Consider the following 57671-nt stretch of genomic DNA (forward strand, 5'->3'; position numbering starts at 1 on the left):
TCATCCTGGATCATTTCGGGCGACCAGATCAACGTCAGGTAGTCGATATGCTTTTTCAGAAATTGCAGGTATTCAAGGCCATACAGAACCAGCGCCTCTTCCAGCGTTCTGCCGGATAAATATCCGTCAATTTTTTGGGCTTGAATGGCAAAGGAAAAATTCCTCACGATATGCAGCAGCAGCTTTCTTTTGTCGCCAAAGTGGTAAAATATGAGTCCCTCCGCGACGCCGCATTCATTGGCGATTTCTTTCGTTGTGGTTCCGTGGAACCCTTTTTGTGAAAAAAGCTTGAGGGCGGCAGCGATGATGCGGTCTTTTTTAGAGTCCGCGTTATTAGAGTTGGCCAACGGCAATACGACCTTTCTTCATGTGCTTCATGTCATGGAATGCGATTTTGAGTGATTACTCAAATTATAGATCTGGGAATATTTTCTGTCAATGAGGCAAATCTGCTGTGCAATGATGTCATCCGCTGCAGCTCGTTGAAGCCAAATGCAGACGATGCAGAATATGACGTTTGGCACGCATTCTGACGATCATCGTAGGACGAACAGAGCTCATAGGTAAAAAGTCCGGCTGGAAGGCCTATCCCGAATTCGACAAAAAGGGGTCGGCAAAGCGCCCGAAGAAAACCCCGCCCGGACTTGCGGCACGGGAGCTTGGAACGGGTAGAGACCTGGAATTCGGCAATGATCGAGGGGGGGCCGTTCTTTAGGAAAAAGAGATCATTTTTCCATATCCTGATTGACACAATGAAAGCGCATTCATATACTGAGGCTTAAATTTATTTGTTAGTTATTTTAACTAATCAAGGTGGTGAAGCACATCGTGATCGGTCGGGGGAAAACCGGGAATACGAAAGTTATGAAGCAGATGAATCGGGAAGGCATATTGCACCAGCTGCGGCAGGAGCCCCGCTTGTCACGGGCCGAACTGGCAGCAAAAACCAAGCTTAGCCGCCCCTGCGTCTCGGCGCTGGTCGAAGAGATGATTGGGGAAGGGCTGATTCGGGAGGTTGGCACAGGCGAATCCAAAGGGGGACGAAAACCCATCTTGCTTGAATACAATGTGCAGGCTTACGCGGTGGTAGGCGCCGTCTTTGAGGGAAGCGAGCTCGAAATGGCGGTGGCCGACATGAAAGGCGAACTGATCGCGCAGGTCCATACCCGCTTGAACCAGCCGGTGGACGGCGAATCGGCGCTGCATGCGCTCGAAGTTACGCTTTCGCGCCTGCTTGATACAAGCGGTATGGATCGCGACCGGGTGATCGGGATCGGCGTCGGCCTGCCGGGAATTACGCAGCGCCTCAGCGGCACCGTCAGCCATGCCCCAAGTACGGGGTGGATGGATCTGCCCGTGGGCAAGGAAATCGAAGAACGCCTTCGATTGCCGGTCGTGCTGGATAACGACGTCAATATGATGACGCAAGGGGAATTTTTCGGCGGAGCCGGTTCCGGCGTGTCCAGCCTGGTCTACATGTATGTCGGAACGGGAATCGGAGCCGGCATCATCATCGACAAGCAGCTGTACCGGGGGAGCAGGGAAGCCTCCGGGGAGATCGGTTATATGCGGATCGGCGATTCGCCTGGACGGCGGAAGGACGAATTCGGCGTGTTTGAGAAAAATTTCTCGGTTGCCGGCATTCAGGGGAAAGCGAAGGCGCTTGGTCTCCGCGTGGACCCGGAGGGGAGCATTCTCAAGCAGCTGATCCAGCTGGGCGAGGAAAACCATCCGCAAGCGGAGAGGCTGCTCGATGAAGTGTACCACGGATGGGCATCGGGGATCGCCAATACGGTCAGCGTGCTCGATCCGGAGAGGCTCGTCCTGAGCGGCGAAATGGTGCATCTGAACGAAGCGGGACTGAACCGGATCCGCGAGCTGTTGTTCGATTGGGTGCCCGTGGTGCCGGACATCCGTCTGGCGGCGCTGCGCGAACGCGCGGGTTTGCTGGGTGCGGTGCATAGTGTTTTGGAAGCGCATTCTTCAGCAGCGATGGGGGCTAGAATCTAAAATTCGGTTTTAAAATTTGGCCCAGCGCATAATTAGTACTTAACAAGAAGCGGAGTAGCGGAGGGGACGGAATCGATCCGAAGAAGCGACAGTGATCGGAAGAACGATCTGGAGCCGTAGCGGTCAACAAGCATCATATCAAGAACTAATTTCAGTATGAAATCTAAAAATCAGGGGGAATCCGAATCATGAAAAAGAAATGGTCGAAGCTTGGCATGTTAGGAGTGGCGCTGGCGATGACGGTCGGTCTGACGGCTTGCGGCGGGGGAGAAAAGGAGCAACCGGCAGCCTCCGGCGGAGACAGCGGGAAAAAAGGATCGCAGAAGCTGGTCATCTATACCGCCCGCGACAAAAACGTCGTGGAGCAGATCCTACCGAAGTTTGAGGAACAGAACCCGGATATCGACGTCGAAGTGATGACGATGGGCGCCCAGCAGATCATGGAGCGGGTCCGCGGCGAGAAAGCGAATCCGCAGGCCGACTTCTGGTGGGGCGGAACGCAATCCTCTTTTATAACGGCGGCCAATGAAGGACTGCTGGAATCGTACAAACCAAGCTTCGCGGACAGCGTGCCGGCCGAATACAAAGACGCGCAGGACCGCTGGTACGGCGAGATGCTCCTGCCCGAGGTCATCATGTACAATTCCGAAGCGATCAAGGAAGCGGATGCGCCGAAGGATTGGGACGATCTGCTCGACCCGAAATGGAAGGATCAAATTTTGATCCGGGGCGTCATGGCTTCCGGGACGATGCGGACGATCTACGATGCGATGATTTACCGCCAAGATCCCGCAAATCCGGAGAAAGGTTACGAATGGCTCAAAAAGCTCGATGCCAACACGAAAGAATACACCCAGGATCCGACCCAGCTTTACTTGAAGCTTGCCCGGCAGGAAGGAACGCTGTCGCTTTGGAATCTGCAGGACATCCTGATCCAGAAGGAACTGCAGAAGCAGCCTTTTGATTATATTTATCCGGCGAGCGGCGCGCCGATTTTGGTCGACGGGGTCGGGATCGTCAAAGGCGCCAAAAATATGGATGCCGCCAAGAAGTTCTTCGATTTTCTCTTCGATAAGGACCAGCTGAAGGAGAAGGCGGATAAGCTGTTCCAGATCCCAACCCGGACCGACGTCGACAAAAGCGAGTTCCCGGACTGGTACAAAAAGCTGGATGCCAAGCCGCTGGATCTGGACTGGCAGGTTCTTGCGGAGAAAGAGAAAGAGTGGATGCAATATTGGGATGAAAACATCAAAGGCAAAGGCGGAAAGTAACAGCCGAATCGAAATCGGCTCCATCCGGACCATCATGGGGGGCCGATATGGATGGAATGAGGGGCCGGCCAGGGACGGCAGCGCTGGCGGGGGAAACCCCGCCCGGCCATTCGGTACGCCCCTAACAATTCCTAACTGCATCTTACAGAGAATGACTTGAGGGAGGATTCATTATGATCGGAGTGACGCTGGATCGCGTCAGCAAAACCTTTGGCGCAGCCAAAGGTGTGGAGAATGTGGACGTACATATCAAGCCGGGCGAGTTTTTTACCTTTTTGGGTCCGAGCGGCTGCGGCAAAACGACGACATTGCGCATGATTGCCGGCTTTTATTATCCAAGCGACGGGCGCATCCTGTTTGGCGAGCAAAACGTCACCCACATGCCGCCGAATAAACGCAATACGGGGATGGTGTTCCAGAACTATGCGTTGTTCCCGCACATGACCGTGTTTGAGAATATTGCTTTCGGTCTCCAAGTCCGTAAACAGGGAAAGGCGGAGATCCACGACAAAGTGACCCGGGCCCAAAAGCTTGTGCACCTGGACGGTTACGGGCAGCGCCGCATCGACCAATTGTCGGGAGGGCAGCAGCAGCGGGTAGCGTTGGCGCGAGCTTTGGTGATCGAACCGAATATTCTCCTGCTCGATGAACCTTTGTCCAATCTGGATGCTAAGCTGCGCGAAGAAACAAGGCAGGAAATCAAAAGGCTCCAGCTGGAGCTCGGCATCACGACGATCTACGTCACGCACGACCAATCGGAAGCGATGTCGATGTCGGACCGCATCATGGTCATGAAGGACGGCGTCGTGCAGCAGATCGGTACCCCGCATGAAATTTACAACCGGCCGGCCAACCGTTTCGTCGCTTCGTTCATCGGCGAGTCGAATCTGTGGGAGGGAACGGTGGAACGGCTCGAAGGCGGCACGGTCGACGTTCGTTTAACGCCGGACGTGCTGCTGACCGGCCTTGCCGAAAACGCTTCGCCGGAATGCAAGCTGGCGGTCGGGCAAAAGGTAACGCTGTCGGTACGGCCCGAAGCGATCCGGGAAGCTAGCCCGTCGGAACGCGGCGAAGCGAATACGATGGCGGCCAAAGTGCTGCTGTCGGAGTTCACCGGCATCAGCGTCAATTATATCGCGCAGGCCGGTCCGCTGTCCGTGAAGGCGATGTTCGTCGGGCAGGGGCACCGGATGCGGAACCGGGATGAGGACGTTTGGTTTGCCGTAGCCCGGGACAGCATTTATTTTTTGGGATAAGGGGTGAGCCGAAAAAATGAGCAAACCGGAACCACAATTGACACCGCCAACCATTCGTCCGGTCAGCCGCTGGAATTCGGTGACGGCATCGCCGCATTTTGTGTACGTGCTGATCGCACCGTTATTCCTCATTCTTCTGGGGTATGTCATCTATCCTTTTTTCCAGACCTTCCTGCAAAGCGTCAAGACGGACGGCAACTTTTCGCTCCAAAACTACTCCCGGTTTTTTAGCCTGGAGCATACGGCCAATTTGGAGGCGCTTTGGACGAGCGTGTATATCTCGGTGCTAAGCGTGATCACCTGCGGCATCGTCGGGGTAGGGATGGCGTTCCTGCTGGAAAGGTACGAGTTCCCGGGACGCAAGCTGCTTTCGGTGCTTGTGCTTGTGCCGATGGCTTTGCCGCCGCTGATCGGGGTGCTTTCGTTTGAATTTTTGTACGGTTCAAGTGGCATCATCCCGCGCGGATTGCAGCATTTGCTGCATTTGGAAAAGCCGCCTTTTACCCTAAAGGGCATTTGGGGCGTGCTTGTGGTTCATACGTTTACGATGTACACCTATTTTTATATGACGGCATCGTCGGCGATCCGGGGACTTGATCCGTCGCTGGAGGAGGCTGCGGCCAACCTGGGAGCGAACCGATTCACGGTCTGGCGCCGGGTGATTCTGCCGATGCTGACGCCGGCCATCGTTGCGGCATCGCTGCTCGTCTTTATGATTTCGATGGCATCGTATACCGCGCCGCTTATTTTCGGGATCGAACGGACGATGACGATGCAGATTTACCTGTCGCGCACCAACGGCGACCTGGACATGGCTTCGACGCAATCGACGCTGCTGTCGGTCGTGTCCATCCTGTTCCTCGTTTTGATGAGATGGTATCAGGGCGCCCGGAACTACCAGAACATGAGCAAGGGCGTCAGCGTTCATCGGACCGAGGTGAAAAGCAAAGCCGGCAGAAATACCGCAATGGTGTTGTCCTTCCTTGGGGTGCTGGTGCTCATGCTGCCGATTCTCGTCATCGTGCTGCTCGCTTTTTCGGAAGACGGGAAATGGACGACCCAGGTTCTGCCGCCGTCTTATACGCTGGATCATTTTAAGGATTTGTTCACCGACAGCAAAACGTGGCGCCCGATCGCGAACAGCTTCAAGATCAGCATCGCAGCGACGATCGGCAACCTGCTGTTTGGCGTTGCGGCGGCATACGCCGTCGTACGCATGAAATTCAAAGGCAAGACGCTGCTCGATATTTTGATCATGCTGCCTTGGGCGCTTCCGGGCACGGTCGTTGCCGTCAACCTGATTACGGCATTCAGCGAGCCGAATGCGTTTTCCTTCGGCCAGGTGCTGATCGGCAGCTTCTGGATTTTGCCGCTCGCTTATTTTGTACGGCATCTGCCGCTGATCTTCCGCTCGACTTCGTCGACGCTGATGCAAACCGACCGCTCCGTGGAGGAAGCGGCCCGCAATTTGGGGGCATCCTGGTGGTATGCGTTCCGCCGCGTCGTATTTCCGATGGCGCTGAGCGGCATCCTTGCCGGCACGCTGCTGGCTCTGGTGGAAGGCATCGGCGAGTTTGTCGCTTCGATTCTGCTGTACACGAACAAGACGACGCCGATCTCCGTCGAAATCTTCCAGCGGATGTACGCGTTCGAGTTCGGTACCGCCTGCGCTTACGGCGTGCTGCAAATCGTGATGATTATTTTGGTTCTTTATGTTTCCCGCAAGCTGACCGGCGGCAATGCCGGGTCTGCCATTTGACGATAGATTTTTTCTTGGAGTTAAAGCGGCACGGACGACACTCTTTCATTACGCGGACGCCCTGCATTCCATCCGGGCTTCCCGCGATAATGATACAGGCGGGCGCCGGCGTTTGCCGGTGCGAGCCACAACTACGCTTGATGGAGGAGATGCGAATTGAATCAAATCAGCGCAAAACGCAGGACGAAAAAATGGGTGGCGGCTTCGCTCAGTCTGGTGCTGGCCGGAACGATGGCTTTTCAAGCCGGTCCCCCAAAAGCGGCTGCAGACAGAGGGGTGGTTGATTTATGGAAGGCGATCAAGCCGCTCACTACCATCGCAAGCGCGATGAATACGGGAGCTCACCCGGATGATGAGCACAGCGCGACGCTGGCGTATCTTTCTTTGGGACTCGGCGTGGATACCTACAGCGTCATCGCCAATCGTGGAGAAGGCGGGCAAAACGAAATCGGAAGCGAGCTCGGCAACGCCCTCGGCATCATCCGCACCCGGGAGCTGCAGGAAGCGTCCAAGATCACCAACGTTACGCTGGCGAACTTGAGCCAAAAGCTGAACGACCCGATCTATGATTTCGGCTTCTCCAAAAGCCCGGATGAAACGCTCGCCAAATGGGGCGAAGACGTCGCTTATGAACGGCTGATCCGCCAAATCCGGGAGAAACGTCCGGACGTGCTCATTCCGGCCTTCCTGAACGAACCTTCGACGCACGGACATCACCGGGCCGTGAATGTGCTGACCGTACGGGCGTTTAAGGATGCAGGCAATCCGCAGGTTTTCCCTGAGCAGATCAAGGAAGGGCTCCAGCCATGGCAGCCGAAGAAGCTGTATGTGCCGGCCTCGGATAAAGATTATGACGTCTCCCTGCCGGTAAACGAATATAGCGAGCTGTACGGCGCTTCGTATGCCCAGCTGGGCGAAGAATCGCGGTATATGCACAAGAGCCAAGGCATGGGAAGACCAATCGACGAAGGTCAAGGTACGGCGTATTACAAGCTGAAGGAATCGGCGGACGGCAAAAAAGCCGGCGGCAAGCCCGAAACGTCGCTTTTTGGCGGGATTGCCTTCACGTTCGAGGATTTGGCGCAAGAGCTGGATGTAAAGGGAAAGGACAACAAGGTCGTCAAGCAGCTGAAAACGCTGCAGCAAGATGCAAACGAAGTCATTGCCGCGTATCCATCATTTGCGAAAGTGGCCCGCGAAGTCCATGAGATGAAAGCGGACGTCAACACTGCCGTCGAGCTGGTAAAGGCGTCGTCCTTGGAGCAAGCGGCGAAAAACGATCTGCTGCACCGGCTGAAAGTGAAGGAGAAGCAGCTTGATAAGGCAAGCCAGGAAGCGACATCGACCGTGGTTAAAGTGAAACCCGAGACCGGCGAGCTGATTCCGGGGCAAACCACGAAAGTGACGGTGACCGCTTTTAACGGCGGCGAGGTGGACATCCGCAAAGTCCATCTGAAGCTGAATGTGCCGGAAGGCTGGACCGCGAAGGCGGCTGGGGCGGACAGCTTCGACAAGCTTGCCAAAAACCAGACGGTCAAAACGGTGTTTGAAGTCACGGTTCCCAAGCAGGCGGAGGACTTTAACCCTTATGCCCTTCCGCTGATTTCCGCGGATATCCGGTATGAAGCGTTCGGTACGGAAACGTTGCTACATGCCATTCCGGACAATGCGGTAGCGGTGCTGCCGCCGGTGGCGTTGTCGCTGAGCCCGGAAGCGGCGGTGCTGAATACGCTGAAGCCGGAAGAGCCGATATCGGTCAAGGTTACGGCGACGAATTTTGCGCCGGGTGCGGAGAAAACCAAAGTTTCGCTGAAATTGCCGGAAGGCTGGACCGCAGAACCCGCGGTGCAGGAATTGAGCTTTGCCGCTAAATACGAGACCAAAACGGCTGAGTTTACGGTCAAGGCACCGGCGAGTGTCAAAGCGGGAAGTTACAACCTGGCGGCTATAGCCAACGCCGGCACGTCAGACAGCAGCAGAACGGTGCAGGTGATCCAGTACCCGCATATCGGCAAAACCTACTACGTCAAACCGGCCAATCTTGCCGTCCAGGCGTTTGATCTGAAGGTGCCGCAAGGACTGAAGGTCGGATATGTGTCCAGCGGATTTGACAATATCGATCAGGTACTGCGCCAAGTGGGTGTCAATGTGACGAATCTGGACACCAAAACGATCCAGTTCGGCGACCTGTCGCAGTACGACACGATCGTGCTCGGCATCCGGGCTTATGCCTTCCGTCCGGAGCTGATTCCAAGCAACCAGCGTCTGCTCGATTATGCCAAAAACGGCGGCAACCTGGTCGTCCAATACCACAAGCCGGAGGACAAATGGTCGCCGGATCTGGCTCCGTATCCGATCAAGATCGGTCAGCCGCTGATCCAGTGGCGCGTCACGGACGAAAATTCCAAGGTCACGATGCTGGCGCCGGAGCATCCGATCTTTAACACGCCGAATAAAATTACGGACGCCGACTGGCAAAATTGGATTCAGGACCGCTCCGCGTACAACCCGTCCGAATGGGGCAAGGAGTATACGGAGCTGATCTCGAACGGAGATCCAGGCGAAAAAGAGTTTACCGGCACGTTCCTGACGGCTGACTACGGCAAAGGTACTTACACGTACAGCTCGCTGGTTTGGTACCGCGAAATGCCAAGCCTTGTGCCGGGTTCGATCCGGATGTTCGTTAACATGATCAGCCTGAAACAAGGTGAGGCGGCGTCAGCCGGGGTGACTGCTCCGACTAAGTAAATATGTGTTAGGAGTCCGAGCTGGAAACAAGGAAGTTTAAGGTAGGGCGGGCACGTCGTAAAGCTAAAGCCGCTTAACGCGTGCCTCTGCCTTCTGTCAAACAACCAAGCGCAGTTTCGGGGCAAAGTTGGACGAAGGTACATAGGAAATGAGGCACATGGGATTTGATTTTATATGAGTTGAAATAACTCGACATCGGCGAGGTAGCGGAGGGGACGGAATCGATTCTTACGAAGCTAAAAGCTTTTTGCAAAAAAGCTACTTCGGAAGCATATGCTGCGTTCGGCCGAAAGCTTTTCGAAGAAAAGCTAGCATCGGAAGCATAAGCTGTCTCCGAATTTCTACCGCTAGGAACATTAAAATCATAGAAATTTGGAGGCGGGCAGCGATCGGAAGAACATTTCATCCGGAAGCCGCAACCGTACAGTTCAACTGAAATCACAAGATCATTACAGAAAGGATCTGAACAACATGAGGAATCGGGAACAAATTTTAGAGGAGGAAGGCAAGCTTTTTCCGGGCCGCACCTATACGGAAGTCGTGCTCGCGCCTGCTTTTGACGAAGCGAAAACCAGTCTGCTGGCGCCGATGATGGCGATCAACAAAGCGCATCTCATCATGCTGAAAGAGCAGGGACTGGTTACCGAAGAAGAAGCGGGGCAAATCGCGGCGGCGATTCGCGGCCTCGATCTGGAGGAGCTTCGCCAGGCCGAATATACCGGACAGTTCGAGGATTTGTTTTTCCAGGTCGAGCATCAATTGCATGCGGCGGCCGGTGACATCGCGGACAATCTGCATCTGGCCCGCAGCCGCAACGATATGGGCATCGCGATTTACCGGATCGTGCTGCGGGAGAACATGCTCGTCACGCTTCGCGGCGCTCTGGAGCTGAAGAGCCAGCTCCTTGCGTTTGCCGAGGAGCATGCCGATACGGTCATGATCGGGTATACCCATACGCAGCAGGCGCAGCCGACGACGCTCGCCCATTATATCCTGGCGATGACGGACTCGCTCGACCGCGATATCCGCCGGATGCAGGCGGCTTATGCCAACTGCAACCGGAGCAGCATGGGGGCGGCGGCGCTGACCACTTCAGGTTTTGCCATCAGCCGGGAGCGGATGCAGGAGCTGCTTGGCTTTGACGAGCTGATCTATAACTCCTACGATGCGATCGGCGGGGCCGATTACATCGGCGAAATCATGACGGCCGTGCAATTGGCGGCCATTAATTTGGGCCGATCGTCGCAGGATTTTCTGCTGTGGTGCACCCAGGAGTTCGGCATGCTGCGCGTCGCGGACCCTTATGTGCAGATCAGCTCCATTATGCCGCAAAAACGGAACCCGGTTTCGTTCGAACATATGCGCGCGCTATTGTCCAGCTGCGTGGGCAATGCCCAAACGGTGCTGACCATGATGCACAACACGCCGTTCGGCGACATCGTTGATACCGAAGACGACATGCAGCCTTACGCCTGGAAGGCGCTCAAGGTGTTGGACCGGATGTACCGCCTGCTCTCATGCGTCATCGGGACGATCGACGTCAACAAAGAGGTTCTCCGGAAGCGGGCCGAAGCCAGCTTCGCAACGGTGACCGAACTGGCGGATACGCTGGTCCGCACCGACCGTCTGTCCTTCCGCAATGCCCATCATATCGTGAGCCAAGTGGTAAAACGTTCCGTCGCCGCGGGGCTGGCGGCCAACGAAATTACGCTGGAGCTTGTCAACGAGATTGCGCTTCAGGTCATTGGCCGGAAATTGTCGCTGACTGCGGAGGAGCTGCGGTTGGCGCTGGATCCGGTTCATTTCGTGGATATCCGGACATTGCCGGGCGGACCTTCTCCGGCGGAAATCCGGCGTGCCATCGCTACGCGGAAAACAAGCCAGCAGAGTCAGGAGCAGTGGCTGGCTGCAGCCCGCTGCCGGGTCGAAGGAGCGCTGGCGGAGCTTGACCGAACGCTGGCCGGTTGGGGCGGCGGCTCATGATGGCAGCAAGAGTCCCTCTGCTGGCCTTGGACGGCGGAGGGACGAAATGTCTGGCCGTGTTCGCGGACATGGAGGGTCGAATGCTGGCGAGCGGGAGAGCGGGTTCCTGCAACTACCAGGGAACGGGACGGGAAGCGGCGGCGCTGGAGCTGACGCGGGCGATCCGGGAGGCCAAGCGGCAGTTGGCTGCGTCGGCCGCCGAAAGAGGAGAAGCGCCGCTTGAGTCCGGTGCCGCATCGGCATCTTCTGCCCGGAAGGAAAGGGAGGGCATCGCGGAAGACGGGCCGCTTGACGTGGCCTGCGCGGTATTTGGCGTAGCCGGCCTGGATACCGGGCATGATCGGCAAGTGATCGAAGGGATGGTAAGGGAAGCCCTCACCTGCGCCCGAGTGACGGCGGACCGCGTCGTCGTGGAGAATGACGGCGTGGCCGCCTTGCTTGGGGCCACGGGCGGGGCGCCCGGCATCCTCGTGATCGCCGGTACCGGTTCGATCGTGCACGGAATCAACGATCAAGGCCAGAGCGCGCGGGCAGGCGGCTGGGGCCACCGCGTCGGCGATGAAGGCAGCGGGTATTGGATCGGCCAACAGGCGATCCGTGCCGCTTTGCGCGGATTCGACGGAAGGGGCGTCCCTACGGTGTTAACCGGCAAGCTGCTTCGGCATCTCGGGCTGCGGAATGAAGAGGAGTTGTTCAACTGGGCTTACTCCTCCGAGTACAGCGTGGACAAAACGGCCGAAATCGCCAAACTCGCCGGGGAAGCGGAACAGGAGGGGGACGAGGCTGCACGCTTGATTTTGGAGACGGCGGCAGATGAGCTGTTTCTGGGGGCAAGGTCGGTTATGGACAGACTCGGCATGGCTGCCGCCCCGTTTACCGTTATTTTGCAGGGGGGCGTGCTGCAAAATAACCCGTTTGTAAGAAAGCGATTGGCGGATAGTTTCAGGTCCGTCTCCCCTCTGGCGCAAATCGACGAGGCGAAAAAGGAGCCGATTTACGGCGTCATTGCCCAGGGATTGCGGCTTTTGCGGCGTCAAAATTAAAATGGAAAGTGGCTCGATCGAGCACGTCATAACTAGGAGAATGGGGACCTGCGTTAAGCATGTCCCTGTTCCGATTTTTGCGTTCAAAAAAGAAGCACCGGAAGCGCCGTCGATTGGCGTATATATTGAAGTGGAGAACATCCATCCGAAGCGAGTGATCGGATTAATTCTATACCTCCGTTACTTTTATGCATTAAATAAACGAAGTTAACCGCCTTCCAGGAAGGCGGTTAACGATGATCCGGGATCAACTTTAAAATTTGCCCGTGGGCAACGCTTGTCCCCAGAACCTAGTCGGCGACCGGTTCAAAGCGATTTTCCAAACGAACGTTGGAGAACTTGGCATAGTTCAGCTGCTCGATATCGTTGGCAACGTCATTGCTGTCGACGGCAAAACCGACGTATACCGAATCGTTCATCGCGATCGTTCTTTCGCCGATTTTTGTCCATGCCTTGCCGTCGGTCGAACCGTAAGCATAGAACGTGTCGCCTTTACGGCCCAGCTTCAGCCAATAGCCTTGCTCCACGCCCCCGATCTTGAACGGAATGTCCGGGATCAGCTGGACGCCGGCCTTTGCGGCCGCAGCAGCGCTGTCCAGACTTTCGTCCAGATCGTTGAAGCCTGCGCCTTTTTTGTCTCTTCCCGCCAAATAAGCGGACCAGCTCGTCGCTTTGGACAACTTCACCCAGGATAGTCCCAGGGCCGCGGAGGCGCCGTCCTCCGTCAGATCATCGCGGATCATCAGGCCCGTGAAGGCATGATTGTCGACCGAGCCGATGGCCTCCAGTTTCGCGGTAATTTCCATGTCTCCGGTCATTTCCTTATAGACGAAATGGAAGTCGTCTTTGGCAGCGTCGGCTTCGGGCGATTGTTTCGTGCTGCCTTCGCTTGTCCCCAGCTTTCCGTTGCCTTTGACGGTAATCACGCCGTCAACGAGGCTGCCGGTGCCTTGAACGTCCGGATGGCCGACGTCGGCCGAAGCCCACCCTGCGTCCGTCAGCGTCCGGGAATCGGTATTGACGTGAATATCGGCTGCCGTGGTTTGGGTGGCGTTTCCTTCCGAGTCCGTGACTTTTGCCGAGATATGGTAGGAGGCATCTTTCAGGTCTTTAATGGTAAAGACATATTGTCCTCCGCTTTTGACGGCGTCTCCAAGGTACTCGGAACCGTTGTACACGGCTACCTTCTCGATTTTATGGCCGAATTTGGAAGAGGCTTTGATCTTCACCGGTACGGCTTCTCCCAAAGCGAATTGCGCGTTATTCTCGGGCGCTAACAGCTTCGCTTCAGGGTTTTCGGCGGCATGATCCATGTCGACCAGGCCGTTGAGATATAGCTCGAGCCAGGTGTAGCCTTTGTCGGTCACAGTCTTATAGGCATCTTTGACGCCCCAGATCTTATGTTTCTTTTCCCACTTGTCATCGATGCCGTTGAGATTGGAATCGAAATCCGCCGGCCGCTGCTCTTCCACGACGCCAAAGTCCGAGACATACCCGCCGACCTCGTTTTCGGTGTTGATGTATCTTCCCAGGCCTTGTTCCACTTCCGCGACGATTCTTGCGTCGATGGCGTCGCGGCGCGGATAGGTGGCTCCGGCCTTCTGCAAAATGTCTCTCAGCAGCGGCTCGTTTGCTTTTACCACGCTGCGCTGCACGTAATCGTCAAACGCCGGGTTGGTCACCCCGTGGTTGGCTCCCGTACTGTCCGCGGAAAGGTATGGTTTGTCCGCAAAGGTCGTCTTTTGGTCCCCGCTGTCGTCGCCGGAGCTTTTGACATTCGCCGACGATCCGTCGAGGTAGCCCGTAAGTTTGCCGTTAATCCGGTTTCCGGCGATATAGAAGCCGCCAAGCTTTTTGGATTCGCCCGCATCGATGACCCGGTCGGTGACGTTATCCCTGGTGCCCGGGCCGGCAATTTGGATATTGTTCATATAGTTCGTGAAGGTGAAACCTCCGCCGTACGTGCCGTTAAACCCCCAGTTATAGATCACGTTGTTGGAGAACTGGACCACCGCCGTATGGTCGGCGTCCGCCGCTCCGGCGTATCCGCCGCCGAGTCTGGGATTCCGCGACGTATGGTTGGCGTACAGGTTGTGATGGAACGTCGTTTTGTCCCCGCCGGCGATGCCGCCGTAGCCGTGTCTGCCTTTGGAATGGCCGGATAAGGTGAGGCTCTCCGAGATGATGGACCACTGAACCGTGCCGTTTTCGCCTCTGTACAGCGACAAGGTTTCATCCGTATTCCAGCTGAAGGAGCAATGGTCGATGATAAACTGGTTGTTGTCCCGTCCCCAGAGCGCATCCATCGAATCGCTGCCGTTAAAGACATTGGTGGCCCCCGGGCGGAAGGCGATATAGCGGATGATGATGTTTTCCGAATTGCTGATGTCGGTATCCCAGCCGGCGATCGTAATGCCGTTGCCCGGCGCGGTTTGTCCGGCGATGGTCAGATTTTTGACGTTCTTGAATTTCAAGGAGCTTTCCAGCTCGATCGTGCCGGCTACGTTAAAAACAATCGTGCGTCCTTCTTTCGGCGTCGTTAAAATCCCGTACCGAAGCGATCCCGGGACTGGCTGTTCGTTGAGGCCGTAATCTTCGAGTGTCGTCACGATGTAAACGTCGCCGCCCCGGCCGCCGGTAGTATACGCTCCGCCGCCTTCCGCGCCCGGAAAAGCGGGGAGGGGGGTGCCCACAACCGGCTTTTTCCCGACCGCCTGCGCCGAATCCGCATCAGCAATCTGTACCTCTACAAGTGAAAGCGCTACCACAAAACTCGAAACGACGGCCGTGACTCTCTTGAATCCTTTGCTCTTCCATTTCATGCGTTTGCCGTATAACCTGGATGCATCCTTACCGTTCGATGGCGATCCCGTTATACTTCCTCCCTTCGCTTGAATGTTTGTCGTTAAGCATGGTTTTTGTTTGCTTTTTCTCTCATCGGGCAGCTTGCTGCTTGCTATTACTTTAAATCTTTTGAAATGGTTTTACCTGCCAAAAACGAATCTTTTTTGTGCCAAATATTGCTCCCGATTCTTGTGCGACGCGTCCAGTCCGTATTATGTTTTTTATATCGACATCACGCAGACTCCACTGCTTAGGACATCCATGCCGACACGGAGGGTTAACCATGAAACTCAAATACCAGCACCGCGACCAGCAGTTTCATTCGTTTGTGTCCACCAATAACACGTATCCCCTTCATTTGCATAAAAACGTGGAAATCGCATTGGTTTTGTCCGGCGAAATCCATATCGGCATCGGTCAGCGGGAGCATATCTTGTCCGAGGGAGACATGGCGATCATTTTTCCCAATCAGCCTCACAGCTACAAAACGATCGAGCACAGCCGGATTCTGCTCATCTTTTTCGATGCCTCGTTTCCGGGCGACTACACGGGGGATTTGCTTCATTCGATTCCGGACAACCCCGTCGTCCCGAAACATCCGGTCGTTATAAGCACCCTGGAAACCATGTACGGGCTATACGCCGAATCCTGCGACCCTCGTTTGCTTAAGGCCTACGCTTCCGTGCTGCTGGGGCATGTGTTGCCGTTGTTGTCCCTGCAAAAAGTCGATTACACGAAGGATATGGACGTCGTCCAAAAAATCCTCGCTTACATCGACATTCATTTTTTGGAGCCGATCACGCTGGACACGCTCTCCAGGGAGCTTTGCATCGGCAAGTTTCTCATTTCCCGCCTCTTCTCGGAACAGTTTCGCATTTCCTTCCGCGATTACGTCAACGGCCAACGGGCGGCGTATGCCCACATGCTGCTGCGGTCGACCACGCATCCGGTCACGGAGATCGCGTTCGAGTCCGGCTTCAACAGTTTAAGGTCCTTTTACCGCGTCTTCAAAAAGGAATACGGGATCACCCCGAATGAATTTCGGCGGAGCATCCCGAAGGCGGGGCAAACGAAGGAAACGGGCGGGTGAGGAGGCGCGGCTTCAGCTGAAAATAAAAGCAGGGGGCAGACGTTGGCATCGACGGAAGGTTAAAGCAGGCCCAGTACAACAAGAAAAACCACCGGGAGAAAAGGCAGCGCCTACATCCGGTGGTTATTGTTTCGTCTGGATCCTTAGAAAGATTCGGTTAAGCTTGAAAGATAAAGGGCGGAGCCAGGAGCATCATAGAGCGTTATTAGACGCCGTAAGCTTCGATCGCAAACGAGTTGGGTCCGTTTCGCCTTGCGCGGTTAATCGCTTCGATCGAATCCTCGATGATGTGCCGAATATTTGCGCGGTTTTTGAACGGTCCGGCCAGACCTCCGATATAACACCCCACCTGCTTCGGACAACCGATCGAGGCAAAATCAAAACCTTTCATATCGTTGACGATCTGTTGCGCGGTGAGGGTGGTCAAGTCTTTGCCGGCTTGGGCGAAAACAATGAATTCATCGCCGTGCGCGCGGCCAATGGTCGCATGCGGTATGTACTTTTTCACGTTGGATTCAATTATGTTATAGCAGGCGACAATGACGTTGTCCCCGACTTCGAAACCGTAATCGTCATTAATTGATTTGAAGTGGCTGATGTCAAACCGGAAAACCGAGAGATGGTCATCGTCCGAACAAAGGGCAACGATACGGGCTGCCGCTTCAAGAAACGTTTCCATATTGGGCATGTTCTTCTTGATTTCATGCACATCCGCCGGTCCTATATTCTGCAAATCGATTTCCTTGTTCATTTCGAATCCTTCCTTTTCGATGATGGTTATAAGGCGATCAATGGCCATTTTCTTCTGGATTTGTTCATTCAACGCTGCGGAAATCTCGATGCGTTTGCGGATCAATTGTTGAACGACGAACGTGCTCTCGATGGGGCCGCTTACAAATTCCTTGATTTCTTTCAGGGAAAAATCGAGATTTTTCAGAATCATAATCCAATTCAATAGACGGGATTGCTCCGATGCATAGGATCGATAGCCTGTCCCGGGGTCAATGGCCGCAGGCTTAAGCAATCCGATTTCGTCGTAGTGGCGGAGCATTTTGGTGGTCACCTGGTTCAGCTCCGCGAACTCTCCAATTTTCAAACGAGGACACCCTTTCGCAAGTTATTCCGGCCGGAATTCCTTACGTTAAGCATAAACCTTACCCTAACAGGAAAGTCAATCCTCCCCAAGCGAATGGCCCCTTCTTTTTGACGCTATATAAGTGAGTGCTGATATGATATGCTGATCAGAAATAACAATCCAATCCGTAAAAATTCAACAAAGCGGATTCGACAACATCAGCGTGGAGCCGAAGGATGAGTCCAGGGCGTTTATTAAGGATTGGGTTCCGGGATCAAATATTGAAGATTAGCGAAACAGATATGACGGGAGAGCGGCTGAGCGATGAAGCTACAGAACATCGCTGCCGCTTTTTCTATTGCGGATAACAAGGTCCGGAAGTGAAAGGCACTGGAGGGATAAACTGCGAGGGAATAAGCTCATCCGTTGGTGCATAATTTTTTTAAAATGACGGCGCATATGCCTGATCCGCTTCCGTTTCCCGGGCGAGCTCGGCCGCGAGCGAAACGGATACGATAATCCTATTTTCATATACGATTTTGAGGTCAAATAAAACGCTTTCATGGTAACATGTCAGTAGTTGGCCGTAACGGGTCACGAATGAAAAAGCTGCCGGCTTCAGCGGAGGTTGGAGCTATTTTCGGATCACGTTGCCGGTCAATACTATACGCAATCCGGAGCTGCCTTTGCCGGGTTCAAAAATCGGAGGGGAAAAAGCGATGACAAAAACGATGGTGGCCGTGATCGGCTGCGGAACGATCGCCAACGGTGCGCATATTCCGGCTTATATGGCCAATAAGGACGCCGAGATCAAGTATTTCTGCGACATTCGCAAGGAACGGGCCGAACAGGCCGTCGAGAAGTACGGCTGCGGCACGGCGGTGGAGGATTACCGCGTCATATTGGAGGATCCGGACGTGGTGGCGGTATCGATTTGCACGCCGAACAATGTTCATGCCCCGATCGCGATCGACTGCATGCGCGCGGGCAAACACGTCCTGTGCGAAAAGCCGGCAGCCAGAACGTATAAGGAAGCGCTGGAGATGCAGAAGGTGCAGCACGAAACCGGCAAAACGCTGAACATCGGCGTCGTGAACCGCTTCAACAAAGGCGTCAACATTATCAAACAGATGATCGAAAGCGGCGAGCTTGGCGAGCTGTACCACGTCGTCGTCAGCTTCCGCGCGCATCGCTCGATCCCCGGGCTTGGGGGCGATTTTACGACCAAGGCGGTTGCCGGGGGCGGGGCGCTGATCGACTGGGGCGTTCACTTCCTGGATATCGTCATGTATTGCGCGGGCGATCCGCGGCCGAAAACGGTGACGGGACAGGCGTACTCCAAGCTGGGCACGGACATGCAGAACTACGCTTACCTGAACATGTGGGCCGGCCCTCCGAATTACGAAGGCAGCTATGACGTGGATGATTTCGTGACGGCCATGATCCGCACGGAAGGACCGTCGATCACGGTCAACGGCGCATGGGCGCAAAATATCGGCGTGGAAGAAATGTACATCGATTTTCTCGGGGACAAGGCAGGTATCCGCCTGAAGTACGGCAAGGAGTTTACGCTCTATTCGGCAAAGCATGGCGCTTTGCTCGAAAGCACGCCGAACTATCCGAAAAGCGATGCCTTCCAGGAGGAGATCGACGCCTTTATCGCCGCGATCCATTCCGGGGAAAAGCTGCCGTCGCATATTGACACGGTGATCGTGACCGCCCAAATGATCGAGGCCATTTACCGTTCCTCGGAAGAAGGCCGCGAGATTTCCCTGCTGGAAGCGGGAGCGCTGGCATGAAGAAAATCGGCTTTATCGATTATTACCTGGACGAATGGCATGCCAATCAATATCCCGCATGGATTCGGGATGCCGCCGGAGGCGCGATGGAGGTCGCCTTTGCATACGGCATGAAGGACGCCGAGCATGGGCTGAGCAATAAAGAGTGGTGCGCCAAAAACGGCGTGACGCCGTGCGGAACGATCGAAGAGGTGGTTGCCCGAAGCGACTATCTGATCGTGCTGTCGCCCGACAACCCGGAGCAGCATGAGGCCCTTGCCGAGCTGCCGCTTGCTTCGGGGAAGCCGACCTACATCGACAAGACGTTCGCCCCGGACCGGGCGGCGGCCTTGCGTTTGTTCGAGCGGGCCGCGCGGCACCGGACGCCGCTGTATTCTTCATCCGCGCTGCGGTATGCCGCCGAATACGCGGAGGTCGAAAGGGAAGGCATCCAGGTGATCTCCAGCTGGGGCCCGGGTTTGCTGGAAAACTACTCGATTCACCAGATCGAGCCGATCGTGGCCTTGATGGGAACGGAAGCGAAACGCGTCATGTTCACCGGCACGGAGGCTGCGCCGGCCCTGCTGGTCGAGTTCTCGGGCGGCCGGCAGGCGACGATCCAGCAGCCGGGTCCGGGCTGTCCGTTTATGATGGCCGTCAACTACGCCTCGGGAGCCTGCCGCGTCGTGCAGCCGGCATCGGATTTTTTCCAGAGCTTTATACGCGACTTGGCGAGGTTTTTCGAGACCGGGGAAGCGGCCGTGCCGCCCGCCGAGACGATTGCCGTCATCAGTATCATCGAAAACGGGCTTATCGCCACAAAGCAGCCATATCAATGGATCGAGCTGCCGGAAAACGGATAAGCGCGAATCATAGAAAGCAGCCATCATCGGGAAGAAGACCCGGGGATGGCTGCTTGTTTTGCCTGGGACGCGTCTTCTTTTGGATCGTTCCGGTGTAGAAGGAATTTATTTGAAAATAGAGAATTGATTCCTTTATAAGTCTTTTTAGCATAGCGATCGAGTAAGGGGACCAGTGGGGGAGAGCAATGAAAGTTTATAACAAGCATTACCTCAAAGCATGTGAAAGCTACTTGTACATGACCAAGGATGAAATTATCACCAAGCAGCTCCGAAGCGAGAACAGGCTGCTTTTTAATGAAACGATCGTCAAAATAGGGTTCATCGTCTTTCTGGGGGCTGTATTTTGGACATCAAGGTTGGCGCTTGTTCATCAGCTTTCTTTTACGTCATGGAGCCTGTATGTCATCATCGTTTATATTGGCCTGATGTGTTTAACCGGCCGGAGTTCGAAACGCTGCCGGGCGTATAGCGATGCGGCCGAGGTTATGCTTCAGTTTGACAGCGAAGAAGACCGCCGCACCTACTTTGATGAAATGCTGAAGCCGCAGTTTCGGTAAGGACGCCGTACCTGTTTGCACATCGGCCTATTATAAATATGAGGCATCATCCCCAATAAAAAGAGCTGGTCTTGATTCGGCTGCGGGGCACGCAGATGTCGGATAACAGCAAGCTCCCCAAGGCGATCGAGGATTGAAGGGTATGGTTTATGGACGTTTGCTGCAACAATTCCTTACATTACTTAAAACGAACGTGGACATCAGAAAGTTATGCTTTTTCAAGATACACGATCTGAAGTCAATATATCGTGTACAAAAAAGGCTGCCGAGAACCTTCTCGACAGCCTGCGGGTGCGCTCTTCAGGCAAACGTCCGTTTTTATTCCATTTGGTTTATCATAGCCCCTCGTCTTCACCGGAAGGAACATTTTCTTGGCTTGTGCCGCTTTCTTCATCTGTTGGCTTTTCCTGAGCGGGAGGTTCCGTTTGGCCGGTTGCTGGTTCCTCCCCGGCTGCTCTTTTTTCAGGAAGGCTTGTTTCGCCCGCCCCGGCAGCCAGCTCCTTTTCGTCCAGGGTCACGTCATCCACGTACACCGTCATTTTACCTTGCCCGTTCGGCGAGGAGATTTGCAGGCCGACCGCTTTGATCAGCGTCTTGTCGATGGCTTCGCCATTGAAATCCTTGCCGTTCAGGCTGAGCGTGATCCACTGGTATTCGCCGGTCAGCTCCACTTCATCCGTTGAAGCCCAGGCCCAGTTCGCTCCCGCTTTGATGAACAGCTTGGCTTTTGCGGTGCCGCCGGCGACCCGGACTCGAACCTTTAACGTATTGCCTTGGCTGAGGTCTTGGTCGCTCATGTAGGCAAGCTCGAAATGCTGGTCGCCGGCAGCCGCGGCCGGGAAGTCTGCGCTGAGCACCTTGCTGCCGCCGTCCTCGGGGTTCGCGAGGTTGTCTGCGCCCAGCGTATTGTCGTTCAACGTCCAGCCGGCAATGTTGTCGTTGAAATCGAACAGCACGCCCGGCGCGATGCCGCCGCTTTCGCTGCCGCTGGGCACGGTGCCGGCATTCGGATCAAGCAGCGCATGGATGTCGTCAAAATACATGGACGACGTCAGCCGATGGCCGTCCGGCACGGCGTTGGTGTAAATCGAAAAAGCCTGGACGTTCTTCAGGTTCGTTTTCGTCAGCGTGCCGGTTGCGCCGTTAGCGGGCTTGAATTCATTGAACGGCGCGGTGATCAGTGCAGGTTCGGTCGTTTTCGTGTCCGGGTAATATTCGTACGTTTTGCCGCCCGCGTTGATTTGCATCACCAGCTTCTGTCCTTGGCCGTCCGGCTGGTACCAGAACTGCAGGGCGTTGAAGCCGGACCAATCGGCGCCGTTCATCGCTTTCGTGATGCCGGCATAACCGCTGCCCGCCAAAGTGTACGTGTATTTCAGCCCGTAACTGCCGCCATGCTTATGCGTGCCGTCCAGCGCAGCGCTCGCCGGGTCGCCGCCGGCATGCACGAACTTGCCGGCCAGGGCGTCGCTGCTCCCCAGATACCCCTCGAAGTCGTCGACCATTGCCGGGTCTCCCGATGTCTCGTGATAAGCGTTGTAAAGGCGGATGTTATCGACATAGACCGGCAGCGTTTCGCCGCCCGCATCCAGCCCGCTGCCCACGATGGACAAGGCGATGTCGTCGGCTGCCGCCAAGGCGTCCGCATTCGTAAAATCGACCGTCGGGCTGAATTTGACGTATTCCACGCCGTCGATCGTCTCCTGCGGCAGGGAAGCGAGCGGGACATACGTCGTATCCATGCCGTATTTATTGCTCCAATCCGGCGGCAATTGTCCGACCGCGCGCAGGCTGGCGTTCACGCTGGTCTCCCCGGCGGACGCCGGCACCCACACGTCCATTTTGACCCGTTTGATATCCGCGAGCGAGCTTGCCCCCGCTTTGGCCTTGGCATTTTTCAGCTCCAGCTTCAGCTCCTGCCACGAATCGGTTCCGTTCAAATACGGGGCGCGGATCACCAGGGAGCCCCCGTTAAAATCGCTGTGCGCCACGCTTCCGTCATGCGTTTCCTTAAGCGAATCGGTATATTCGCCGTTGTATTGAACGCCTTCGACGTCGGCGGCCGTATCGAAGGTGTAGGCTCCGGCGAGCACCTCGCCGATTTTTACGAACACGGTGTTCGTTTGCTGATGCAGGACGGCGCCGTTTTGGCCGTAGACTTTGACGGTAACGTCCGCGGTTTTGCCGTTCAGGCCGGCAGCCGGCGTCCACTCCGCTTCGTAGTAGCCGCTGTCCGGGTTCAGCGCCATCGGGTATTCGGCATCAGAGCCCTGGATGTTGTACACGACGCGGTCCGGCGTTTCATTCAGCACGCGGGCGCGAAGCAATGTCGAGGCGTCTTTGATCGTGCTTTGGTTGGTTGGGGAGGCGATGTGCATGAAACCCCGCTCGGACGCAGTGTTGACCTTTTTATCGTAAGCTCCGGTCACGCCGTCGCTGAAAAGCGTATACGCATCCTGGTAAAATTTCCTGAAGTCCGGCAGCATTTCATGCTCCTGGTTCGGATCGCCGGTCGGATATGGGACGTAAACCGAATCCGGCCCGAAGTTGGCCCAGGTTTGCATGTACGCCATTTTTTTCGCGTCCGGGTCGGATTTGAGCGTCTCCGCCAGCTTCGTGTAGAAGTCGGGGGTGGCGTTGCCCGCGACCTTCATTTTCTGATAGCCGAATTCGGTGAAGGCAGCGACCTTGCCGCGGCTGTCGGCGATTCGGGACACGGTTTTGGCCTCGGTCTTCACGCCGTTGAACCAGGAGTCGCCTTCGCCGTTGTAATAGCTGTCGAAGCCGAGAATATCGACGTAGTCGTCGCCCGGGTAAGTCTTGAGGTAAGTTTCCGCGGATTCGCCAAAACCGCCGCCGGGCGAGTAGGCGTAAAGGAAGTTGTGCACGCCTTTTTTGTCGCGCAGATATTCGACCGTATAGCGGTAAATCTCCTTGTATTCGTCGGTGGTCGTAAAAGCGGCTCCCCACCAGAACCAGCTGCCGCTCTGCTCATGGAACGGCCGGAAAATGACCGGAATCGGCTTGCCGTCGTCCGTCTTGAGGTGAAGGGCGAAGTCGGCAATTTGGTCCAGAAAAGCGTTGTACGCCGCGTGTTTATCGCCGCCCGGCAGGATGTGGGACACGACGTTGCCTTTGGTATCGTAAAAGTCCCCGCCCGTGACGAAGTTCGGCATATGCGAGCTGAGCGTCAGCACGCCGCCGTCGGCATAGGCTTTTTTCATCACCGCGACAAGATTGTCCCGGCTTTGCTCGGCGTTGCCGGCTACGCCCGGCTTTTCCTTGCCTTCCAGACTCAGCGTATCCCAACCGAAAAGCCCCGGGTAGGCGCCCACGCTGTTGAAGGTATCCGACTGCGTCCCGTCTTTCGCTGTAATGGACAGGCCTTCCGTCGTGGCGTGCTGCTGGCCGAACAGAATGTTTTTGCCGCGGAGCTCGTTCAAATAAACAAACAGCGACTTGGTTCGGTCGGTCGCGGCCGCGTCCACCAGATTGACGGTCGGGACGTTCTCCGCCGGGTTGCCTCCGTGGTCCCCGCCGCTTCCGCTGCCGCCGGAAGAAGAGCCGCCTGTGCTGCTGGATGTGCTGCCGCCTGCTCCCGGGGTGCCGGACGACACCGAACCTGTGCCGACCGCTCCGCCGGAAATGCTGACCGTTCCCGCCGGAAGCGTTTTGCCGTTTAGCGTCACGTCAGCGCCCTGGATCACCGCTTGTTTGATTGTGCCCGTGCCCGTGATGGCGGTGCCCGCGGCCGACGGGGTGACGGTCAGCGAGGCGATGGAGGCCCCCGCGCCCAAATTCAGCCGCACAGGCCGGTTGAATTCGGCGCTGTCGATGGCAGAGGCATCGACAGCTTCAAGCGACGACGCGCTGTTTGCGGTGAACTGCCCGATATGGGTCGTGCCGGACGCCTGCGTTTGCACCTGACCGTCGGCTCGGTGAACGAGGATGGTCCGGAGCTTGGAGTCCTTCAAGACGATGTTCTGTCCGCCTTCGATCAAGACGGTTCCCTGCACGGTGACATGGTCGAGGGTGATTCCGCCATCGCCGATGCCCGGCGTAAGGTACAGGTTGCCTTGAATGACTGCGTCCTTCAGGACGACATCTGCATGATTGATCACAACGTTGCCCTGGATCTCCCCGGGGGTAAAGGTGCCGGCTGCGGGATAATACGCGCGAACCAGTTTATCGATCAAGGTGACGACCTCAGCGCGGGTGATAGGTTCTTCCGGAAGGAAGCTCCCGCCGGGGGAACCCTGAAAAATGCCCGAGAGAGACCGGACCGCTTCGCGGGCGTATCCGCTGATCTTCTCCTGATCCAGATAAGAAGGGGAGGAGGCGGCTTCATTGCTGCTCAATTCAAACGCCCGTGCCAAGAGCACCGCTGCATCCTGACGGGTAAGCGGATGGTTTGGCTTGGCCGTATTGCCTGGAAATCCGGTGTAGTATCCTGCTGCTCTGGCAGATTGGAAAGCGCTTGCAAACCATGCATCGCCCGGCACATCCGCAAAGCTGTCCTTCGACGGTGCCCTAAAACCGAACAAATGATTCAGCAAGGACACGAACTCGGCGCGCGTAATTTTCGCATTGGGGCGGAAGGTGCCGTCCGGATAACCCCGGATCAGCCCGCTGCCCTCCCATTTTCGGATGCTTGCCTCGGCCCAGTGTCCGGGAATGTCGTTGGCCGCCGCGCTGCCGCCGGTCGTTTGGGAAGCGGCCGATCCGTGAGCGGGAGACAGCAGCGAAGCGAACAATACTGCCGACAAGGCGGTACTTAGCCATTTGGTCGATGAATTCATACAAACTCCCCTTTGCTGCAATAAGATAAAGGGCTAACAAAGCGAAAAAATAAACTAACAAAAATATCGTAAGACTCGTTTGTAACCGCTTTATTTTTCCCTTTTCGAGACATTATACTATCACAATGGGAATTTGATGGCAATTAAAAGTTATTTAATTACACTAATATAATAATAACAAAATAAACGATTGTTATTATGGGGATTTCACTCCCCATCCTAATCTTGGGCTCATTTCAGAAGCTCCGTTGGGAAGGCTCATTGCGGGCTCGCATGATTGGAACATCATGTTCACGGGGATCGGCGTGCTCAGTTTGATTGTCAGGATGACCCGGGTCCGGTCCGGTGAGAGGCTATATTGGGGGGATTCTGATCTCAAATATGAAATTTTTTTATCTTATAACGAACAAATGATAATTTTTTACCAAAATTGCACGCCCGCCTAACATTCCGTTGACACTTCCTCCCTATAGTGAAGGTGTAAGCGATAGATCCGGATGACCATACGCTTCATAAATCGAAGTTAACGATAGGGAGGCCACGGAACATGAGAACAAAAGGGAAGGTAAACGAGAGGACCGTCTTGAAAGTGAACGCGAAAGGAACAACGGGGATGGAGCGGGATACATACGCGCCGGGGGGGAAACGGATTGCCTGGTCCTGGCCTGGCAAGGCAGCGGCGCTGGTTCTGGGCACGGCCCTGCTGCTGACCGCCTGCGGACAAGGAGGAAGCGGCTCGGCGGGCAGCCAGGATACGCCTGCTAAACCGGCGGAATCCGTGCAAGGTTCGGCGGCCGCGTCCGGCAGCGAAACGCCGGAGGCGCTGTACGAGCAAGCCAAAAAGGAAGGCAAGGTCATCGTCTACTCCACGTCGGGACGGGCGAACGATGCGGCGGAGACGTTTATGAAGCAGTACCCGGGCATCAAGGTCGAGGTGAGCAAGGTCAAGTCCGACGAGATGATGGACAAGGTGACGAAGGAACAGGAAGCCGGACAGTTCAACCCGGACGTCATCATTACGAAGGAAGTGAGCGGAGCCGTCGAAGAAGAGATGGTGAAGCCGGGGAGATACGTCAAATACCTGCCGGAAGACCTGGCTGAGAAGGTGGACGAGCCGTACCGCACGCAGGCCGAAGGATACGCCAATTATCTGGAGTTCCGCACGCTTTTCTATAATACCGGTCATTACAAGTCGGCTCCGGTCACCAACTGGTGGGACCTGACGACCCCTGAATTCAAAGGCAAGGTGTATACGGCCGATCCGCTCAGCTCGCCGGCGTTCATGGATTTGTTCACGACGATGGTCGTCCACAGCGACGATATGGCGGCGGCATACAAGGAAAAATTCGGGAAGGATATCGAGCTGCACGGCACGGAAAACGCGGGGTATGAGTTTATCAAACAGCTGTTCGATAACGGGCTGGTCGTGCTGAAAGGAAGCGACGACGTGCTGGATGCGATCGGCAAGGGTAGCAGCGACGCGGTCGGGCTCGCCGTGTCCGGCGACGTATCGAAGGTCGAGGAAAAAGGCTGGAACGTGCGCCCGATCTACGACATCAAGCCGAAGACGTCGGTGCCGGATTCCGGCTACCTGTTCCTGGCGAACAAAGCGCCGCATCCGGCCGGAGCGAAGCTGTTCATCCGCTGGATGATGGGCGAGAAGGACGGCCAGGGCGAAGGCATGGCTCCGTTCAACGAGGTCGGCTCCTGGGTGCCGCGTTCGGACGTGAAGACGAAAAACGAGGTGGCTTTCGAGGACCTGAACCTGTGGATTTACGACGGGGAGAAGCTGTACTTCGAGGCGCCGAAGGTCCGGGATTTCTGGATCAAGCAGAAATGACAAACGTGAATGACACAGGCAGGAGGAAATCCGGATGCTGCATAAACCCATGCTGAATACGTGGCAGGCCAGATGGCTGAACCGGTGCCGCAATGCGCTGCGGAATCCGCTGTACCTTATTGGGGCGGCGGCCCTTCTGTTTCTCGCGTACACCATCGTTTGGCCGGTCCTGAACTTAATCTACTCGACATTCATTTGGAAAACCCAGGATGCCCGGCTCACGCCCGCGGCGGATCCGGGGCACCTGACGCTGTACCACTGGAGCCGCGTGCTGGCGAGCGACATGAGCTGGTCCCTTTTTTACAAGCCGGTGCTGAACGCTTTATCGGTGGGGGTGACGGTTTCGGCGCTGTCCATGGTTTTCGGCTGCGGGCTTGCCTGGCTCGTGACGCGGACGGACGTTCCGCTGAAAAAGACGATCACGTTTCTGGCGATCATTCCGTATTTGCTGCCTTCGTGGATGCTGTCCCAGGCGTGGCTGACCTTTTTCAAAAACGACAAAATCGGCGGCACGCCAGGCATTTTGCAGTCGCTGCTGCATGTGGCGCCGCCGGACTGGCTGTCGTACGGATTCGTGCCGATCGTGTTGACCCTTTCCATCCACGACAGCGTATATTTTTTTCTGCTGGTTGGCGCGGCGCTCAGCTCGATGAACAGCCAGCTGGAGGAGGCGGCCGAAATGGCGGGGGCAAGCCGGCTGCAGGTGCTGCGGCGGATCGTGTTTCCCCTGATGCTGCCGTCGGTGCTGTCGGGCTTCATCCTGATTTTCACGAAGGCGGTCAGCGCCTACGGCGTGCCTGCCCTGCTCGGAACCCCGGTCAACTTCTACATGATTTCGACGATGCTGTATTCCAGCATGCGTTCGCGGCTGACGACCGAGGCAAACGTGCTGTCGCTGACGCTGATGCTGATCACCATGCTGGCGATCTATTACAATCAGCGCCTCATCGGCGGCCGGCGCAGCTACGTGACCGTGTCGGGCAAAGGAAGCGCGGTAACGCACATGCCGCTGGGCAAATGGCGGCTTCCGGCTGCGGTGACGACGGTGGCCGGGATGGTGGCCGTCGCGGTCGTGCCGTTTTTGGTGCTGCTGCTGCAAACGTTCCTGCTGAAAAACGGCTCGTTCAGTCCCGGCAACTTCACGCTTCATTACTGGGCGGGAGGTTCCGATCCGAATATCAACACTGGAGAAAAGGGCGTGCTGCAGAACCCGATTTTCCTGCTCGCCCTGAAAAATTCGCTCGTGATCGCGGGCATCGCCTCGGTTGCGGCCGCGGTGCTCGGGCTGCTGTTCGGCTACGCCGTCGCCCGCGGCAAAAATACGGCCATGGGCAAGCTGGTGGACCAGCTTTCGTTTTTCCCGTATTTTATCCCCGGCATTTCGCTGGCGGCGATTTACATTACGATGTTCGCAAAACCGGTCCTGTTCATTCCGGCGTTGTACGGCACGATTACGATCATAATCCTGATCACGATAGTCAAAGAGCTGCCCTTTACCGTCAAGGCGGGCGGCGCCGCCATGATGCAGATCGGACCGGAGCTGGAGGAAGCGGCTGTGCTTGGCGGCGCCTCCTGGTTTACGCGCTTCAAGCGCCTGCTGCTGCCGCTTAGCCGCAAGAGCCTGCTGTCCGCCTTCATCCTCGTGTTCATCGGGGCGATGAAGGAGATGGAGCTGATCATCATGCTCGTGACGCCGCGGACGGAGACTCTGACGACGCTCACCTTTTATTATGTGGAAAAAGGATACGACCAGCTGACCAACGTCGTGCTGATGATCATTATCGCGATCGTCGTGGCGGTTTACGCGCTTGCGGTAAAGTTCGGGAAGGCCGATTTGACCAAAGGATTGGGAGGGCAATGAATGAACGCGATTGAACTGCGCCAGATTCATGTGCATGTGCAGCGGAAGCATATTTTAAAAGGCATCGACCTGACGATCGAAGAGGGGGATTTCGTGACGCTGCTCGGTCCGTCGGGCTGCGGCAAAACGACCCTGCTTCGGACGATCGCAGGGCTGCAAAAGCTGAATGAGGGGATGGTCGTGATTTCCGGTAACCGGGTGGCCGACGGAAGCCTGGCGTATCATCTGGATCCGGCCAAGCGGGGCGTGAGCCTGGTGTTTCAGAGTTATGCTCTGTGGCCGCATATGACCGTCTTCGACAATGTTGCCTTTGGCCTGCAGGTGCGAAAGCAGCCGAAGGCCGAGGTCCGGCGGAGCGTCATGGCCGCTCTCGACAAAATGCGCATCTCCGAGCTGGCGGACCGTTATCCCGGCGAGCTCTCGGGCGGGCAGCAGCAGCGGGTCGCCATCGCCCGGGCGATCGTGACGTCCCCGTCGATCCTGCTGCTCGACGAGCCCCTCTCGAACCTGGACGCGAAGCTGCGGACCGAGATGCGCGCCGAGCTGAAGCGGCTCCACCGCGAGCTGGGTACGACGATCGTCTATGTGACGCACGACCAGCACGAAGCGATTACTCTGTCAACGAAGGTCGCGGTATTTTTCGGCGGCGAACTCGTGCAGGCGGATACGCCGCGGGAGTTGTACCGGCGTCCCCGGACGCTGCAGGTGGCCGAATTCATGGGTAGCTCGGATTATCCGTTGAACCGGATTGAGGGGATGTGCCGCCGGAACGGAGGCGAATCCATGCTGGCAACGCCGCTCGGCAGCTTCCGGCTGTCGGCGCCGTTGGGCGGCGGAGCGGACCGCGCCGTGGTCCTGACCTTGAGGCCGGAGGATGTCGTGCTGCACGAAGCGCGGGTCCCCGGCTCGATCCCGGTGAAGGTCGAAGAGGTGCTGCCCGCCGGCGGCGAGACGCTGGTGAGGGCGGCCTTCGGTCAGGAGAAGCTGAGCGCCCGCGTCATGGGAGATCCGGATTACGCTCCGGGCCGCGTGTTGTATGCGACCTTCCGCAAGGACCGCATCAACCTGTACGACCGTGAAACAGGCATACGGCAGGAGTTGGGCGTGTCGACCATTACACCTATATTGGAGGAAATACACCGATGAAAATTGACTTTCACTTTCATGTTAAACTGTCCAAAAAAACCGATTTTTCCATGGACCATTTCAACGAGATGCTGGACGAGGCCCGCGAGCAGGGGCTTGAGGCCATTACGCTGACCGAGCATTTCAATACGCGCCGCTTCGACGAGGTCTACGGGACGCTCGACCGGCTGCTGCCGTGCAACAACCATTATTATGACCGCGACGGCTTCAAAATTTTTACGGGCATGGAAGTGGACGTGGCCGAAGGCGGACACATCCTCGTCTCGGGGCCGAAGGACGCGCTGCTTGAAATTCGCGCGCTGCTTGAGCCGCATACGACGCCGGATTCGTTCATCGGGCTTGCGGAGCTGTTCGATATGTGCGAACCGCGGGGCATGATGGTGATCGGCGGACACCCGTTCCGCGAGTCCAACCATCTGTATCACGTGGATCGCGAGCTGCTGCGCCGGTTCGACGCCTTCGACCTCAACGGCAAGGATCTGCATGAAATCGGCATTCAGGAAAACATCGCCCTGGTGCTGCCGCTCGGCGCGGAGCTGGGCGTGCCGGTCGTGGCGGGCAGCGACGCGCACCAGATGTTCCAGGTCGGATGCGTGTACAACGAGCTGCCGGGGAACTACGAAACGGTAGCCGAGCTGAAGGCCGCGATCCGGGAAGGGGCTTGCAAACGATTCATTTCCCCGAGCCTGCATCTGCAGGTCCGAGCCGCAAACGCGGTGAAAAAGCTGCTGAAGAAAAAGGTCGAAGTGAAGGCCGTTTAACGTTTCATTTCATTTATCGTTTAGGCCGTTGTTCATTCATCCCTTTGGGAGAGGAGGCAAGCCCATGAATCTGGAGCTGGAAGGCCAGAAACTGTCGCGCGGGCATCAGCGGGTCGCGGATTATATCAGCAAACATATGGAAGATATCCCGTTTATGGTGGAGGAGGAGATCGCGGCCGCCTGCCAGGTAAGCACGTCGACGGTGTCGCGTTTCTGGTCCGAGGTCGGATGCAAAAACCTGAAGGAATTCAAGCAGAAGGTAAAGGACGAAATGCTGCTGTCCCCGTCGCAGAAGCTGCAGTCCGCGTTTTCCAAAATGAACGAAAATGACGCCGCCGCCAGCCTGCTCGTCGGTGCGGATTATTTGCGGCAGACGGCCGACCGTTTGAGCCAGGAGTCGTTCGACCGGGCGGCTTCGCTCCTGCGCGAAGCGGGGACCGTGTACCTCTACGGGCCGGGCTCCGCCGAAAGCCTCGCGGCTTTGACCGATTTCCGGCTGACCCGGTTCGGGATGAGGGTCAAGCGGCTCGACCGCGGCGGGCATGAGCTGTTGAACCTGCTGGTGCATGTGCAGCCGCAGGACCTCATCGTCATGTTCGGCTTCGTATCCGAGTCGCCCGAACTGTCGGTGCTGTTCGACTATGCCGGGATGAAGGGGTGCCGGACCTTGCTGATCACGGATCTGGCGGTCAGCCCGATGCTGGAGAAGGCCGACGTGACCCTGTTTACGGCACGCGGCCAGCTCTGGGAGTTCCACTCGATGGTCGCCCCGGTCGCCCTGCTCGAGTCGCTGATCGTCGCCGTCGGCAAGCAGATGGGCGAACAGGCGGTCACGGGAAGCGAGGAGCTGCACGAGCTGCGGCAACGATATTCGAAGATGCTGCCAAAGCGGGTTTAGAGCCTGCATGGCGGCTTTTTTGCTATTAGCAATCTATTGCTTTTGAATCATTTTGTCCATGCACTGATGAGGATCTTATTCATCCTTTACTTTTGTGTTAGAATTGTTCCAAATTGTAAACGCTTTATATTTTGGCCTTCAGGCGCGAAGATGGAGAACTTTGCTGAGTGGGCGTGCAGAGTTGGTCGTATATGCCTTCCAATTAAATTCATTATGTTTGGGTATAAGGTGGTGCAAGATGTGCTGAAGATGCTCATTGTTGACGACGACAAGTTTGAACGGGATGGCGTCCGTTTTTTGGTAGAGAAATATGGATTTGATCTGGAAATTGCCGAAACGGGAAGCGGCGAAGGAGCGATTTCTTACCTCGATCACCACGACGTCGATATTTTGCTGTCCGATATCCGGATGAAGGGAATGGACGGGCTGCAGCTTGCAGAGAAAGTAAGGGAATCCGGACGGCCTATCAAAGTTATTTTCATGAGCGCCTACGGCGAATTCGAGTATGCACAGCGCGCCATCAGCCTGGAGGCGGTACGCTATTTGCTGAAGCCGGTTCAGGTTGGAGAGTTCATCAAGGTATTGTCCCATGTGATTCAGCAGTGTGAACAGGAACGGCTGCAGAAAGAGAAGCAGGAGCGGATGCAGCAAGCCTACTTGAAGGAGGTCCGTTTCGAGAAGCAGAAGATTCTCACCAATCTCATTCTAGGGCAAGCCGTGAAGGAACCGGTGCCGATGCCGATCAGCAGCATATGCGGCTATTCCTTGATCCGTATGCTGATGCTGACTTCGCGCAGCCGTTTGTTTGACCGGGAGGACTTTGAAGTGAAGCTGGCGGAGGCGGTAGACCGTGGTTCTGAATTGATTCATTTGAATGAGTTTCAGGGGCTGCTTCTCGTTGAAGCTGCTGCGGATGAGTCGGTGGAGGTGTTTACAGAGCTCGGTCAGGAAATCATCAACCGGGTCAAGGAAGATTACGGCCAGAACATGATGGTTGCTGTCAGCGGTCCGATTGACGAGTCCAATCAGCTGTATCAGGCGTACCAGGAGCTGGAGCCCCTTCTGGAGATTTCTTTTTTTCTGGAGGAAGGAACCGTGCTGCAGGCAAACCGGACGGTCCCGACGGGGGAAGGCGATATGATGGCTTCCGTCAATGATGCCATGGAGGAAATCAAGCAGTATATCCAGTTAAGCCGTTGGAGCATTGTCAGACTGAGGTTCGAGCAATTGTTCGACACCGTGCAGAACTGCAAGCAGCTCTCCGTCGTCTACATCAAATATGTGTGCATGGAGATCGTCAGATCGATCTTTGACGTTACTTCGGGCATTCAACCCGGCTCGTTCAAGAAGGAGCTTGAGAAAATCAATAACGCTGCCAGATTACACGATTTGCGCAGGGTGATGCAGGCTATTTTGGATGAGCATATCCCCTCTGGCGAAGGGTACAGGGACGGGATGCCGAAGGCAATCGAGGAGGTCGTTCGGATGATACATACCAAGTACCAAACCGATCTGTCGCTGGAATGGCTGGCGAAGCAGGTCTATTTGTCTCCAAGCTACTTAAGTTATTTGTTCAAAAAGGAAAAAGGGATCAGTATCAACAAATTCATCACCATGTACCGGATGGAGAAGGCCAAGGAACTGCTGCTGACGACGAATCGTAAAATTATCGACATCAGTCAGGATGTGGGATACAGCAATTTTCCCTATTTCAGTTCGTTGTTCAAAAGCCACTATGGCGTATCGCCATCACAATACCGGGGAGATCAGTGAGCCATGAGACGGGAGCGGTTGTGGCTATTTGACCGGATGCGTTTCAAGCACAAGCTGTTCGTATCCTATTTGACGGTCATCATTATCCCCATTCTGGTGCTCGGGCTCTACGCCTATCATCAGTCCAAGCAAATGTTGGAGTATCAGGCGCTGCAGGGAATTGAAAAGAACGCGGGCACGATCACGGAGAGCATTGAGAAGTCTCTGGAACGGTACAATCATACGATACGATCTATTATTTATAATGCGACCTTTGAGAAAATCGTGACGAACGACTATATCGACCTCGTTAATTTGTCACGCGATCTGAACGGCTACTTGCTGCCGTATTTTAACATGATGAAAAACATGGACCAGAACATTGAACAGATCACGTTCTACACCCAAAGCTCCGTTCCGGAATTTGGAGATGCGCTTCTCTCCGCATCACGGGTTAGCGAGGAGCGGTGGTACCATGACGCCCTTCTGGCCGCTCCAAACCGGAATCAATGGTTTTTCGACGACGGATTGATCGTGACTGCGCAATTCCCCAACTTTTATGCGAAAGGAAATACGAACCTCGTCTATATGAGGATCAATGCGAAGGATTTGTTTAATTTATCGGATACACTGCAGGATAATGCTATTTTTATCGCAGATGAGAACCAGCGATTAATCTATGCCAACCCAAACGCCAGCCAGCGTCAACGACTGCTGTCCGGGGATTTGTCGAAAGAAGACGGCAGTATGATCGTCGACGGGCAAACTTCATTTTTTCTGGTCAAGAAGGAAATCCAGCAGACGAACTGGACTTTCTATTGCTTTGTTCCAACGAAGAAATTAACAGAGGGAGCCGGCTCGATCATCAGGGTTACCCTGGGTTTGATTCTGATCTGCATTGCTGCGCTGCTCGTTATTATTTATATTTTCTCCCGAACGATGATTCGGCGCATTTATGCGCTCAACTCTATGATGAAGCGGGTAGAGATGGGGGATTTGAGCCTTCGGGTGGCAAGCACGTCCAGAGACGAGATCGGGGAGATGACAAACCGGTTCGGACGGATGCTGTTCAGGCTTAATGAATTGATTGACGAATCCTACCGCAGCAAAATCGTGCAGAAGGAGGCGGAGCTCAGAGCCCTGCAGTGGCAAATCAACCCGCATTTTTTGTACAACACGCTATCTTTCATCAACTGGCAGGCGATCAAAAGCGACTCTCATGAGATCAGCCACGTGGTGACCTCTCTTTCGAGGTTTTACCGGACGGCGCTCAACCGGGGGAACAACATTACCTCCGTCAGGGATGAACTCGAAAATATGAAGTCCTATGTGGAAATTATCCAGATCATGCGTGATTACAGCTTTGACGTCGAATATGAAATTGAGGAAGCGGTATACGGTTACCATACGATCCATCTGATCCTTCAGCCGCTTGTCGAGAATGCGATCCTCCATGGCATTGACCAAAAGGAGGCGGAACGCGGCCTGCTGACAGTGAGGGCGAGGGTATGTGACAACACGATTGTCTTTGACGTGGAAGATAACGGGCCGGGAATGCCGCCGGATACGGCCGAGAGAATTCTGACGGCGCATTCCACCGGCTACGGACTTAAAAATGTGAATGACCGAATACAGCTTCTGTACGGGCCGGAGTACGGGATTTCCGTCAGCAGCCGACTCGGGCAAGGCACGATCATGACCATCACCGTCCCGAAATATCAACAAAATACCATGGAATAGATGATACGAATTTTGGCCGGTGACAAGCCCCATGAAATCCGTAAAAAACTGAATCGTTTCCAAAATATTTGATAATTTCTTTACGTTGAGCCTCTGCTATAGTTTTCACTATAGAAAGGGGTGATGGCAATGAAAGAATCGTGTACATCCAAGGTGCATAACGCATGCTGACAAAAGATACCCGAAAAAAGATCAAACAGTACCGTATTCTGCTGCTGATGATGGTTCCGGCGGTCATTTATTACATCATTTTCAACTATGCTCCGATGTATGGTGTGCTGCTGGCTTTTAAGGATTTCAAGATTACGCAGGGAATCTTAGGGAGTCCTTGGGTCGGGTTCAAGCATTTTGAAATGATTTTTGAAGATCCCTACTTCTACACAGTGCTACGAAACACGCTCATGATCAGTGTATACAAACTTCTCTTTGGTTTCCCCGTTCCGATTCTGTTTGCTTTAATGCTAAGCGAGATTACCAGTACGAAATTCAAAAGGGTGGTACAGACGGTATCGTATTTGCCGCATTTCATCTCTTGGGTTGTATTAGCGGGGATTTTCTTTACGATTTTCTCGCTTGATGGTCCGGTCAATATGATTGTCCACCTGCTTGGCGGCGAGAAGACGCTCTTCCTGGCAGATGAACGCTACTTTCGGACGATTCTGGTAGTTACGTCCATCTTTCAGGGCTTTGGCTGGGGCTCGATCATTTATTTCGCTGCATTATCGAATATTGATCCCCAACTGCATGAAGCGGCTGTCATGGATGGCGCCGGACGTTTTCAACGGATGTTCTATATCTCCATCCCTATGCTCGCTCCTGTAATCGCTATCATGCTCATTCTGTCCATGTCGGGCATACTGGATGCCGGATTCGATCAAATCTTCAATATGTACAATGTCAAAGTGTATAACGTCGCGGATATTATCGACACCTATGTGTACCGCAAAGGCCTGGTTGAAATGGACTACAGTTATGCTACAGCCGTAGGGCTTTTCAAATCGGTTATCGCTTTAATCTTGATTGTTGCCGTCAATACTGTCGTGAAGCGGCTGGGCGGGAAGGAGCACGCATTATGGTAGAGTTTCTAACGAAGGAGCGGTCGGTATGATGAACATCAAGAAGACGGCGGGGGACAAAGTGGTGGACGCCCTGCTGTATCTTATCATGCTGCTGATTATGATCGCTACGCTGTACCCGTTCTGGACGCAAATTGTCATTTCGTTTGACGGAGCGGATACGGAAGGAGCTGCTTATGCCACGGGCCTCGTTCTCTTCCCCAAGCAATGGACATTCGGAAGCTACAAACTGGCCATGGAGTTCGATGAACTGTGGAGGGGGTACTGGAATACCATTGTTCGTACGACCGTAGGCGTCGTTCTATCCGTATTCTTCACGGCGCTGTCCTCTTACCCGCTGGCCAAAAAAGACCTTCCGTTCAATCGGACACTGACCAGCTTCATCTTGTTCACGATGCTCTTCGGCGGCGGCTTGATCCCTACTTACCTCATCATCAAAGAACTTCATATGCTGAACACGCTATGGGCACTTGTCATCCCCGGTATGATCGGATCGTTCAACGTACTGATTATGCGAAATTTCTTCAGATCCATTCCGCATGAACTGGAAGAATCGGCTAGGGTCGATGGCGCCGGCTATCTTCGAATATTCGTTCAAATCGTCATTCCTCTCTCCAAACCCGTACTTGCCACCATCGCTCTGTGGGTCGGAGTCGGGCACTGGAATGCCTGGTTCGACAGCATGATCTATATTTCAGATCCGCACAAGCAGGTGCTGCAAATTGTATTGCGCAAAATCATCATTCAGAACGATATGACAGATATCAATAATGTGATCCAGAACATAGGGAAGGAGACTGTTTTCTCCGGCAGGCAGCTGCAGGCGACGGTCGTCATGCTTTCAATTATTCCGATGCTCGTGGTGTATCCGTTTATTCAGAAATATTTCGTTAAAGGCGTTATGATCGGCGCGGTTAAAGGTTGAATTGCTCATGTTTGAAAGCGATCTCAAGAAAGGGATGATTGAATTGAAGAGAAGCTGGTTGAACGGAATATTGGCAGGCGCCCTGCTTATCTCGGTCCTGTCGGCCTGCAGCAAGACGGAATCCCCCAAGGGAGCCGATCCCGGCAGTGCCTCGGAGAATGGAACCAAGGCCGAGGAGAAGATGAAGCTGACATTCTGGAATTTGGATGATGCGACAACCACGAATTCACCCATTGTTGAGAAGCTGAAACAGGAGTACGACATCGATATTGATTTTATTAGTTCATCAAGAGATGCAATGAAAGAAAAGCTGAACCTGATGATCGCTTCCAACGAAATCCCCGATTGGTGGAAGGAACCGAACTTCCCGGATTACGACAAGCTGATCGAGCAAGGGGTTGCGACTGAGATCCCGCAGAATCTCATCGAGCAGCATATGCCCAAATACGTTTCATGGTTGAAAAGATATCTGGGCGACGATCCCTTCAAATATGTAAGAAGAGACGACAAAATCTATGGACTGCCGGTTATATGGGATATCGGAATCGACGGCATCCAGCTTGCTTTCCGCAGTGACTGGATGAAGAAGGTCGGTATCGCCAAAACGCCGGAAACGCTGGAAGAAATGGAAACGGCGCTGACCAAATTCCGGAATGACGACCCGGACGGCAATGGCAAAAAGGACACCTATGGCATCACCGCTTCGGCAGATAATATCGAATCGATGTTCAGCTCCGTATTTGGCGCTTTTGATGCGTATCCGAATATTTTCCGGGTAAAAGACGGCAAGATTGTCCGCGGCGAGATTGAGCCGGGGGCCAAAGAGGCGCTTACCGTGCTGAATCGCTGGTATAAAAATGAATTGATCGACCCTGAATTTGTCGTTAACAAAGGGAGCAACGTTGAGGATAAAGTGCTGGCCGACAAGATCGGCGCCATAGAATACTACTGGTGGTCATTCCTTCCGGGCAATGCCTTCCTGGGAGGCGAACAATGGTACGACAAGCTCAAAAAGAAGAATCCGGATTTTAATTTTGAAACGGTGGGCGGCGTTAAGGGTCCAAGCGGCAGCTACGGTATCTCGCAATACAATCCGGCTTTCGCTTCCGGCATCATGTTCGGCAAGCAGCTGGCACAGGATCAAAACAAGCTGATCAAATATATGCAGGTATTTGAAGCTACGGAGTTTGAGCCGGCTATGTATGAGCTGATGAACTTCGGCGTGGAAGGTCAGCACTGGAAGAAGGGCGATAAAGGTACGGTCGAATTCATCCCGCCGTACGATGATGAAAAAGTACGCAAAAAAGCGGGAATCGGCGGCTTCTCTTTGCCAGGCTCCTTCAATGATTACAATTTCCAAACCGCATATACGTCGGATCAAGACTTGCGCAAATTGGCGCAAGATACCCGGGCGAAAGGCACACAAGTGATTGATATTCTATCACCGTTCAATAAGCCGGTGTACAACGATTATCAAGATAAATTGAGCCAGTTCACGCTCACTACCTATATCGACTTTATAACGGGCCGCAAATCTCTCGATGAATTCGATAAATTTGTTGCCGAGTGGAAGAAGATGGGCGGAGACAAGGTGCTGGAAGAAGCTCAAAAAATATATGATGAAAATTTAAAATAATCTGTTAGAAAAGTGGGAGGCCTTGTTCTGGCTTTAGATGAAGAGGGCCTCCTTACATTTCCTAAAACGTTAGAGGTCATTAAGGAGGACACCAAACCATGCTTAATATACAGGCTGGATCGATGGCTATTCGAATCAGCGATACCGGGGAAGTGACGGCGCTTTCGGATGCAGGAGGCGAGAAATCGTATGTGAACACAGCGTACAATTCGCCGCTCATTCGTCTTGCGACCGGGCAAGAGCTGGAAACGCCTTCAGCAGCAAAATACCATGCGGCGTCCGGGGAGCTAACGTTACATTATCCTGGCGGCGCGATCGTGACCGTTTCCATAGCAAGCAGGGAATGTTACGCAACCTTTGAGGTGATCCGTATCGACGGTGCGGATCCGGATACCTTGATCTGGGGACCGATCGTCATGTCGATTGACGCCTCGATCGGAGAGTCGGTAGGCGTTGTTCAAGGCGGTGATTTTGCCATCGGGATGCAGGCGCTGAATATAAAAACCGTCGGGGGCTGGCCAGCCGAGCTGGGAAGGATGGCATATGTCCAGCCGACCTATGCCGTCAGCGACAATGCGGATTCCGGCGGACGTCAGCTGTCCGACAATAAGTTTGACTACGAAGTGTCTACGGCCTGGCCTGTAGTCAAGGGGGGGAGCTTGCTGCAGTCATTCGCCCGCAACAGGACCAAACCCGCGCACCGCCCGGTATGGAATTTGCCGAATGCAGAAGTAGAGGGGATGGACGGTGATGACGCCCATATTCCGGGAACCAAAATTGCCTTGTTCGGCTGCCCGGTTGATCGGGTGCTGGCGACAATTGAAGCGATTGAGCTTGGGGAAGGGCTGCCTCATCCGGAATTTGACGGTGTCTGGGGGAAAACGTCGCCCCTGGCTACCCGGTCATATTTGATTACCGATTTTTCTGAGGAGACGATCCAAGCGGCCGTACGGTATACGAGGCTTGCCGGTTTGAACTATGTATACCATCCGGATCCGTTTGAGAACTGGGGGCATTTCAAGCTGAAGCCCAAGCATTTCCCTGACGGGGACCGAAGCTTGAAGCGATGTGTCGACCTGGCGGAGAACGAAGGGGTGCATGTCGGCATTCATACCTTGTCCAACTTCACGACGCTGAACGATCCTTACGTCGCTCCCGTTCCTGATGAAGGACTGGCAAAGGTCGGCACGGCGAAGCTGACGGCATCGATCGGAGCGCTCGACCAGGAGATCGGGATCGAAGATCCTCGGCCGTTTACAGCCAACTTGTTCCGGCGTACGGCCAAGATTGATCAGGAACTCATCGAATATGGCGGTGTTTCGGAGAACGCTCCGTGGAAGCTGACAGGTGTCAAACGCGGCATGCACGGAACCGCCCCGGCCCCGCATCTGGAAGGAACGGAAATCGGCCGTTTATGGGATCATCCGTATGATGTTGTGTTCCCGAATATCCGGCTGCAGGACCGGTTCAGTGAACGGATTGGCGGATTGATGGCCGAGGCTGGACTAAAGCAAATTTCGTTTGACGGTTTGGAAGGCTTGTATGCGACAGGACAGGACGGTTACGGCGTCAACCGGTTCGTGAATATGTGCTACGAGCGCTGGGGCAGCGAGGTCATCAATGATGCGAGTATTGTCGTGCCGAATTATTTATGGCATATATTTACCCGCTTCAATTGGGGTGAACCGTGGGGTGCTCTCACCCGGGAAGGCCAGCTTGAACTTCGGCTTAGCAACCAGCGCTATTTCAAACGAAATTTCATACCGCCCATGCTTGGCTGGTTCCTGATCCGTTCTGCTTCGGAGCGCTTCGAAGCGACTGCTCTGGATGAAATAGAATGGGTGCTGTCGAAAGCCGCAGGATTTAACGCCGGCTTCTCACTGGTGGCCGACATGGCTGTACTTGAGCGTAACGGCAATATCAATATATTGCTCGATAGCGTGCGTGTCTGGGAGGAAGCCCGGCATGCGCAGGTTTTTACCGCGGAGCAGCGTCAGCGGCTTTGCGATGCGAAAAGCGACTGGCATCTGGAGGAAGCGGGAAGGGGGAGATGGAATCTGTATCCGATTGCTATCTCCAAACCGCTTGTTTGCAGCCCGGAAGAGCTGCAGCCCGGCCAGCCGGGCGGTGCTGACTGGGCCTTTTACAACAAGTATGCGGCTCAGCCCCTCCGTTTCTGCCTGCGCGTGATGCCTTCTTACGGTAATGAAGATGCGGCAGTAGAGCGTCCGACGATTTATACGAATGGCACGTATATGACCTTCGAAACTGAAGTTGCCGCCAATGAGTATCTGGTCTGCGAGGGCGCCTCCGAAGGCAAAATCTATGATCGGAACTGGAATCTCCTGAGAACCGTCAAGACATCCGCCGAGGCGCCGACTGTAGCCGCAGGCGGGCAGACATTGTCGTTCAGCTGCAAATTCAAGGGAGATCCCAAGCCGGTTGTCAGCGTTAAAGTGTTCACCCGGGGGGAACCGGAGCAGATCGGAGCGAATTAGCAGCGCCGATAGAACAATATATGTTTGAATGCAGCGCCCCATTGGCAAAAGTATGTTACCGATCCATTGAAATGGGCGAGTTTCCTCGATCGCTGCGCGATTTGCACTTTAGGAATTTTATGGAAGAATGAGCCGTTTTCGCAACCTTGTCTGCATGTATTGCCCCCTGTCCGAATAAGCTTAAAAAATAGAACAGGACAAACAGTAGGTGGGGATGCGACCAATGGGACTAAAAAAGCAAAGTTTTATTCGCGGAACGTTTGTGTTGACCGTATCGTCGTTTTTTACCAAAGGGCTCGGTTTTGTCAACGGCATTTTGCTGGCGCGTTTTTTGGGGGCGGAAGGGGTCGGGCTGCTCATGATCGCCCATCCGCTGCTGCCGTTGTTTATTACGATGACGGAGCTCGGGCTTCCGGTCGCGATTTCGAAGCTCGTGTCGGAGGCGGAGGCCAAGGGGGATGAAGCGCGGATCAAACGGATTTTGGCCGTATCTTTATCGGTCACGGGCACGCTGAGCGTCGTATTGACCTTGGCGGCCCTTTTCGGCTCCAAATGGATCGCTTCGATCGTTTTGGCCGATCAGCGGGCGTATTACGCGATGGTTGCGATTACGCCGATCATTCCGATCATCGCCATGTCCGCCGTGTTGAAGGGATATTTTCGCGGCAGGCAAAACATGAACCCGCTCGCCCTATCCGACATCATCGAAAACCTGGCGCAGATCATCGTCATTATCGGCGTCGTGAACGTCCTGATTCCTTACGGCATCGCGTATGCCGCCGCGGGGGCGATGGCCGCTTCCGTCGTCGGCGAAGGCGTCGGGCTGCTTTATCTGTTTTCGGTGTTCAAATGGGCGCACCGGGGAAAAGGCAAGGAAAAACCTGCGCTTGTCCCCCGAAGATCGCCCAAAGGGGACCGCACGCTAAGAGACCTGCTGCGCATCGGCCTGCCGATGACGGGCAGCGGCTTCATCCATTCCTTGTACCACGCGTTTCTGCCGCTGGTCATTACGAAAAGCCTGGTGCTGTTCGGGGTCGGCGTCGAGATGGCGACCAAGCAGTTCGGCCTGCTTGCCGGTTATGCCATTCCGCTGCTGTTTCTCCCCGGCTTTTTTACCCAATCGCTTTCGACCGCGTTGATCCCGGCCATCAGCGAAGCGAGCGTGGACAACAACAGCCGGCTCGTGCACAGCAGAATGGACATGGCCATGCGCACCGCGCTTCTCGTCGGCGTGCCCTGCACCCTGATCCTGTATTTATGGGCCGAACCGTTAACGACGGTGATCTATCACGCCCCCGAAGCAGGCGTTTTGCTGCAGCTGTTGGCCCCGCTGTTTTTTCTCCATTATTTCGAAAAGCCGCTGCAGGCCATTTTGCTCGGGTTGGGCAAAGCGTCCACGGTCATGTGGAACCATGTGATGACGAACATTTTCGAAATGAGCCTCATTTTCGTGCTGGGCTCCAACATCGGAATCAAAGGGGTGGCCGTAGCCTTCGGGCTGGGCACGCTGCTGCTCACCGTGCTGAATTTTTTTGCCGTGGCCCAAACGATCGGATTTTATTTCGATTTTCGCGTGTTGCTGAAAGCGGGAGCGGGCGGAATCGTCATGACGGTAACGAGCCTGGCGGCCCACCGTTTTCTCGAACGCATGGACTTGGGGCAGACGATCGCCTTGATCGGGGCGCTGCTCGTCTCGATCCTCGCCTATCTCGGAACATTGCAGCTAACCCGGGCTTTGCGGGGCGGACCGAAGACGCCGACGATAACGCCGGTTTCCTGAAAAGCCGGTCACGCATCGGGGCCAAGGTTAGGTTTTATCACGGCTTCGGTCACGGATCCGTTCGGCAACGTTCTGGGGATCATGTACAATCCGCATTTTTTGGATCTATTGAAGACAGGCATTTGAAACACCTTTTTGGATATATTGGATGCCATGCCCGGCCGCCGACACGGCGGCTTTTTTCTTTTCAGAAAAGAACCATGCCGCATAACGCGAAATATAGTATTAAAACTTCCCGGCAAAGGGCAAAAAAGCAATGAGCGAGCTTATGTCCAAAATAGGGATCGACTTCCCGAAACGGTTCGTTCATAATAACGGTAATCGATCGGAGTAAACATCGAATGCCGGCCATACCTTTGGTCTATGGTTAAAATACTCGCAAAGGATGTGAAAACCCATGAATCGAATCGACGCTGCCATCGAATTTGCGGCCTACGCCCATCGGAACCAGTTCAGAAAAGGAAGCGAAATCCCTTATATCAGCCATCCTTTCGGCGTGGCGATGATTCTGCTTGAAGCCAAATGCAAGGAGGAGGTCGTCATGGCCGGCCTGCTTCACGATACGCTCGAGGATACCGACACCACGGATGAAGACATCCGCAGCCGATTCGGCGAGGAGGTGCTGCGCCTGGTGCAGGGCGCGTCCGAACCGGACAAAAGCCTGTCGTGGGAAGCGCGCAAGGAACATACGCTGGAATTTTTGAAAACCGCCGACCTGTCCACCAGGCAGCTGTCCTGCGCGGACAAATTGCATAATTTGCGCTCCGTCCGAAGGGATTTTGCAGCTTACGGCGACGAGGTATGGAACAAATTCAAACGGGGTTACGACAAGCAGAAATGGTATTACGTGAACTTGGTGGAAAGCCTCGGGTACGCCTCGCGTTTTCCGCTGCTGGATACGTTCCAGGACGAGGTCGAGTCGTTTTTCCTGGGAATCGAGGTTTCGGAGGAGGAGAGCCGGTGCCGCCGAAATCCGAAGTTTTTCGATGCGGTGTTTGCGTGTTTGTTTGCTTCTTCCGAGCGGATTGCCCGCATCGAAAGCGAACTGGAGGAAAAGGGGCTGCTCGCCTGCAAACGGTCCGTCTTCGAGCGGATCGAGCGCTGCAGGCAAGGGGATGGGGAATGCGCGGAGAAAAAAGTTGAGATGTTTCGCTACTTCACTTCGCGCGGCATCGACTTCGAACCCAATTCGGAAGGCACGGATATCATCATTTCGGCCTGCGCGGCCATGGAGGAGGCGTTCCGGCTGTACCCGCATGAAGTGTACCATCATCTTCTCCGCAGTTTGAAGAAGGGCCTTTTATAGACCGCCGCGAGGGATGCTTCGGAGCATTTTTTCGAAAAAAACGAATCCATCCCATCCATTCCGCCCAAACCGTGCTATAATACGGTGAACGCTTTAAACTACACGGAAGAAGAGATGACATTTTGGGTACGCCGGCTCCATATTACAAACAGAAAACGAATGTATTCCTGAATAAGTATTTTACCGGAAGCAAGCTTGATTACAGGCAAATTATCGCGATCATTATCCCGATATTTGTGGATCAAGCTTTTATTATTTTAATGAGCTTGTTGAACACGGCAATGGTTGCCTCCTCCGGGGTGGCGGCCGTCAGCGCGGTCAGCATGGTGGATTCGCTGAACATTTTCCTCGTGAACGTCTTTATTGCCGTCGCGACGGGCGGGACCGTCATCGTGGCGCAGTACAAGGGCAGCGGGAACGACAGCATGGTATCGAAAACGGCCGCGCAGGCCATTACGGCGGTGGCGTTCATTTCGATCCTGCTGTGCGTGCTCGTGATCGCTTTTCACACCCCTTTGCTGAATTTGCTGTTCGGGCAGGCGGAAGCCGACGTCTTCCAAAATGCAAGGCTGTATCTGATCGGAAGCTGCCTTTCGTATCCGTTTATCGCGGTGTTCCAAGCCGTGACCGGAGCGCTCCGAGGCGTAGCGGAGACGAAAGCGTGCCTCGGGTTGTCCCTGATTTTGAACCTGTCCTATTTATTGCTGAACATTTTGTTCATTACCGTGCTCGATATGGGCATCATGGGACTCATTATTTCGCTGATTACGGCAAGGGTGCTCGGCACGGGCATTTCGCTGTTTTATTTGATCCGCATGAACCATACGCTTCGCTACCGGATCAAGGATGCGCTGAAGATCGATTTTTCGCTGCTGAAAAAGATCATGATCATCGGCATCCCGTTTGCCGCAGAGCAGATGTTTTTTAACGGCGGCAAGCTGCTGACGCAGACGTTTATCGTGCAGCTTGGCACGCTGGCGATTACGGTCAACGCGATCGGCGGTTCGATTTCGCTCCTGTTCCAGATCGGGGGCAGCGCGCTGAGCATTGCGGTCGTGACGGTGGTCGGCCAGTGCATCGGGAACGGCAACATTCCGGACGCCCGGAAATTCATCAAGTCCTTTATCGGGCTGTCGACGGTGTTTTTTATCGTGATCGCGGCGATCATTTTGCCGTTGTTCCCGTGGATCGTCAATCTGTTTTCGCCGCCGGCCGAAATCGTTCCGGACATTTTTAACCTCACGCTTCTCATCGCCATTACGCAGCCGATTTTCTGGTCCGCCAGCTTCATCATGCCGTCGGCGCTGCGCGCGGCCGGGGATTCGAACTTCACCTCGATCACGTCGCTGCTGTCGATGTGGGTGCTGCGCGTCATTTTGGGTTACGTGCTCGCCATCCCGCTGAAATTCGGCATCATGGGCGTCTGGGTGGCGATGGTCACCGAGTGGGGCGTCCGCGGGGTGATTTTCTGGTGGCGCTTCAGGGGTGAGAAGTGGTACCGCAGGAAGCTGATTTGATATAGATCGTAATGAAAAGCGGGCAGAAATAAAGGGCCCCCTTGGAATAAACATTGGAACGGTTAAGGCGATCCGATGAATTCTAAGGGGGTTTTTTGATGGGACAAAGTTCCCGGAGGATTGTCGGTATCTTGATCGTGACTTACGTGAACGAAGAGATAATCGCCCCGCCGGCTGCGCAAAACAACACGACGGCCCATGGGGGAAGCTTCCATAACATCAGCAAGCCGAATGCGGCGATCGCAAGGCCAAAGTCGTAAGGCGTATGAATCGCTTTCGTCCACACCGGATCGTACAGCGCGGCGAGCAAAATGCCGACCACGGCGGCGTTGATCCCTTGGAACACCGACTGGAAATGAGGACGGTTGCGAATCATATCCCAGAACGGCAGCGCACCGGTAACCAGCAGAAAAGAAGGCAGGAACATCGCGATTAAGGCGATGCCCGCTCCGGCCCAGCCGTTCATGACGGTTCCCAAATAAGCGGAGAAGGTGAACAAGGGACCCGGGATCGCTTGAGCCGCCCCGTATCCGGCAAGAAACTGGGCTTCCGTGACCCAGCCAGCGGGAACCACCTCGGCCTGAAGCATCGGAAGCACGACGTGACCGCCGCCGAAAACGAGCGAACCGACGCGGAAAAAGGAGTCGAACAGCGCCAAGCCTTGGGAGGAGGAGGCGGCTCGCAGCAGCGGCAATCCCAGCAGCAGGCCGACAAACACGACCCAGGCGGCAACCGCCGTACGGCGGCGGATCACTATGCCCAGACGAGGCGTTTCCGGAACGTTGGAGGCGGTCAAAAACCATCGGCCGACAAGCCCCGCGGCAGCAATAAGGATCAACTGCGTATAAGCGGAAGGCCATACCAAGACGATGATCGCCGTCAACATGGCGATGGTGCCCCGGTTCCGATCGGGAGCCAGGCTTCGGGCCATGCCCCAGACGGCTTGGGCGACGACGGCCACGGCGGCGATCATCAGCCCGTGCAGCCAACCGGCGCCGCTGACGTCGGCATGGTGAAGCAGATAAGCGAAGAGCATCAGCGCCAAAGCGGAGGGCAGCGTAAAACCGATCCAGGACGCGATCCCGCCGAGCAGTCCGCCGCGCATCATGCCGATGGCGATCCCGACCTGGCTGCTGGCCGGTCCCGGCAGAAACTGGCACAAGGCGACCAGGTCGGCATAACTTTTTTCGTCCAGCCATTTCCGGCGTTTGACGTATTCGTCGCGAAAATAGCCCAAATGGGCGATCGGCCCGCCAAACGACGTCAATCCGAGCTTCGTCGATGCTCCCAGGATTTCGAGGATCGAACCTTCGGGACGTTTCGTGGCTTCCGTTTCGGCATGCGATGCTGCATCCGTTTGTTTCGTCATTTTTACTTTCGACCTCGCCCTCGTGTTTTTGGAATATGCATGTTCCACATCGATAGCGCCTCGTCTGCAACGCGTCACTGAGGCTTGTTAAAGTCTCTGTAATACTGGAGAAGAAAGTCGCGGAAAGTTTGCGCCGCTTGCGACAAATAGCGCTTTTTCAGCCAAATTAACCGAAAAGAACGCCGGCAATAGGGTTGACGGATCGGAACCAGCGTTAAAGAAGGGTCTTTCTCTTTGGCGGTTTCCGTCAAAAAACCAACGCCCATCCCGTTCTGCACAAAGTTGCTGATGACCGCGAATTCATCCACGGCGCATATCGTCGCAGGTTCAAACCCCGCTTCCCTGCAAAAGCCGTTCGTTACTTCCCGGAAGCTGTTCCCTTCCTTCAAACTGATGAAAGGCTCCGCCGCTGCTTCGATCAAGTCGATGCTTTGCCGATCGGCGAAGCGATGGCCGGGAGGTACCGCCAAAAAGATTTCCTCCGTCAGAAACGGCATGCTGTCGACTTCCTCATGTTCCACGGGCAAAGAGGTAATGCAAAAATCCGCTTCCCCGTTTAGAAGGAGATCCAATTTCTCCTCTTCCGTCGGGATTTGCGTCAGGCGAAGGTTAATGTTGGGGTACATCGATAAAAACGAACCGATCACTTCGGCATCGCATTTGTGATTGGTCGTCGCCAAAAACAGGCGCCCGCGTTCCAGCCCGGCTTGCTCCAACACTTGGCGCTTCCCTTCTTCCAACGATAAGAGGGCCGACTCGACGTGCTCCAAAAAGATTTTGCCGAATTGGTTCAGCCGAATTTGCCGGTTCTGGCGGTCGAAAAGAGGCACGCCTACATCCTGTTCCAAACGAGAAATTGTTTTGCTGAGGGCCGGCTGAGCAATATGAAGTTCTTCAGCAGCTTTGGTCATATGTTCCAGCCGGGCGACCGTTTGAAAATATTTCAGCTGCAGCAATTCCACGTGTATCCCTCCTATCCATATACCCGAGTATATCATTATATAAATAAATATATATTTTCATTTATTTTAAAGCAATCATACAATGGGAAACAAAGGCAGACGCGGCGTCAAATTTGATAGATCGATCCGTGTTTAAATGTATCACATGTTCATGAGGGAGGGGGTGTATAAGTGGAGGCCTCTTTGAAGAAGACGGAAAAAACGGCGGAAAAACTGCTTCGAATCATGTTTTTTACGCTGATCATATCCGTGATGAACGCAACGATCTTTAATGTGGCCCTTCCTTCGATTAGCGAGGAATTTTCCCTCTCCGCCTCGAACGTCAGCTGGATGACGACCGGATACGGCATCGTGTATGCGATCGGAACGGTCACGTATGGCAAATTGGCGGATCGATATCGATTGAAGAATGTGTTGACATTCGGATTGATTCTGATGTCTTTAGGTTCGCTTGCGGGGCTCGCAGCGACGCAATATGGGATGCTGGTTGCCGGGCGAATGCTGCAGGCGGCGGGAGCCGCCGTGATTCCCTCCATCTCGATGCTGATCCCGGTAAAGTATTTTACTTCCGAAAAGCGCGGCCGCGCAATAGGCACGTTGGTCAGCGGGTTAGCGCTTGGGAATGCGTTGAGCCCCATTGCGGCCGGTTTGGTGGCAGGCATTCTGCATTGGCGTTTGCTGTTCTGTTTTTCGTTTCTGATCTGGTTGACGCTGCCTTTTTTCCGAAAACATTTGAACGATCAACCGATCAAAACGGCAAGCAAGCTCGATGTGATCGGGGGCGTTCTTCTTGCGGGTACGGTCGCTTGCGTGCTTTTGTCGCTCACCCGTTCGCTCATTTTCCTGCCGGTCGGCCTGCTTTCATTCGTTTTACTGCTTCTGCGCATCCGGTTTGCTGCCGAACCCTTTATCGAGCCGTCGTTGTTTCGAAGTAAAAATTATTCGCTAGCCGTTCTCGTTGCCTTGCTGGCCGCCGGTTTGGGTGCGGGAGTGCCGTTTATCGCGCCGCAGCTGCTTTCCAACGTAAACCATGTCTCTTCCGCGTATATTGGCTTTGTGCTGTTCCCGGGGGCGGTTGCTGCCGCGCTGTTAGGGAGGGCGGCCGGCAAACTGGCTGACCGGAAGGGGAATTCGTTTCTTTTTTATGCGGCGGCCATTCCTTTGTTCATGAGCTTTTGTGTTTTATCGACGTTGTCAGGGATGTCTCCGGCGTGGCTGTGGATCGTTTTGGCCTTGGCGAACATAGGGCAGACCTTCATTCAGGTGGCGATGTCCAATAACGTATCCCGCACTTTGTCGAAGGAACAGGCCGGGATCGGAATGGGTTTTTATACGATGATGACGTTTATGGCGGGAGCGGCTTCCACCGCTATGATCGGCAAGGTGCTCGATGCTTTGGCGACCGTTCGGTTGAATCCTTGGCAAGTCTATGAGCAGGCCGCCGCGTATAGCAATGCCTTTTTTATGCTTGCCTGCGTTTCTCTTTTGGCGATTGCGTTGTATTTCGTTCTGTTCGGTGCCAAAAGCGTCCAAGCTTCCTTCCGTCCGGACCCGAAAAAACGCGCCAAGGCAGGCTAAGTTTTGAAATATAACGATGCATGTAAAGGAGAATCATGATGACCAGACCCATGATGCAAGCCGTCCGTGTTCATCAATATGGAGGGCCCGAGGTTTTAACGCTGGAGAGGATCCCGGTACCTACGCCGGCGTCCGATGAGATATTGATTCGCGTGCACGCCGTGGGCGTATTGCCCGTCGACTGGGCTTACCGCCAAGGGTTGATGCAGAAACACGTTCCGCTGCAGTTTCCCTTTATTCCCGGATCGGCTGTGGCCGGAGTCGTCGAAGAGTCGAACGTAAAAGGATTCGAGAAAGGGCAGGCCGTTTTCGGCCGGGCCAGTCACGGAGCATGCGCGGAGTATGTGACAACGACCGTGAAAACCATCGCCCATAAACCGGAGCAGCTTTCTTTTGCCGAAGCAGCTGCGATATCGGGCGGGGCCACGACGGCCTGGATGGCGCTTTTTGCCCATGGCGGCCTGGAACCGGGACAACGTGTGTTGGTTCATGCCGCCGCAGGGGGCGTCGGCTCGTTTGCGGTTCAATTTGCCAAATGGAAAGGCGCCGAGGTGATCGGAACGTGTTCGACGGCCAATGTAGATTATGTGAAGTCGCTTGGCGCGGATACCGTGATCGATTACAAAACGACGTCGTTCGAAGAGGTCGTCCAAGACGTCGATTTGGTGCTTGACGCTGTCGGGGGAGAAACGCTTGAACGTTCATGGTCCGTTTTAAAACGCGGAGGAACGCTTCTCTCGCTTGTCGACGTCCCTTCCGAAAAGAAAGCCGAGGAGCTGGGCATTCATGCGCGATTCAGCAATGAACTTGCGCCCAACGAAGTGTTTCAAGCGATTGCCCAGTTGATGGCGGAAGGAAAAGTGAAAGCGACGATTGGAAAGGAATTTCCGCTTCAAGACCTTCAGCAGGCCCACGAGCTCTGCCAAACCGGGCACGGAAGAGGGCGGATCATCGTCCGGATTGCGGAGTAATTCCGCGAATTAACCTGAAAAACGACCAGCTTTTAAAGTTGGCGATCGTAAAATAGAGGAGGATATAACATGGAAAAGTTGAACATCGGCATCATTTTAGGAAGCACGCGCCAAGGACGTTTAAGCCCGCAAGTCGGAAATTGGGTGAAAGAAATCGGGGATCAACGGGGAGACGCGAATTATGAAATCGTAGACATCGCAGACTATAAACTGCCGTTTTATGGAGAGGGTACCGGCAACGAACCCGGATTGGCGGCGTGGTCGGAGAAGCTTTCCCGCTTGGATGGTTTTGTATTTATTGTTCAAGAGTACAATCACAGCATTACGGGAGCCTTAAAAAATGCGCTGGATTCCGCACGCGACGAATGGAACAATAAGGCGGCGGGGATCGTCAGCTACGGTTCGACGGGCGGAGCCCGCGCGGCCGAGCATTTGCGGGGAATCCTGGGCGAATTGCTGGTTGCGGACGTTCGCGTGCATCCGACCTTATCGCTGTATACGGATTTCGAAAACTTCAGAACATTCAAACCGGCCGAATTGCATCTTCAAAATGTAAACGCGATGCTGGATCAAACGATTGCCTGGAGCGGTGCTTTAAAAACTTTGCGATGAAGGCTGTTTTGCAAAAATGAGTCTTGCTGCCTTGAGAGCCTACGCCGTTTGCGGCAAAGGATCTTTTTGTATCCCTCACCTCTCATTTACGTCAACTTATGTCATAATTGGGGTTTATACTGATGGTAAAGTCAGGTCAGGTGAAATGAGGGAAACAGCCATGAACGAAAGCTGCGCAAAACCGCCTTCCTCTCCATATCTGACATGAGCTCCGGAGACGACGCCAATCCAATAACGTCGCTGCTCTTGGTTTTGATTGGACCTATTCATAACGTTCACTTCACACATAAAGATAGTATAGGCTGGATGCGGAGCCATATAGCCACTTCTCGTTTAATGGTTTAATGATGATATAAAAGCGCTACTGACAACAGTATGTCAGTAGCGTTTTTTGCTGCTTGCCAAAATCAATATGGGTGCCATTTCCCACTTAATGACTTTAAAATCGAGATCTTTTATTTATAAGGCGAAGCGGGTTTTACCGATATTCAGTTGTCTGAATATAATGCCACCGAATATTATTAGACGTCCGAAGACTTGATTTTCTTGCTTAAATATACTCCAACCGTTCCCAATTTCGGGCTTTCTGAATCAATACACTCTTGAATGACAAAAGAGCCGGAATTAAGATATATAGAATCTAAGCGGTCTTTGTTAAGAGGGCTATTTTCTGCTATATCTTTTTATCTCTTATCCAGGCAATATATTGGTAAACAGCATATAAAGTTACCAATGTCAATAAACACCAAACAATCAGGATAATACCCATACTTCCGATTTCGGATAATCCCTTAAAATTTGAAGCTAAGAATATGAGTAATCCAATATCGGTTCCGATAAAAATTAAAACAGGTATGGCATAGGCTATTCGACGTTTAATGACCCTTCTCCTTTCTGCTAAAAGCCAGATTTATATTCAATACCATAATTGGCATCACCAAACATATTGTATATCTGATTAATAGCATTTTGTTGATACTGAGCTGTATTTTTAGTAATGTCCAGCCTCGATTTAGTGCCATATGCTGATGAAGTAATTCCAATTAATATGGTTAATGCATTCGAGTAGTTTATTACCATGGCTACCCAACCAACTGGGCCGGAATATGTTGCATAAAACAAAATAAATGATGCAATTGTTCCTCCCCAGCTTAATGCTTCCATAAACTTGTTATATTCCAATCCATCAACAACGTATCTTTCATATATGTTTATATAAGACTTAAAATGTAGAAAGTCTTGATGCTTTGCCTGAATCGTTGCCAATATTTCCATGAAGACTGGTGTACATGTGAGGCTCGTTTGAAAGTCCCAGAACCTGAGCTGTGAAATCTCCATTTAGTATGTTATGTCTATAGTAGTTGTCCCATGCTCCACAGGATTCAACTCCGTTAGAAACATCTGGACATACTGAGGCCTTAAGTGACTTATCCATAATATCAATAGATTCCAGGGACGGTCCGGGAGAACGCTTCAATTTTCGTGGAGCCGGAATTGCCGGAAGGCTGGAACTGCTCTGCGAGGTCGGCCTGGACTACCTGCAACTGGGACAGCCAACATCCACCTTGTCGGGCGGAGAAGCCCAGCGCATTAAACTGGCGAAGGAACTAAGTAAAAAAAATCAGGGACATACCCTCTATTTATTGGATTAGCCGACGACGGGGCTCCATCCCTGGGATGTACGCCAGCTTTGCTCCCTGCTCAACCGTTTGGTAGACGCCGGCAATACGGTGATCGTGATCGAGCATAATCTCGACCTTATTGCGGAATCGGACTGGGTGGCCGATTTCGAGCCGGTGGGCGGCGAAGAGGGAGGACGCTTGATCGCTCAGGGCACGCCGGAAGAAGTCGCCGCCACCAAAGGCTCCCACACCGGAACATACTTGGCGGCCCATCTCTCGCGCGCCCGGAAATGATCGAAGCCGGCAGGAGCCTTTACGCCATACCGTTCATCGGAAAATGATAAGGCAGTCCAAAGAAAACTTTGGGGCTATCTTTGTCATTCCGTTACCTCAACCGTTTGGGGATCGGCTTCCATTTTATAGTCCTTGATGCTGCCGCCTTGATTTACTTTAAATTCCGCGACTGCTGAAATCGTGTAGACGCCCGGTTCCTTTATCTTATAGTGGTATACCTCTGAGATCGTCTTCTTGCCGGAGAGCGTCCGGACCTTTCCTTTATCATGAACCCCAAAAGAGTTGATTTGCTTTCCGTTTCTATCTTTAATCAAAAATACGAACACGTTCTCCCTGCTCATCATCGTCATTTTTTGTTCCGTGTTCACTTGAAGCTCGGCTTTTATTGCAAACTCCTTGCCTGTTTTCAGTTTCTTTGGAACAGTGACACGGGCCGTAAAATCCTTATCCGTTTTCTTGGATTCCACCCCCGTGATTGTCGACCGAAGTTGCCCCGGATTAAAGGACTGAGAGACGAACAAGCTCAAAAGAATGATAACGACAATAATGATCTTCATGGATAAACACCTCCATTTAAAAGACGATGGAAAAATACCGACTGTTGCTGCTTTATCTATATTATTTTTCTAAAAGGGTGGTTTGTGAATTCGGGTCTGCACCGGACTGCCTAACGGCACGCCCCGACATAAGCGGCCTATTGTAGTATAGTCATAGCCAAATAAAGCATTTGCCGGGAATTCTATCTCCAAATCAGGAAACGAGGTGCTTACATGGAAAGCAAACTATTCGACCGCATCAAAGGCGGGCTGTATGGCGTGGCCGTGGGCGACGCGCTGGGTGGAACGACGGAGTTTATGAGCGCAAAAGAGGTCGAGGCGAAACACGGCTATTTGACGGAGATCATCGGCGGGGGCGTGTGGAGCCTGGAACCGGGGGAAGTGACCGACGATACGATGATGACGCTTTGCGTGGCGGAAGGGATTCTCGAACATCCGAAGGAGCCGATGGAGGCGATCGGGCGCCGTTTTATGGCCTGGTATGAATCGCGGCCCAAAGATATCGGGAACATCATCCGTCACGTGTTTGAGAAATACGAGGGGGACTGGTTCGAGGCGGCCTTTGTTGCGCATATGGATATGGGGCAAAGCGGCGGAAACGGATCCCTGATGCGGTGCCTGCCGGCGGCGCTGGCCTACAGCGACCCGGCGGACATGGAGCGGGTGACAACCATGCAGTCGCGGATGACGCATTACGATCCAAGGTGCGCGGAAGCCTGCATCCTGTACAACCGGATCGCTGAGCGTCTTTTGCAGGGGGGAAACTTAAGAGCAGCGATTTTGGCCGAGACGGCAGGTAGCGAATACGAAGGCATCATCGAAGCGGAGCCGGATTGCCCGCCGAGTGGTTTTGTCGTACATACCTTCCGGTGGGTGCTGCATATTTTGCTCCATGCGCCGGATTTTGCGGGCGTCGTGCAGCAGGCTGCGAATCTAGGGGGAGACTCCGACACGATCGGCGCGATTGCCGGCGGGGTGGCTGGTATCTATTATGGCTACGAGGGCATTCCCGCCCGATATACGGAGGCGATTCTAATCAAAGAGAGACTCGACCGGGCGGTTTCGGGGTTGTATGCGCTTAGGACCTAGATGACGGAAATTTAAATAATGAAATACATTTTATAAACTTTTTGGATGGATTCGGCGTGTACAATGAAGGAAACGCATGGTAAGCGAAAACGGGAGATTTCTATATGAACACGAAGGTTTTATTTTCTGCATCCCTTTTATGGTTTGGCCTGCTTCTAGGCTGCACGCCTCAGGCGGCGGTTGAGCCTGATCGCGCTACGGATCTTTCCGCGCCGAATCCCACCGATCAAGCCATTCACAAAAAAGACGAAGTTTCCCCCGGGATGGAAACCCCAAGCAAGCTCACCAGCCAGTTTCCAAAATCGATTCTAACGGCTTCCACCGAACTCGACTCGGTGAAAGACACTCCATCCGTTCGTGCCGAGACGGTCACGGAGCAAGGAACGTTAGTGATGATGTCGAACGGGTGGGAGGAGCTTGGTCATTTGGTCGTGCCGAGCAATTACGGACGGGAAGGCGACAAAACGTTTCAAAGCGATTATTCCGTTATTTACCGGCAGGGAAAAGAAAATCGGCTATTGCTGGAGCTGCCCGCGTTGATGTTTGCCCGGCCCGATGACAAAAAGCTGTCTTTCGAGAGGGTTCGTTTCAAAGATGCGGACGTTTACGTTCTTACCCCGCAGTACAAAACGGGTCATGGGGTGGAAGGATATTTGTTTGCGGTCGACCAACGCAGCGGCGAAGCTTTTCCTTTGCAAATCGTTAGCAACGGGCATATGTTCCATACGCTGGTTTATTCCGAAAACAATCCGTTTCCTCATGTTGAAAACGACAAATTGATCGTGTATCCGCCTGTGGGAGCGGGCGGCGACCCCATCGGGAAAATACAATACCGGCTGGATTTGGACAAGAAGCGGTTGGTATCCGAATGAATGAAAAGGCTCTCCAGCCAGCCATCCTTTTCGGATACAGGCCGAAGAGCCGGGCGGAACGATAGGTCACATGTTACCTCCCACATAGGACAAAAATTCGAAAGCCGTCGTGCCGTATACCTGTTTAAAATGCCGGTTCAGATGGGCCAGATCCACAAAACCGCAGCTGCTGACGGCCAGATAAATGTCCTTATGCTGCTCGATCACCTGTTTTGCCTGCTCCACCCGGCAGTTCACGAAATACTGGTAAGGCGAGATGCCGGTGTTGGCTTTAAAAGCGCGGATGAATTGGTATTTGGACATCCCGAAGGCAAGGCTGATTTCATCCAGGCGAAGCACATGCTGCAGGTCGCTGCGCATCATTTCTTTGGCTTTTTCCGTAAAAGCACGGTCCTTGATGTTCATCGGCTCCAAAATATCCTGAGATACATGCCCCGCGACTTTAAAAAGCAGATCGCTGCATAACGCTTCGTCCCGACCTTCGGAAATAGCCTGCGATAACTCCAGCAAGCTTTGCCTTAACCCGGCATGATACACGATCGGCTCTTTGAAGCGCAGCACGTCCTTTTTTCCGAGCGCCTCCAAAAAAAGATCCGGATGAACGTAGACCATGACGTAGTCGATTCCCGACCGGTCGTGGGCTTTTCCGTCATGGGTCTGCTCCGGATGAAACAACATCACGCCGCCCCGGACGGACGACTGCATGCTGCCTTCCAGATGATACTGTTGGACCCCGCGCAGGGTAACCCCCATGGCGTATTCCTCGTGGCAGTGTTTTTTATAAGTGAAATCCGATAAGCTGGCGGACAGAGCCGTCATGCCTGCGGATTGGCTGTAGGTAAACCGTTCTTCCAATGTCATGTCACCCCTTTGCAAGCTCCACGATCCCGGACACCATGACCGCAGAATAGACCAGAGACGATGCGAGTATGATATTGGTCGTTTTTTGGTATTTTTGCAGCAGTGTTTTTAACAGCTTACCAAAAACCGCCCAGGTTAGGTAGGCTAAAATCCCGATGAGCGAAACCAGCGCTACAAAGGCCGAAAGGACGAAGCCCGATGTATAGTAAGGCATGACGTAGATCGGGATCACCGTAACGGTAAACAAGACCACCTTGGGATTGAGAAACTGCATGCAAAATCCGGACATGAACGACGTTGCCTGCTTGGCAGCCGAGCGGGACACATCCATCCGGAGGATTTTATAAGCCAGGTAAAGGATGAACAAGCTCCCGACGATTCGAAGTCCGGCGAGCAATACCGGCATGCGGGTCAGCAATTCCCGGTTTACCGTTACCGAGGCTGCGATCAGCAGCACAAAAGCCAAAGAAGATCCGGCAATGAACTTTAAAGCGTGTTTGAAGCCGTTTTGATTCACCGACGCCAAAATGACGATATTCGAGGGTCCCGGCGTGAAGGTGACGACGACGCAGTATAAGAGGAACGACATGATGTTCATGCTCCAAGGCTCCTTCAAGAATAAGTTTCTTGCATTATAGAGCCGAAAAGCCGATAGCGGATAGTACGTTATTGCAAGGAGCTCAGGAGATAGATTTTTCGGGGATCTGCATGGTTTGGAGAAGGCACAATAGCTGTCCCGTACGGGTTATGCTAAGATAATGAAGGAAGTGGTACCTTTTTACAGATCGCCTGGGAAGGTCTTTGGTGCGAGTGTGAAGTGGCCATGAATTCCCCGGGGGGTTCGCACCCGAAAAATCTTGATACCCTTCCTTTTATGTGAATAAATGTTTATTATATGGGGCAGGAAATGTTGTTTAATGAAATAAAGAGCCTATTTTGAGGGAAGTTCGCCTGAAAATCGGAGTCGCATCCTGTGTGGATGCGTGGATTGAAATATCCCGCGCTGAATTTCTCGCATAGTTGATTGCGTCGCATCCTGTGTGGATGCGTGGATTGAAATATTTTGCCTGTG

Annotated in this window: 40 protein-coding genes, 4 pseudogenes and 1 CRISPR repeat array (2 of these 45 only partly in view); of the genes and pseudogenes, 34 read left to right on the plus strand and 10 right to left on the minus strand. The window is 54.1% G+C overall.

All coding sequences use genetic code 11. The features are described 5' to 3' along the window. Positions 1 to 347, minus strand: the 5' portion of a protein-coding gene (locus MKY58_RS03735; RefSeq protein WP_339323517.1) for a TetR/AcrR family transcriptional regulator. Its footprint begins 259 nt before the window's first position; only the first 347 of its 606 coding nucleotides appear in the window; its start codon is at positions 345 to 347; its stop codon lies beyond the left edge, outside the window. Positions 348 to 864: 517 nt separating this feature from the next. On the opposite strand from MKY58_RS03735, the gene MKY58_RS03740 reads away from it, so the two are divergent. The 7 genes from MKY58_RS03740 to MKY58_RS03770 all read left to right on the plus strand — a co-directional run bounded on the left by MKY58_RS03740 (position 865) and on the right by MKY58_RS03770 (position 12070). Continuing rightward, positions 865 to 2010 (plus strand): ROK family transcriptional regulator, encoded by a 1146-nt coding sequence (locus tag MKY58_RS03740; RefSeq protein WP_339323518.1) that lies wholly within the window; start codon positions 865 to 867, stop codon positions 2008 to 2010. 188 nt (positions 2011 to 2198) lie between these two features. After that, positions 2199 to 3281 (plus strand): extracellular solute-binding protein, encoded by a 1083-nt coding sequence (locus MKY58_RS03745; RefSeq protein WP_339323519.1) that lies wholly within the window; start codon positions 2199 to 2201, stop codon positions 3279 to 3281. A gap of 173 nt (positions 3282 to 3454) precedes the next feature. Further along, positions 3455 to 4537: an ABC transporter ATP-binding protein gene (locus MKY58_RS03750; protein ID WP_339323520.1), complete on the plus strand. Its 1083-nt coding sequence runs from the start codon at positions 3455 to 3457 to the stop codon at positions 4535 to 4537. Between the two features lie 16 nt (positions 4538 to 4553). Further along, complete coding sequence (locus MKY58_RS03755; protein ID WP_339323521.1) at positions 4554 to 6296, plus strand: iron ABC transporter permease; 1743 nt, start codon at positions 4554 to 4556, stop codon at positions 6294 to 6296. A 231-nt stretch (positions 6297 to 6527) separates the two neighbouring features. Continuing rightward, entirely contained in the window at positions 6528 to 9044 is a 2517-nt protein-coding gene (locus tag MKY58_RS03760) for an NEW3 domain-containing protein (protein WP_339325040.1), read from the plus strand. Between the two features lie 471 nt (positions 9045 to 9515). Further along, positions 9516 to 11027 (plus strand): argininosuccinate lyase, encoded by a 1512-nt coding sequence (gene argH, locus MKY58_RS03765; RefSeq protein ID WP_339323522.1) that lies wholly within the window; start codon positions 9516 to 9518, stop codon positions 11025 to 11027. Then, positions 11024 to 12070, plus strand: a complete 1047-nt coding sequence (locus MKY58_RS03770; protein ID WP_339323523.1) for a BadF/BadG/BcrA/BcrD ATPase family protein — start codon at positions 11024 to 11026, stop codon at positions 12068 to 12070. The genes argH and MKY58_RS03770 overlap by 4 nt, the downstream gene beginning before the upstream one ends. A 290-nt stretch (positions 12071 to 12360) precedes the next feature. On the opposite strand, the gene MKY58_RS03775 is transcribed toward MKY58_RS03770, so the two are convergent. Beyond that, positions 12361 to 14892, minus strand: coding sequence for an Ig-like domain-containing protein (locus MKY58_RS03775; RefSeq protein WP_339323524.1), 2532 nt, complete (start codon positions 14890 to 14892; stop codon positions 12361 to 12363). A gap of 305 nt (positions 14893 to 15197) precedes the next feature. Here MKY58_RS03775 and MKY58_RS03780 point away from each other — a divergent pair, with 305 nt between their 5' ends. Then, the gene (locus MKY58_RS03780) at positions 15198 to 16004 is read left to right on the plus strand and encodes an AraC family transcriptional regulator (RefSeq protein WP_339323525.1); all 807 of its coding nucleotides are present in this window, start codon (positions 15198 to 15200) and stop codon (positions 16002 to 16004) included. Positions 16005 to 16209: 205 nt separating this feature from the next. On the opposite strand, the gene MKY58_RS03785 is transcribed toward MKY58_RS03780, so the two are convergent. Then, on the minus strand, positions 16210 to 17100 hold the full coding sequence (locus tag MKY58_RS03785) for a diguanylate cyclase (protein ID WP_339323526.1): 891 nt from the start codon (positions 17098 to 17100) through the stop codon (positions 16210 to 16212). A gap of 172 nt (positions 17101 to 17272) precedes the next feature. Between MKY58_RS03785 and arsM the strand changes: the two are divergent. The 4 genes and pseudogenes from arsM to MKY58_RS03805 all read left to right on the plus strand — a co-directional run. Continuing rightward, positions 17273 to 17371, plus strand: a pseudogene (gene arsM / locus MKY58_RS03790) (arsenite methyltransferase); the annotation flags it as partial. Positions 17372 to 17798: 427 nt separating this feature from the next. Then, a complete protein-coding gene (locus tag MKY58_RS03795; protein ID WP_036711473.1) occupies positions 17799 to 18878 on the plus strand; it encodes a Gfo/Idh/MocA family oxidoreductase in 1080 nt (359 codons plus the stop codon). After that, positions 18875 to 19720: a hypothetical protein gene (locus tag MKY58_RS03800; protein ID WP_339323527.1), complete on the plus strand. Its 846-nt coding sequence runs from the start codon at positions 18875 to 18877 to the stop codon at positions 19718 to 19720. The genes MKY58_RS03795 and MKY58_RS03800 overlap by 4 nt, the downstream gene beginning before the upstream one ends. Before the next feature lie 185 nt (positions 19721 to 19905). Further along, positions 19906 to 20277, plus strand: a complete 372-nt coding sequence (locus MKY58_RS03805) for a hypothetical protein (RefSeq protein ID WP_339323528.1) — start codon at positions 19906 to 19908, stop codon at positions 20275 to 20277. A 335-nt stretch (positions 20278 to 20612) separates the two neighbouring features. Here MKY58_RS03805 and MKY58_RS03810 read toward each other — a convergent pair whose 3' ends face one another. Further along, positions 20613 to 25076, minus strand: a complete 4464-nt coding sequence (locus tag MKY58_RS03810; RefSeq protein WP_339323529.1) for a glycosyl hydrolase — start codon at positions 25074 to 25076, stop codon at positions 20613 to 20615. Positions 25077 to 25623: 547 nt separating this feature from the next. On the opposite strand from MKY58_RS03810, the gene MKY58_RS03815 reads away from it, so the two are divergent. The 15 genes and pseudogenes from MKY58_RS03815 (at position 25624) to MKY58_RS03885 (ending at position 45812) form a co-directional block, all read left to right on the plus strand. Continuing rightward, a complete protein-coding gene (locus MKY58_RS03815) occupies positions 25624 to 26916 on the plus strand; it encodes an extracellular solute-binding protein (protein ID WP_339323530.1) in 1293 nt (430 codons plus the stop codon). A 34-nt stretch (positions 26917 to 26950) separates the two neighbouring features. Next, positions 26951 to 28777: an iron ABC transporter permease gene (locus tag MKY58_RS03820; protein ID WP_339323531.1), complete on the plus strand. Its 1827-nt coding sequence runs from the start codon at positions 26951 to 26953 to the stop codon at positions 28775 to 28777. After that, positions 28778 to 29923: an ABC transporter ATP-binding protein gene (locus MKY58_RS03825; RefSeq protein WP_339323532.1), complete on the plus strand. Its 1146-nt coding sequence runs from the start codon at positions 28778 to 28780 to the stop codon at positions 29921 to 29923. Then, entirely contained in the window at positions 29920 to 30684 is a 765-nt protein-coding gene (locus MKY58_RS03830; RefSeq protein WP_339323533.1) for a PHP-associated domain-containing protein, read from the plus strand. The genes MKY58_RS03825 and MKY58_RS03830 overlap by 4 nt, the downstream gene beginning before the upstream one ends. Positions 30685 to 30748: 64 nt before the next feature. After that, positions 30749 to 31582, plus strand: coding sequence for a MurR/RpiR family transcriptional regulator (locus MKY58_RS03835; protein WP_339323534.1), 834 nt, complete (start codon positions 30749 to 30751; stop codon positions 31580 to 31582). Between the two features lie 249 nt (positions 31583 to 31831). After that, positions 31832 to 33355, plus strand: a complete 1524-nt coding sequence (locus MKY58_RS03840; protein ID WP_339325041.1) for a response regulator — start codon at positions 31832 to 31834, stop codon at positions 33353 to 33355. Positions 33356 to 33358: 3 nt separating this feature from the next. Next, complete coding sequence (locus tag MKY58_RS03845; RefSeq protein WP_339323535.1) at positions 33359 to 35074, plus strand: sensor histidine kinase; 1716 nt, start codon at positions 33359 to 33361, stop codon at positions 35072 to 35074. 164 nt (positions 35075 to 35238) lie between these two features. After that, a complete protein-coding gene (locus MKY58_RS03850) occupies positions 35239 to 36153 on the plus strand; it encodes an ABC transporter permease subunit (protein ID WP_339323536.1) in 915 nt (304 codons plus the stop codon). 25 nt (positions 36154 to 36178) lie between these two features. Then, positions 36179 to 37075, plus strand: a complete 897-nt coding sequence (locus tag MKY58_RS03855; RefSeq protein ID WP_339323537.1) for a carbohydrate ABC transporter permease — start codon at positions 36179 to 36181, stop codon at positions 37073 to 37075. 7 nt (positions 37076 to 37082) lie between these two features. After that, positions 37083 to 38711 carry an extracellular solute-binding protein gene (locus tag MKY58_RS03860; protein ID WP_339323538.1) on the plus strand — a complete coding sequence of 543 codons (1629 nt, stop codon included), beginning with the start codon at positions 37083 to 37085 and terminating at the stop codon, positions 38709 to 38711. A gap of 98 nt (positions 38712 to 38809) precedes the next feature. After that, complete coding sequence (locus tag MKY58_RS03865; RefSeq protein WP_339323539.1) at positions 38810 to 41209, plus strand: hypothetical protein; 2400 nt, start codon at positions 38810 to 38812, stop codon at positions 41207 to 41209. Between the two features lie 223 nt (positions 41210 to 41432). Further along, a complete protein-coding gene (spoVB, locus tag MKY58_RS03870; RefSeq protein ID WP_339323540.1) occupies positions 41433 to 42989 on the plus strand; it encodes a stage V sporulation protein B in 1557 nt (518 codons plus the stop codon). Positions 42990 to 43019: 30 nt separating this feature from the next. Continuing rightward, positions 43020 to 43115 (plus strand): annotated as a pseudogene (locus tag MKY58_RS03875) (VOC family protein); the annotation flags it as partial. A 271-nt stretch (positions 43116 to 43386) separates the two neighbouring features. Beyond that, positions 43387 to 44295, plus strand: coding sequence for an HD domain-containing protein (locus MKY58_RS03880; protein WP_339323541.1), 909 nt, complete (start codon positions 43387 to 43389; stop codon positions 44293 to 44295). A 122-nt stretch (positions 44296 to 44417) separates the two neighbouring features. Then, positions 44418 to 45812, plus strand: coding sequence for an MATE family efflux transporter (locus tag MKY58_RS03885; protein ID WP_339323542.1), 1395 nt, complete (start codon positions 44418 to 44420; stop codon positions 45810 to 45812). Between the two features lie 142 nt (positions 45813 to 45954). On the opposite strand, the gene chrA is transcribed toward MKY58_RS03885, so the two are convergent. Both chrA and MKY58_RS03895 read right to left on the minus strand, forming a co-directional pair. After that, positions 45955 to 47181, minus strand: a complete 1227-nt coding sequence (gene chrA / locus MKY58_RS03890; RefSeq protein WP_339323543.1) for a chromate efflux transporter — start codon at positions 47179 to 47181, stop codon at positions 45955 to 45957. A gap of 74 nt (positions 47182 to 47255) precedes the next feature. Beyond that, positions 47256 to 48143, minus strand: a complete 888-nt coding sequence (locus tag MKY58_RS03895) for a LysR family transcriptional regulator (protein WP_339323544.1) — start codon at positions 48141 to 48143, stop codon at positions 47256 to 47258. Positions 48144 to 48326: 183 nt separating this feature from the next. Between MKY58_RS03895 and MKY58_RS03900 the strand changes: the two genes are divergently transcribed. From MKY58_RS03900 to MKY58_RS03915, 4 genes and pseudogenes are all read left to right on the plus strand, one after another. Next, on the plus strand, positions 48327 to 49721 hold the full coding sequence (locus MKY58_RS03900; protein WP_339323545.1) for an MFS transporter: 1395 nt from the start codon (positions 48327 to 48329) through the stop codon (positions 49719 to 49721). 38 nt (positions 49722 to 49759) lie between these two features. Beyond that, positions 49760 to 50692, plus strand: a complete 933-nt coding sequence (locus MKY58_RS03905) for an NADP-dependent oxidoreductase (protein ID WP_339323546.1) — start codon at positions 49760 to 49762, stop codon at positions 50690 to 50692. Between the two features lie 69 nt (positions 50693 to 50761). Continuing rightward, a complete protein-coding gene (locus tag MKY58_RS03910; RefSeq protein ID WP_339323547.1) occupies positions 50762 to 51304 on the plus strand; it encodes an NAD(P)H-dependent oxidoreductase in 543 nt (180 codons plus the stop codon). A gap of 471 nt (positions 51305 to 51775) precedes the next feature. Continuing rightward, positions 51776 to 51886, plus strand: a pseudogene (locus MKY58_RS03915) (SAM-dependent methyltransferase); the annotation flags it as partial. A gap of 315 nt (positions 51887 to 52201) precedes the next feature. Here the strand turns inward: MKY58_RS03915 and MKY58_RS03920 are convergent. Then, the gene (locus tag MKY58_RS03920) at positions 52202 to 52579 is read right to left on the minus strand and encodes a hypothetical protein (protein WP_339323548.1); all 378 of its coding nucleotides are present in this window, start codon (positions 52577 to 52579) and stop codon (positions 52202 to 52204) included. A 227-nt stretch (positions 52580 to 52806) separates the two neighbouring features. On the opposite strand from MKY58_RS03920, the pseudogene uvrA reads away from it, so the two are divergent. Beyond that, positions 52807 to 53220: pseudogene (gene uvrA, locus MKY58_RS03925) on the plus strand (ABC-ATPase UvrA); the annotation flags it as partial. A gap of 83 nt (positions 53221 to 53303) precedes the next feature. On the opposite strand, the gene MKY58_RS03930 reads toward uvrA, so the two are convergent. Then, complete coding sequence (locus tag MKY58_RS03930; RefSeq protein WP_339323549.1) at positions 53304 to 53777, minus strand: hypothetical protein; 474 nt, start codon at positions 53775 to 53777, stop codon at positions 53304 to 53306. Between the two features lie 213 nt (positions 53778 to 53990). On the opposite strand from MKY58_RS03930, the gene MKY58_RS03935 reads away from it, so the two are divergent. Together MKY58_RS03935 and MKY58_RS03940 are read left to right on the plus strand one after the other, a co-directional pair. Further along, positions 53991 to 54866, plus strand: coding sequence for an ADP-ribosylglycohydrolase family protein (locus tag MKY58_RS03935; RefSeq protein WP_339323550.1), 876 nt, complete (start codon positions 53991 to 53993; stop codon positions 54864 to 54866). Between the two features lie 104 nt (positions 54867 to 54970). Beyond that, the gene (locus MKY58_RS03940) at positions 54971 to 55738 is read left to right on the plus strand and encodes a hypothetical protein (protein WP_339323551.1); all 768 of its coding nucleotides are present in this window, start codon (positions 54971 to 54973) and stop codon (positions 55736 to 55738) included. 66 nt (positions 55739 to 55804) lie between these two features. On the opposite strand, the gene MKY58_RS03945 is transcribed toward MKY58_RS03940, so the two are convergent. Both MKY58_RS03945 and MKY58_RS03950 read right to left on the minus strand, forming a co-directional pair. Then, positions 55805 to 56599, minus strand: coding sequence for an AraC family transcriptional regulator (locus MKY58_RS03945; RefSeq protein WP_339323552.1), 795 nt, complete (start codon positions 56597 to 56599; stop codon positions 55805 to 55807). A 1-nt stretch (position 56600) separates the two neighbouring features. After that, a complete protein-coding gene (locus tag MKY58_RS03950; protein ID WP_339323553.1) occupies positions 56601 to 57197 on the minus strand; it encodes a LysE family transporter in 597 nt (198 codons plus the stop codon). A gap of 365 nt (positions 57198 to 57562) precedes the next feature. Then, positions 57563 to 57671: a CRISPR direct-repeat array (repeat unit 32 nt; unit sequence GTCGCATCCTGTGTGGATGCGTGGATTGAAAT); it runs 3437 nt beyond the window's last position.

Source organism: Paenibacillus sp. FSL W8-0194 (genome assembly GCF_037969745.1).
In the GTDB taxonomy this organism is placed as follows: Bacteria; Bacillota; Bacilli; order Paenibacillales; family Paenibacillaceae; genus Paenibacillus_AQ; species Paenibacillus_AQ cookii.

Coding starts and splice junctions, on each gene's coding strand:
- MKY58_RS03740 (WP_339323518.1), top strand. CDS start 865: ATGAAGCAGATGAATCGGGAAGGCATATTGCACCAGCTGCGGCAGGAG.
- MKY58_RS03745 (WP_339323519.1), top strand. CDS start 2,199: ATGAAAAAGAAATGGTCGAAGCTTGGCATGTTAGGAGTGGCGCTGGCG.
- MKY58_RS03750 (WP_339323520.1), top strand. CDS start 3,455: ATGATCGGAGTGACGCTGGATCGCGTCAGCAAAACCTTTGGCGCAGCC.
- MKY58_RS03755 (WP_339323521.1), top strand. CDS start 4,554: ATGAGCAAACCGGAACCACAATTGACACCGCCAACCATTCGTCCGGTC.
- MKY58_RS03760 (WP_339325040.1), top strand. CDS start 6,528: ATGGCTTTTCAAGCCGGTCCCCCAAAAGCGGCTGCAGACAGAGGGGTG.
- argH (WP_339323522.1), top strand. CDS start 9,516: ATGAGGAATCGGGAACAAATTTTAGAGGAGGAAGGCAAGCTTTTTCCG.
- MKY58_RS03770 (WP_339323523.1), top strand. CDS start 11,024: ATGATGGCAGCAAGAGTCCCTCTGCTGGCCTTGGACGGCGGAGGGACG.
- MKY58_RS03775 (WP_339323524.1), bottom strand. CDS start 14,892: ATGAAATGGAAGAGCAAAGGATTCAAGAGAGTCACGGCCGTCGTTTCG.
- MKY58_RS03780 (WP_339323525.1), top strand. CDS start 15,198: ATGAAACTCAAATACCAGCACCGCGACCAGCAGTTTCATTCGTTTGTG.
- MKY58_RS03795 (WP_036711473.1), top strand. CDS start 17,799: ATGACAAAAACGATGGTGGCCGTGATCGGCTGCGGAACGATCGCCAAC.
- MKY58_RS03800 (WP_339323527.1), top strand. CDS start 18,875: ATGAAGAAAATCGGCTTTATCGATTATTACCTGGACGAATGGCATGCC.
- MKY58_RS03805 (WP_339323528.1), top strand. CDS start 19,906: ATGAAAGTTTATAACAAGCATTACCTCAAAGCATGTGAAAGCTACTTG.
- MKY58_RS03810 (WP_339323529.1), bottom strand. CDS start 25,076: ATGAATTCATCGACCAAATGGCTAAGTACCGCCTTGTCGGCAGTATTG.
- MKY58_RS03815 (WP_339323530.1), top strand. CDS start 25,624: ATGAGAACAAAAGGGAAGGTAAACGAGAGGACCGTCTTGAAAGTGAAC.
- MKY58_RS03820 (WP_339323531.1), top strand. CDS start 26,951: ATGCTGCATAAACCCATGCTGAATACGTGGCAGGCCAGATGGCTGAAC.
- MKY58_RS03825 (WP_339323532.1), top strand. CDS start 28,778: ATGAACGCGATTGAACTGCGCCAGATTCATGTGCATGTGCAGCGGAAG.
- MKY58_RS03830 (WP_339323533.1), top strand. CDS start 29,920: ATGAAAATTGACTTTCACTTTCATGTTAAACTGTCCAAAAAAACCGAT.
- MKY58_RS03835 (WP_339323534.1), top strand. CDS start 30,749: ATGAATCTGGAGCTGGAAGGCCAGAAACTGTCGCGCGGGCATCAGCGG.
- MKY58_RS03840 (WP_339325041.1), top strand. CDS start 31,832: ATGCTCATTGTTGACGACGACAAGTTTGAACGGGATGGCGTCCGTTTT.
- MKY58_RS03845 (WP_339323535.1), top strand. CDS start 33,359: ATGAGACGGGAGCGGTTGTGGCTATTTGACCGGATGCGTTTCAAGCAC.
- MKY58_RS03850 (WP_339323536.1), top strand. CDS start 35,239: ATGCTGACAAAAGATACCCGAAAAAAGATCAAACAGTACCGTATTCTG.
- MKY58_RS03855 (WP_339323537.1), top strand. CDS start 36,179: ATGATGAACATCAAGAAGACGGCGGGGGACAAAGTGGTGGACGCCCTG.
- MKY58_RS03860 (WP_339323538.1), top strand. CDS start 37,083: ATGTTTGAAAGCGATCTCAAGAAAGGGATGATTGAATTGAAGAGAAGC.
- MKY58_RS03865 (WP_339323539.1), top strand. CDS start 38,810: ATGCTTAATATACAGGCTGGATCGATGGCTATTCGAATCAGCGATACC.
- spoVB (WP_339323540.1), top strand. CDS start 41,433: ATGGGACTAAAAAAGCAAAGTTTTATTCGCGGAACGTTTGTGTTGACC.
- MKY58_RS03880 (WP_339323541.1), top strand. CDS start 43,387: ATGAATCGAATCGACGCTGCCATCGAATTTGCGGCCTACGCCCATCGG.
- chrA (WP_339323543.1), bottom strand. CDS start 47,181: ATGACGAAACAAACGGATGCAGCATCGCATGCCGAAACGGAAGCCACG.
- MKY58_RS03905 (WP_339323546.1), top strand. CDS start 49,760: ATGACCAGACCCATGATGCAAGCCGTCCGTGTTCATCAATATGGAGGG.
- MKY58_RS03910 (WP_339323547.1), top strand. CDS start 50,762: ATGGAAAAGTTGAACATCGGCATCATTTTAGGAAGCACGCGCCAAGGA.
- MKY58_RS03920 (WP_339323548.1), bottom strand. CDS start 52,579: ATGGAAATATTGGCAACGATTCAGGCAAAGCATCAAGACTTTCTACAT.
- MKY58_RS03930 (WP_339323549.1), bottom strand. CDS start 53,777: ATGAAGATCATTATTGTCGTTATCATTCTTTTGAGCTTGTTCGTCTCT.
- MKY58_RS03935 (WP_339323550.1), top strand. CDS start 53,991: ATGGAAAGCAAACTATTCGACCGCATCAAAGGCGGGCTGTATGGCGTG.
- MKY58_RS03940 (WP_339323551.1), top strand. CDS start 54,971: ATGAACACGAAGGTTTTATTTTCTGCATCCCTTTTATGGTTTGGCCTG.
- MKY58_RS03945 (WP_339323552.1), bottom strand. CDS start 56,599: ATGACATTGGAAGAACGGTTTACCTACAGCCAATCCGCAGGCATGACG.
- MKY58_RS03950 (WP_339323553.1), bottom strand. CDS start 57,197: ATGAACATCATGTCGTTCCTCTTATACTGCGTCGTCGTCACCTTCACG.